Below are 57,671 nucleotides of genomic sequence, written 5' to 3'. Positions count from 1 at the left end.
AAAACACCGGCTTCCGGAAAGTATCCTTATAACCTTTTGGGAAAAAATTCCCCACTCAGAAAAGCTCTTTACTACTTAAACGGTGGATATGGTTATGAAAAGGTAATAAAAGATCAATATTTCCAAGGATGGTCCGATGACAATTCTTATGTCATTGGTCATCTGGTCGTTTCCTATATCCATGCAGGAAATAATGGGGACACCGGTGCTTTTCATGGTGCACCTCAAAATTATATTGACAAAGCATTGGAAGTTGCCAACGCCATTGAAGGGCTTCCTGCCCCACCAGAATCCTTCCGTGCTTTTATCGTTCCTGGCAATGCTTCCCAAACTTTTGCAGGAAGCTGGTATCAGGTTCCAAACGGCTTTATCGAACTGCAGAAATCCTCTGCCAATACCGATATTTCCGATAAAAATGGCAATTACTCTTTAGAAGGAGCCAAATACGGAATCTACAAAGGGGAAGAACTGGTAGAAACTCTTGTTACCGATAAAAAAGGATATGCAAAATCCAAAGAACTGGCAGAAGGAAGTTACACCGTTAAAGAAATCAGTGCCCCAGAAGGATTTGCTATAGATCCTTCCGCCCATAATGTTACGGTAAAAGCAGAAGGAACATCTACCGTAAAAGTAAAGGATATTCCTCAAAATAATCCCGTAAAACTGCTCCTTAAAAAGCTGGATGCTGACACACAGCAAAATTCTGCACAGGGAACCGGCTCTCTCGCCAATGCCGAATTTACAATAAAATTCTATACAGAGCAGTCAGCTACCGATCCCGGAGCAAATGGTAAGAAACCGGTTCGCACCTGGATATTGAAAACAGATGCCTCTGGAGAAATCCATTTTACAAAAGATTATTTGGTATCCGGGGATGAATTTTTCTATGCCAGTGATGGAAAGACCGTCTGCTTCCCACTGGGTACAGTAACCGTACAGGAAACCAAAGCACCTGCCGGCTATCTTCCAAACGAATCTGTTTTCGTGCAGCAAATCACCAGTACCGGTACGGAAGAAACTATCTCTATTTATAACGCTTCTTCTGTCGAAGAACAGGTCTTCCGAGGCGGCGTCAAAATTCAGAAGCGGGATCTGGAAACTCAGGGAACACAAGCACAAGGAACCGCATCGCTTGCAGATGCCGAATTTACCATTACCACTTTGAACAAACAGCCGGTATGGGTAGGTGGAAAGCTCTATGAAAATGGTCAGGCAGTACTTACAATTAAATCGGATGCACATGGTATTGCTGCAAGTGCCGCTGATGCCCTGCCCCTTGGACATTACCGGATTGAAGAAACCAAAGCGCCTTCCGGATACCTAACCGATGGTGCAAAGGCTCTTGAATTTGACATCACCCAAAATGGAGAAATCGTAGATTTAACAACAGAAGAGACTTCTGTTTCTAACCAGATTATCCGTGGCGGTGTCAAAATCCAAAAACGGGATCTGGAAACGGGAGAAGCCAAACCACAGGGAAATGCTTCTTTAAAGGATGCAGAATTTACAATCACCAATCTTGGTCCAAATCCTGTTCTTGTGGATGGAACCCTTTACGAAAAAGATCAAGTAGTTCTCACTTTGAAGACAGATGAAAAAGGGCTTGCTTCCACAAAAAAAGATACTCTCCCTTATGGACATTACCGGGGTGATGAGACAAAAGCACCGGAAGGTTATTTGAACGAGGGAAAACTCTCTCAGGAGTTTCATATCACAGAAAATGGGAAAATTTTGGATTTAACTGCAAAAGAAACAGCGATTTCCAATCAGGTAATCCGTGGCGATTTAGAATTCGTAAAGGTATCTGACGGAGATTTAAACCGGCTGGCAAATGTCCCATTTTCCATTACCTCCAAAACTACAGGAGAAAGTCATACCATTGTAACAGACAAAAATGGCTATGCCAGTACCTCCTCAGAATGGAATAAGCACACTACAAATACCAATCGTGGGGAAACTTCTGAAGACGGAATCTGGTTTGGCTCTTCTAAACCTGATGATACCAAAGGAGCCCTGATTTATGATACCTATATTTTGGAAGAACAACGCTGCGATTCCAATGAAGGTATGAACCTCTTAAAAATTGAGGTCTCTGTATATAAAAATCACGTAGTCGTGGATATGGGAACTTTAACGGATGATCAGATTACCATTGGAACTACTGCCCTTGACAAAGACAGCAACTCCCACTTTGCCAAACCAGAAGAAAAAATCACTCTGGTTGATACCGTAGAATACGAAGGCTTAAAGAAGGGACAGTCTTATAAGCTCATCGGCACACTGATGGATCAGGAATCCGGAAAGCCAATTGAAATAGATGGAAAACCTGTCACAGCAGAAACCACCTTCAAATCAAAAAAATCTTCTGGTTCTGCAAAAGTGACCTTTACGTTCAATGCCTCTTCTCTGAAGGGCAAAACAATCGTAGTATTTGAAGAACTGTACCAGGAGGATTTAAAACTGGCTGTTCATGCGGACATTACAGATCAGGATCAGACTATCTATTTCCCAGAAATCGGGACCACTGCAAAAGATAAGGAAACAGATATGAATCTTTCCCAGGCAGATAAAGAAGTTACCCTTGTAGATACGGTAGCTTACAAAAATCTTCTGCCCGGCGAAGAATATGTTATGACTGGAACCCTTATGGATAAAGAAACCGGAAAACCTGTCGAAATAGATAAGAAAGAGGTTACTGCCGAAACCACATTTACTCCTAAAGAATCCTCTGGAACGGTAGATGTGATTTTTTCTTTTGATGGGACTTCCCTTGCCGGAAAAACCGTAGTTGTTTTTGAATCTGCTACTTATGACGGCAAAGAATTTGCAACACACGCTGATCTTGAAGATAATGGGCAGACCATCTACTTCCCGGAAATTGCTACCACTGCAAAAGACAAAGCAGACGGAGATCATTTTGCCAAAACCGATAAAGAGATTACTATTGTTGATACGGTTAAATATAGTAACCTAATTCCAGGAAAAGAGTATGCACTTACCGGTACCTTGATGGACAAAGAGACAAAAGAACCTCTTCAGGCAGATGGTAAACCGATTACTGCCACTACGACCTTTACTCCTGAAGATGCCTCTGGCAGTATTGAACTTACCTTTACATTTGATGGCAGCATCCTGTCCGGCAAAACAATTGTTGTCTTTGAGTCTTTAACGTATCAGGAAAAAGAGATTGCTGTTCACGCCGATATAGAAGACCATGAACAGTCTATCTACTTCCCAGGAATTGGAACCACTGCGAAGGACAAAGCGGATGGGGATCAGGAAGCCGTTGCTACGAAAGAAGTAACCATCATTGACACCGTATCCTACCAAAATCTGATTCCGGATACTCCATACAAACTGGTCGGCACACTGATGGACAAAACAACCCAAAAGGAAGTTCTGATTGATGGAAAACCTGTCACGTCAGAAACAGAATTTACACCAAAGGATTCCAATGGTTCTGTCGAAGTCATCTTCACTTTTGATGGAAGCACATTGGCTGGTCATGATGTAGTCGTTTTTGAAAAACTTTTTTCCCTTGAAGGAGAAACAGCACTTGAAATTGCTTCCCATGAGGATCTGGACGATAAAGGACAGACGATAAAACTTACGGAAGTTCCAAAAGACACACCGGAACCTTCCAAACCAGTCAAGACTGGAGATGAAACAACCATTCTTCCTTATCTTTTACTGGCAGGTGCCGCACTCCTCTTTGCTGCCGGATTTGGTATTTTATATATCCGTAAGCGAAAAAAAGATAAGTAACTATCAATAAATATGCTCACAGGCAGCTTCTTACGGCTGCCTGCTATAAAGGTGATGAATATGGAACAATCTCGTTGTAATGCCGATGCCAAGCACATCCGGCATTTTTTAGATATTTGTGATGGAAATTGGCATTCCTGTATTTATGTTCGCTGCGTTTCCTGTAAAACCCCAGGTTATTGTAATGGCCCACACTTCTTATATCATCCAGATGAAAACGGCAGTCCTTGTATCCTGCCCATGGCAGATGCCCGTATGCTCTTCTCCCGCATACCGGAACCAACGGAATGCCTGTCCGCCATAACACTGGAACAGTTTCAGTCCTTATATGGACTCTACTTTGCAAAAGAAGCATTGACCGATAAGCCATGTCCTTGTTTTGCTTTACTGCGGCATCAGGAAGCATCCCATTATTACTGGTAAAAGGTTGCACTTTTGGTACTTTCTGCGTACAGGATAAGAAAGGAGGCGATTTTATGTTGAATTTCACTGCTATGATTCAAGGAATCGATACAATATTTACGAACTTAATTTTTATTCCTGCACTTTTAATCCTGTACCTGAAGTTTCGTCCGAGAAAGCCCTGGAGCAGACGCACCAGAAATCTGTATCGGCTATGTATAGCTCTGATTTCTGTTTATGTCATCCGGATTTTCTGTGCAGGGTTCATCTTTACACCAGTAAATTACTCACGTTTTGCAGACAGCGGTTTCTTTCCGCTTATCAAGGCACTGTTCTATTCTTAGATTTTCTGCCATTTTGTGCCATTTAGTCCGAATCTGGGAGTAGTTTCTATGCCCATCCTATGGGAATTCATCACCTGCTTTCTTACAATATACGTATAAAACACGTAAGCGAGGTGAATCTTTATGAAACAGAAACAAATCCGCTGCCCATACTGCGGCAGCATCGCAATTTTAAGGGATGCGTCCTATGTATATGGAAATAAAGCGAAAGATGGAAAACTCTATGTGTGCAGTCACTTCCCACAGTGTAATTCTTATGTAGGAGTTCATTCTGGCACTACCAATGCCAAAGGAAAACTGGCAAACAAAGAGCTTCGGCAAAAAAGGATCCAAGCACACCGGGTGTTTGACCAGATATGGCTAAACCACATCTTTACGAAATCGGAGGCTTACCGCTGGATTGCTGATAAATTCTGTCTGACTGCCAAGGAAGCACACATCGGAGAATTTAGCACTTATATGTGTGATCAACTAATTCTGGAATCCATGAAGATTCTGGAGAATAACCATATCCCTCTCAGGGCCATTGGTTGAAAGGGGGGATATGTATGATCATCCCGATGACAGATGATGAACGCCGATTGACAGAGGAGTACTTATATTTGGTACCTGAAATGGTAAAAAAATTGACTACTCGTTGTGCTTATGTCTCATACGATGAGCAGCAAGACCTTCTGCAAGCCGGAAACTTAGCTTTATGCAAAGCCGCCATGAACTATGACAACACCCGTCCCTTTGCAGTTTACGCCAGAGTTGCCATACGAAATGCCATTTACAGTTATTGGAGAAAACTGCAAAAAGAACGAAAATACACCTGTTCCATGTATGCATCTTCCGAATTTGACATGGAACCCCTGCTTGTAGACCAAAAAACAGAACTGTGGCAGGAACAATGTATGAACCAGGAACCCATTTATAAGCACCTGCAGTCCTTAGAAGCGAGAAGCTGCAATACACTAAGAAAAGGAATACATGCCCTGCTCCTGCAGCAAAAAGGATATACCAACCAAGAAATTTCCAAACATTATGGTGTCCCAATGAATCATGTCCGGGCATGGCAAAGCAAAGCCCGGAAATACTTACAGCAGGATACCAAATTATATACTCTTTTATCTTGAAGGGAGAACGATTATGCTGACACTTTATACTGCAGTCGGAATCCTACGATTCCAGGATTCCATAAAGGAACATAAAACACCGACTGTTATCAATAACCGGCAGGAATACGGACTGACAGAAGAAGAATTCTTTCTGTGGAGCAGCCTCGCATTTCAAATCCGACAGATCCATGAATTGCAGTCTGCTTTTTCCGAACGCTTGAAAAAACATCACCGTTCGGAAAATATCCCCATTGAACCTTACCTGAATCGGCTGCTGCTTCGAGGACTGGTTGTAAAAGGGGATGGTTTAACTGGTGTGGATGCCCTGTACCGCCTCTTAGGAGAACTTTATATCAGCCCATTGCAGGACAGTTTTTCAGTACGGCTTTTTACCTGCATCTATCTCTGCATGAAGAAAAAACTGCACACAAAGGAACTGATCCATTATCTAAAAAAGCCGGCACGGACTGCTATAGAGGACACGGTACTCCAAATAGCAAAAAAAGTACAGATTTCTACGGCAGAGCTTGTAACCTGTGTAGAACAGGGCATCCATCCACAAAATACAGAGCAACTTTTGACGCAGCTCTATGAAACCTCGGATGCAACATTCCGTACCCTGGCACAGGATATCCAATTCACCCATGCCGGTTATCCTGTACTGGAAGCCATCAGTAATTTGTACCTCAATAAACAGATTGCATTTGAAAAATTATAGGAAGGAGCAAATTATGCCAAAACCATTTCTTAATAAGCTGATTGTCCATGGGGCAATCGGCTTTTTCTGTGTCCTATTTGGATGTATTTACGGATTTATAACAGACGACCAGATATTTCTCCTTATGAGTCTTTGCATCGGTGTTGGAACTGCCATACGAATTGTGAGTCTGCTACATACCATCAAGATGCATGACTATACCGAATTAACTGGAACCTGTACAAAACATGAAGTCAGCCCACTTACCAAGAAACAGAAAATTATTTTCCGTTCCACTGACCAGAAAGAATATCACTTTACATTCGATAAAAATATCCGCCTTTTATCTGGACATTATTATCGCCTATATTTCCGGAATGTAGCAAACCTTTCGGGTGAAGAAAAGGTTACTCCGGATTTACTTGCGTATGAGGAATTATCCCTAAATGAAGATGTTTCCCCGAAGAACTCTTAGATTTCTTCTCTAAATACAATAGAAGTGGATATGCCACTTTCACATACCCACTTCTATTATGCTTTATAAGTTTTCCTTCTGCCGTCCCAGTGAAATGACAAAAACCACTCCGAACTACCACGTATTCTGTCTCAAGGATGACAGCATAACAGCAATCGCAGGGAATAATAATCTATTGTATTCCAGAAGACTCTTCAAAAAATGGACAGTGCTTTCACTTTCAGGGTTTCAAAATGCAGTAACAATATCTTTTATTTTTCTACTGTGACCAATTTTTTCATATTAAGGGCAACTTTATACTGACAGTGAAAATTCCCGCTTCATAATTCACTTGAATATCACCACTTATTTGTATTACTAGCTTTCTAGTAGCATACAATCCGATACCACTGCTTTTTATCCTTGCTTCATCTTTTGTGTAAAACAAATCAAATATAGATTTTAATTCTTCATCACTAATATAATCAGAAGGATTGCTTATTTGTATATGACAATACTCGGATTCTCCCCACATGTAAAACATTATATCACCAGTACTATACTTTAAAGCATTATCTATTAAATTACATAAAATTCTAATTAATATTTTCTCTTGAGCAAGTATCCAAATGTTTCCATGTGGCAGTCTAATATCTAATTGTTCTGAGGCACGTTTTGAATTTTGAATATATTCCTTTAACAAAGAAGTGACTACCTCTGTAATATTGACTGATTTCATATCAACTTCGCTCTCTATTGCTTCACTCCAAAACAATAAATATAAATCGTCTACTAATTTTTTTAAATAATCCGCCTTTTTTTCAATATGTTCTATATAGCTATTAACAGGTTCATTCACATTTTTTTCTAATCTAATTAACTGCAAGTAACCAATAATAACAGTTAATGGAGTACGTAAATCGTGTGATAAATTTGCTACCATCTTTTTAAAATTTTTATCCTGTTTTTTTAGCTGATGTTCTTTTCGTTCATCTTCTTTAATTCGCTTGTTGATACTAAGTGCAAGGTTCTCAATATCTTTATCAAATACATTGACCGAGTAGATATGCTCATTATGTTCTATCCATTCTATAATTCTTCTAATTTCCCTCTTCAGATGAAAAATGTATAATATGCCTAATAATATAAACACTCCTGTTATTAAAAAGACAACTAGCAAACTTCATATCTCCTTATAATATTAGAATCTCATCACATGTATTCAAGATTGCATTATCATGTGAAACAATAATAATTATTTTATGATTTTTAATTTGATCGATCAACTGTAAAAATTGTTTTTTTCCACTCTCATCCATAGCTGAGGTAGGCTCATCAAAAATCATTACCTGACCGTCTTGCACTACTTGGCGAATAATTGCAATTTTTTGCTTTTCTCCACCGGAAATATTACTTGACTTTTCATTAATTTGCAAATCCCAATTATCTCTTTTCAAAATACTATCACCAAAGCAATCAACGGCTCTCTGTATACATTTTACATCAAGCTTTCGATATAAAGCAATATTATTATATATTGTATCTACTTGAAACACAAATTAAAGTTCTTGACGTTTCAATGCAAAATGCATTAAAACTATCCCCACCAGGCACGCACCCATACCATACATAATAGTTCCAACAACAATCCCATTTGTCATCCGATATCCACAAATATTATACATATAAGTGGTCGGGTTCATAACACAAAATGCTTTAAGAAGCACTGATTGATTTTGAAAATCCTCATATACCATAGGATAAGTAATCGCACCTGCAAAGAAATATACACATGATAAAGCTGCCACAATTCCTGTATTCTTTACTAAAACCGTAATCAAAACCGCCACAGCTTCCATTCCAATCATAGCTATCATATTTAAGGTAACCATTCCGATAAAAATCAAAAATTCCTCACCTTTATAATGAAAACCATACTTCCATGCTAATCCTAAGCCTAATGCAGTTTCCACAATATAATAGAGAATAAAAAAGTGAACATTTATCACCAGTAATTTACTTAAAAATAATTTGGTTCGATTTATCCCATATACGACAGAAGCTCTTATTGTTCCTTGATGAAATTCTGCAGATACCATTGTCGTAATATAGACAATTAATCCAATCCAAGAAAAAAAATTAATTGATAATGCAAATCTTGCGATTTCTGCAGCTTTTACATTATTCATGTCGTCTATGTAGCAAATCCAACCAATGCTATCTATATTTCTATAATCACCAAAAGTCATAAACAATGTATCATTTCCCACAACGAACGGTATAAAAAAAATAAATGCCATAAATACTAAAACCCACTTCGAGGCTCGCGAATATTTCATTTTATAGTACTCTGCTTTAAGCTGTCTCATTCGATTTCACCTCCGATAATAGATTTGTGTAATACTCTTCTAAGTCTTCTCCTTCATATCCTATTTTTTCTACACCAACTCCTCCATATACTAATTCTTTTGTTATATCAGAAATATTTTTATTATAACCAAATACCTTAATCACATTTCTTAAATAAACTTTTATTTGACTTTCTGGATACCTCTCATCTAAAATACAACTAGCCTTTTCCACATTGTCTACTTCGATATGAACATGACGACGACATTTCTCATCTAATTCTTTATCTGTAATCTGTTGTAACATTTTTCCATGATGTATAAATCCATATACAGTTGCAAGTTGATGTAACTCTGGCAAAATATGACTGGATATAAGTATCGTTGTACCATCTTCTTCATTCATATTCTTTAAGACTTCTCGCACATATTTAATTTTGGTTGGATCTAAGCCATTTATTGGTTCATCTAAAATTAGCAACTGTGGGCGACCAAGCAATGCAATTGCAATTCCTAATCGCTGTTTCATCCCTAAAGAAAAAGCCTTCACTCTTTTATTTCCAGCGTCCTTTAAATCCATTATTTCCAGAACTTCATCAATACTACTTTTTCCTGGAATTCCTCGTTGAGTACGCTGGATTTCCAAATTTTGGCGTGCTGTCATGTCCATATACAAAGCTGGATTTTCAATTAAACATCCTATCTTATTTCTTTCATCTTCAAGATTTTTTTTACCAAATAAACTTATCTCACCTGAAGTCGGCTTTGTTAGTCCTGTAATAACTTTCATCAGGCTACTTTTTCCTGCACCATTTTCTCCAACCAGTCCATATATCTCGCCCGCTTTTATCGTAAGATTTACCTGATTAAGTACCATATTGTTTCCGTATGCTTTACAAATATCTTTTGCTTCCAATATTTTTTCGGGTTCTTTCATTCTAATCACTTCCCTCGTTTCTTAAATCCTATAATGATAATGATAATGTCTAATTCTAACATTTCTCTTAAATCAGTTCTTAAATTTCCATAAAATTATAAATTTATCTTTATATTTTCCCACTCGCCTATGAAACCTTCAAATTATTTAAAACAGTAACTTGTATGAAATTACAAATCATGTTAGTATTTTTACCATACCTATTACCAAAGGAGTTTATTATGATTGATATATTATTAGTAGAAGATGATAAAGAAATTTGCTTTATTCTTACAGAATTATTAAAAAGAAACCATTACAATGTTTCAGCATATCACAATGGGATAGAAGCAATTGAAGCTCTTTCCTCTAAAAAATATGATTTAATGTTATTAGATTTGATGCTTCCCGATTTGCCTGGTGAAAAAATACTATTTCACCTAAAAAAACACAACAATTCTATTCCAGTTATTGTTATATCTGCCAAAAATCAGCCTGAGATTCGTATAAACCTTCTCCGATCCGGTGCAGATGATTATATAACTAAACCTTTTTATCATGAAGAAGTTCTCGCACGAATAGAAAGTGTTTTGCGCCGTTGCAGCGAAAGTCCCCAAACGGAATATTCCTTTAAAGATATTCGCATAAATGTGGATGATCACAAAGTACTTGTAAATAACACAGAGCTTACTCTGACTACTACCGAATATAACCTCTTACAGCTACTAATCAAACATCCAAAACAGACTTTTACAAAGGAATCTTTATATCAACTTATTTGGGGAAAAGATTATATTTCAGATGATAATACTCTCAATGTCCATATAAGCAAACTAAGAAAAAAACTAGAGCATATAGGAAACCAAGCCCCTTATATCGATACTGTATGGGGAATAGGTTATAAATTACACCGTTAGAATAAATTCACGCAAAAAATACCATTACAAAGATTAATCTGTAACGGTATTTTTTACCCTATTCACTTTTTTCATACTTTCAAACAACTAGGTATACCCTCAACAATTTTTTCAGGCACAAACACTTCATTAACTATCACATACGTCCAAGCACCATCTGAGTTATCCGTAGTTTTAGACACTACAATGGCTTAACTTCCACGCAGTATATATTAAATCTACGAATTACAAATGCAAAGACACAACTTCGAACCACTACATATTCCTTTCCAAGGTAACGGTGATTGTGGTCTATGAAAATCATTTGTATTTCAGCTGACCATAAAAAACACCGTTGCAGATTCACTCCCCCACAACGGCATCTTTCATTTTTTTTATTCGATTTTATCTTCTCCTGTTGCCTTTATAAATCTCATAACCTCATCAATGGTTTTCCCAGATGCTACCAAAGCCTTAAACAGCTCATCTTTCTGCTTCTCTTCTATCTCTTTTTGAATCTCTTTTGCTTTATGACGCAGTTCCTTTAAATCGGACTCTTTTGTACGAATCTCCTGTTCCACATACTCCAGTTGCTCTTCCAAAGATGTGTTTTCCAGTTTTTTTCGTCTTGCCATAATGCATCCTCCTAATAATTTTTCCTCATTCTACCACATTTTATCTACTCTGAAAAGGTAGTAGTGTTTTATGAAAATTTTATATCTATTTGGGATTATCCTCATAAAATACTACACTTCCAAGCATTTTGACACAAAAATTATTATTTCGAATCGCAAAATACTATATATGGTATTTTATCATTGACCTTCGCTATATCTTGTGTTACTATGATATTGTATTTAAGTTTTGTGTTATCCCTTTATAGGGTGTCTGGATACTATCTCCAGTACACATGCAGTTTAAGTTGGAAAATCGTGTCATTATAATGCCGTTTTATACGGTGCTATAATGGCACTTTTTTTATTTATCACTATTTTATCGCCCAAAGGGCAGAAAGGAGAATTTTTATGTCATCTATTATCATTGTAACAGGAAGGGTAACTGCCGATCCGGTTATGCAACAAGCAAAGAATTCCGGAACTGAATACATCAGTCTGGGGCTTGCTACCAACCAGAGAGGTCAAAGCGGAAAGGAAGAACCCATCTTCTATCAGTGTTACTGCAACAAGTTTCTTGCAGATCGACTGATAAAAGCCGGTGTCAAAAAATCAACGTGTCTCATGGTCTACGGAGATTTAGAACTCCATCCGTATATTCACCAGAAAGGCAATAATGCAGGTCAAGCAGCTATCACGCCGCAAATTATGGTAAAGGACTGGCAGTTCTTACCTGCGAATCGTAATGATACCAATGCAGCAACACCTGTACCGGGGAATCCAATGGTCGGAAATCCAAATGTTCCACCAGTACCAGCAAACGGTGCTACTTATAATGGAAACCCGGGAATGAATCCTTCCGGTACCGTGCCTACTGGCGCAATGCCAGTCAATAACAATATGATGCCACAGGCCGCCCAACAGATGTCTTATGCTCCTGCAGGGGGATCGGCTTATGCACCACAGGGATTTACGGCTGGCAATGTGTCAGGTGATGGATTTACCAATATTCCGGAAAATACACCACCACAGCAACTTCCATTCCCGTAAATTATCAAAGAACCCTAAAATGAAGGAATTGCGACTTTCCAGTATCTACTGGTCTGCTGCAATTCCTTTTTCTATTGAGACAAACATGGAGGAAATGAAGTGAATACACAAAAGAAATTTCTTAAAGTTCTAAGTATGCTCACAATAATTTTGTTAATTGCAACTATATTCATACCAGGAAATGGAAATCGTAATGCAGTCGCAAGTATCGGAATCCTTGGCATCCTGCTGCTATTTCTTTCCACACTTCTTCCCAAAATCCATAAACTGACTCTAAACCTACTCAAGAACCAGGGCAAAACAAGCCCTTGGTCTTCTTTGAAATCATCTGAGCCAGTTTCCGAAACAGAAGAATTGCTTTGGAGACAAATCAGCTATCAGATTACCGACAAACTACAGGCTGCATTTCCAAATGCAACATGGGAATTCCAGAAGTCGCCATCCATGAAGCAGCTCCTTTGCGGAAATCCCATACGTCTGAGAACCTTTCATACGGAGGACTACAACTTTGCGGAAGCACGTATGAACCAATACGGATATCTGGAACTTCAAATGCTGACCATTGCCAGCCTCAAAAAGACTGTCACAGTTACCGATGAGGACGATGTTCCTTTTGCTGATCCGGAATCCTGGTATTCCTTAATTGGCAAGAAAAAACTGGAGAACCTTATCGGACAGCTCCATGCGAAAGGACACCATAAACTCTATATTAATGAAAACGGGCAAATTTACATCCAAAATGGTGATACAGCGGAAATCAAGGATTGTTTTGATTATTTCCCGCCACGAAACTATTGGGATATTCTCATTTCCATCTTCCAAAAAGATGAATTGACCGCAAAAGAAAAGGACCAGGCACTAGAATTATCCTGGATAAAAGAATAAAGGAGGAAATACTATGCCAAATACAAACTTTGTCCCTAACTGGACTTTTGAAAGAACGCTACCATTTCCATTTGACAGCTATTCCGGGAAAAGTGCAGTGATGAAAGACATCGCTTCCAAATACTGTAATCAGCCTAAAAAACGGGCTACTCTCCATTCTGCTACTTTGCAGGCAGTTTTTTCTTATATGGATTTGGAAAATCCACCTGCTGGAAAAGCAGAGGAAGAACTCGGAGCCATTGGAAGCCAGGCAAACAATTTTACAATCGCAGAATATCCAAGCCGTACTGGGTTGCTGCATGTAGTGGTCTACAACCGTATGACTGGGAAATTTATAGCTGGAAAGTATGAAAAACCTTTGGATCTGGACAGTAAACCAGAGCCATATCAGTTTAAAAAAGATGATGATTCCGGAAGTGCTCTTTATTTTGCTTTAATGCCTACTTTCCTTTCAGATGACGAATTCAATGAAAAATATCAGGAATTAAAGCAACACCGTGATGACGGTTTTCCTGACCTACCCAAAGCTGCAGAAACGGCTGCACTCCTTTGTGATAACGTGTACCGCAGGATCCGTTATGGCGATTCCCTTCCTATCGGGAATATCAAAATTGATACCCCTGCAAATGGCGTGATCCAAAGACTTACACCACTGAACATCCAAAAAGGTGTTTATGCACCAACGGAGATTATCCAGGGTTCCTTTCAGGTATTAAAAGGTGGACATCACTATACTGCTTCCACCGTTTCAATTCCCAAAGAAGATTTTGTCGATAAATACATCCTGTCCAATTCTCGGACATTAACTCCCCAAGAAGAATCAACCGTTCCTATTCTCGAAGATTGGTATGTAATCCCAAAAGAAATCCAAAGAATATGCGAACATGCCAAATTAACAACTGACAGCAAGCAGCCTATGCGGAATTTTATGCTCCGTGGGCCTGCTGGAACGGGAAAGACCGAAGGTGCCAAAGCCATCGCTGCAGGACTTCACCTGCCTTACCGATGCATCACCTGCTCGGCAAATACAGAAATTTTTGACCTTCTTGGACAGATTTTACCTGATGTAGATGAAAAACAGCTTTCTTTGGTAGGGGAACTGCCCTCTTTTCAAGACATTACCCTCGATCCGGCTACTGCCTATGAAAAATTAACGGGTACTTATGATGAAAAAGTATCAGAAAATACAGTTTATGAAGAATTGATCCATCATATATCTGAGGCAATGAAGCAGAAACAAACTGCTACCTCCAGCAGCCAACAGTTCCGCTATGTGGATACACCACTGGTTGAAGCCATCCGAAACGGCTATCTGGTAGAAATACAGGAGCCTACGGTGATTGCCAATCCTGGTGTACTGGTAGGGCTTAATTCCCTGTTGGACCGTTGTAACAGTGTATTTCTGCCAAACGGGGAAGTCATCCATCGGCATCCGGATACTACCATTGTAGTCACAACTAATCATGACTATGCCGGCTGTCGTCCCATGAACCAGTCTGTCATTTCAAGGATGAATATGGTCATAGATATGGATGAACCGGATGAAGAGACCATGGTAGAGCGTGTTCTTGCTATTACCGGATGTTCCGATAAAAAATCAGTACGTACCATGACACAGATTGTACGTTCCATCGCACAGTATTGTCAGGATAACCTGATAACAGATGGCTGCTGTGGAGTCCGGGAATTAATTGCCTGGGTTCAGTCTTTTATGGTATGTGGCGATATACAGGAAGCTGCTCATTATACCATTTTATCTTCCGTCACTGCCGATTCTGAAAGCCGTATCGAAATTGAAGGTTCTTGCTTGGATACAGTTCTTGCATCATAACACACTATTGAAGAACACCTTTTATACCGAAGCCGAACTACGCAAAACTCTGGCAGAAAATCTCGTTTATTTAAGAAAATCCAAGCAGACGAAACTCTCTCAGAAAGCCGTAGCAAGACTTCTGCATCTACCCGAAAAAACAATTATGAACTATGAAAATGGGCATACGCTTCCATCTGCTTACGCCGTCTTTCGGTTAGCCCAGTATTACGGCTGTACAATGGAAGATCTCCTAACCCAAAATATGAAAAAGAAAGAAAGGTGAAGAAATTGAATAACACTCAAAAAGCTTTAAAAAGAATGATCCGGGATACGGAGTCAAAAATCACTGATGAAGAACTCTTTCTTTCATCGGCTTTCCAAAAATACCAAACATCTCTGGCGAAAGCGGCTACTGGCCGTTCTCGCTATGGACTTCAGGTGCTTATGGAATGGGACAGTTCTGAAAATGCAGACATCGCTTATACAGATAATTATAGAATTCATTGTAACGCCGCAAACTCGATAACTCAAAGCTTTCCTTCCCGATTTCTACGGTCACAAAGCCTGACTGGTCTAACTGGACATGAAATCGGACATCTGCGTTACTCTGATTTTGCATCACTACAGCTTTATCTGACCAATATGGAAAATGGTTCCTTCTATCCAGAAGCACCAGACAATCTGCCTTCTGGATACAAGGCAAATCTGCAGGACATCTTAGATGCCATGGAAGAAAAAGATAACGCAACGTGTCTGACGCTATCCCGCTGTGCTGCACAGTTTAATAATATACTGGAGGACATCTACATTGAAGCCCGGATGTGTGAGGAATATCCCGGAACTTTTAAGCAGGGAATACAGATTAATAATCTGCGGATGTCTGAATTGATTCCTTCTATACAGGAACAAATTGACTGTGGCTATCAGCCGTTTTCCATTATGAGCAATTTAATTTTGTCTTATTGTAGGACTGGTAATATAAATAACCGCACGAATTATTCTGGAGAATACACAGACACCCTTTCAGACTGCATGGATTATATTGACGATGCCTTAATTGCCACACAGGGGAAAGAACGCTTCCGTGCTTCCAACTATCTTTTAGTACTTTGCTGGAACTATATTCAGCCTATAGTAGAGCAAACCAGAGAGTCTTTAAAAAAGCAGGATAGTACCCAAGTTGGCGATGCTCTGGAGGATCTGCTGCGGAAAGAATCAGGTAGCGGATCTCCTCTTCCAACTGGTAAAAACGGAGGAATCCCCAAAAACATTCCAGGTCCTACAGAAAAATCGAAAACTCCTATAACCTGTGACTTATCTGGCCTTGATCCAAATTACAGGCAAGATGCGATTAACCAGGCAGAAAAAGTACTGCAGGAAGAAGGGGGCAGAATTGAGCTTGCTAAAACTACAGCAATATTAGATGGAAATAATCCAGGAATCACATACGCATCACAGTATGCCGGTTCCGGTTATGAAAATGCAGCGAATGATCTTGCACGCATCCTAAATGATGTTGCTACGGAAAAAGCCCAAAATGATTATGAACAGGAATTAACAGAAGACTTGCAAAAATCGGCGGATGAAATACATTACGGAAATGCCCATGCAGGCATCCATGTAACAATCCACCGCATCAATCCCGTTTCCGACTTTTTTATCAAATCTTATCAAACAGTTGCTCCCCCTCTTTTGCGGACCTCCAAAAGGCTGCAAAGTTCCATTCTTCCTTTATTAAAAGAAGAGGCAGAAGGCGGGAAACAAAAAAACCTGTTATTTGGTAAAAGGCTGGATATGCGGGCTTTACACCGAAAGGACGGCGGTATCTTTACCAGAACCAGGCTACCGGATGAAGAACAAAAACTTTCCGTGGGACTTTTGGTTGATGAAAGTGGTTCTATGGGCTGGGGAGATCGTATTACCCATGCCCGGAAAACTGCAATCGTGCTGTATGATTTCTGTACGAGCCTGGGAATTCCTATTACCATTTATGGGCATTCTACAGATTCCAAGGGTGTTGCTTTGTATTCCTATGCTGAATTTGATTCTCTGGATGCCTCTGACCGTTACCGGCTGATGGATATGTCTGCCCGTAATGGCAACCGGGATGGAGCTGCACTTCGTTATGTTGCGGAACACCTGGCAAAGCGTCCGGAATCACAAAAACTCCTCATCATAATCTCTGACGGACAGCCCGCAGATTGTGGGTACAGTGGTACGGAAGCAGAAGCAGATCTTCGTGGTATCAAGAATGAATATCGTAAACGTGGCATTGTGATCTTTGCTGCAGCAATTGGTGATGACAAAGAAAACATCCGCAGGATCTATCAGGATGGTTTTTTAGATATTACCAAATTAGAAGATTTACCCAAAAATATGACACAGCTTGTAAAACAATATTTGAAATAGAAAGAAGGAAAACATACATGAGTGAAAATTATCAAAACTCAATTACAGATCAGATATGCAAAGTACAGACCAGTAAAAAATTAATTGCACTGTATGACCGCCTCCGCTACACAAGTTATAACAGCTATGCACAGCTTCATGCAAAAGGAGAATTTGAAGAAAATGGTCATAAAGTTCACTCCCTTATTGGAATCTCCATTCAGGATTACTCTAGTGGTACCGGTGATAAAAATATTATCACCCGTTTTCATCTGGCACCCGAACAAATTCAATTTCTGCTGTCCAGAGTTACCGCTGGCTTTCCTGAATTTGAATGGTCACAAAGTAAAATATTTGGTGTGCCGGATGGCAATGGCTATTCTACTGCACAACAGTTTTTTATTTCCCGTCACGTATATAACAACCAGCAGGAAATACTGACCAGCCCATGGAGAATTCAAATTAATAACGGAAAAGGTATCAAGAAAAAGAATCATAACGGCGGCACTTATATGCAGGCTCAAAGTTTTATCTCTGAAAAAAGTGCTTTTATCCAATTGACAGATATGGATTTTTATATGCTGTTAAAACGTGCTGATTCCTATATCGTAAATTGGGAAGCCTATGTTGCATCCTTCCTGATTCAAAACGGCAAACAACAGCTTAAAAAGCAACAGGAAGCAAGAATGGCACAAAATATACAGCCACAGCCAGATGAAATGACTTCCTATATGCAGGGACAGCCACAAGAGCAATATCTGAATGGTATGTATGTCGCTTAAAGAATTTCAACAAAGAAGCAGCCGAAAAGACTGCTTCTTTTTATAAAGGAAAGGAGATCTCTATGGATTATGCTACAACACTAAATATTGACCAACAAGGGCGGATCATTATTCCTGCCAAAGTAAGAAAAGCCCTACAGCTTCATACAGGCGATGTATTGATGCTGGAAGCTGACACACGCAACATCTGTCTTCGTAAATGCGACTCCCATATCCCTATGGATATCCGGTTAGACAGTTTCCTGGATATTTTACATAGTAATGTCCCTTGCCGGATCCTGTTATGTAATCATTCCAAAATCATTGCTTCCAAGAATTATCATACAGCACTTAATATGCCTGTAACAGAAAGTATTCAAAGGCTTCTGCAACAGGGAAAGATGAAATTATTCTCTGAAAAGGAACGCATATACCCTACTATGACAGGAAAATATCCCATATCAGCCTTTTTCCCTATTTCTAAAAAAGACGAATTGGGGGAAGCCCTGGGACTTTTACTATGTGCAAAAAATCAACAGCCTTTCAGCGAAATGGATTTAGGCTGTGCCAAAATGACTGCAGCGGCGATTTCCCGCTACATCCAACAAAATTATGAAAGGAAGGTGACATAAAATGAATGACTTACTGCTGCATCGGGCAGCACAATTATTAGAAGCTGAATTTGGTCCCCAATGGCGTACTGTCGCTGACATGCTTGGAACGGAAGGATTGCGAAAACGTGTGGGAAAGGAACTGACTTCTTTCATGGCATACCCAGAACGGGGCGAAGGCGGTAACAGCCAGTGGCGTGGTAACTGCTCTCCCGAAGTGATTGCAGCACTTCTACGCTATTGCCTAGACGATAAGCGATATTACGGAAAAGATACCAGCACCTTTACCCTCTTAGATCCTATGAGTGGCTCTGGGACTTCAAAGGCGGCGGCTGACCGTTATCAGGTACGTTCCCTGCTCTATGATCTAAATCCGGCACCTGCTTATGGAAAAGGTAACTGGAATGCCCTAAAAGATGAAGTGGAGGATTCCGCTGATCTCATCTTTTTCCATCCACCTTACCATAATATGATCCAGTATTCCGGAAATATCTGGGGAAACCCTCACCCGGACGACCTATCCCGCTGTGAAAACTATTCGGATTTTTTAGAAAAACTAAATCACTGTATCCGGAAATTTTTCCTGGCACTTCGGAAAGGTGGCAGGCTTGCCATACTGGTAGGCGATATGCGGCTCCATGGTAAGTTCTATAGTATGCAGCATGATTTAATGCGGATGGGTGATTTTGAATCCTTTCTGGTAAAGGGCCAGTTTAATTGTGTTTCTGACAATCGGACGTACAAAAAGCCTTTCATTCCCATTGTGACAGAATATGCTCTGTTACTGAAAAAAACGGATTCTTTCATTATCCCCTTCAGCATCCGGCAAGAAGGTGTGTTTTCTGTACAAAATACAGATATTCTTGCACTGACTTGGCATCATCTAATCCGGATGACAATGGAGAGTATTGGAGGAAGAGTGGCTTTAAAAGACCTGTACGCTTTATTAAAGGAACACCCAAAAGCGAAAAAGAATCCGCATTATCAGGAACGTATCCGTGCCACCTTATATGAACACCCAGATGAATATATCCCTGTATCGAAAGGATATTTTCGTTTGAGTTACCCTGTTACATAAAAACGAGCCATGAAAAACAGATTTTCTATGGCTATACAAAAGGAGTGTGAACACTATGACAAATCGAAAGCACCATGTGAAAGATAAACAAATAACAACACTCTCTGGATGGTTTCATTCTCCGCTACGTGTTGGGGAACGTGCTATTATTTCTGGGGTCAATGGTTTCTCTATTCTGACATCTCCTATCCTAACGATTTTGGAAGTATCAAATGACAGTATCGTTTTCGAAACAGAAAATACCATTTACCATTTGGTTCATACACCAGAGACCGTATCGGAAGTGATGTGTGCTTGAATAACATATATGAATTGGGAAGCAAGCTTTGTGAATTGCTTTCAACTTTAAAGAAAAACCGGGAATACGTTCCACTTGAAATTTTACAGACACAGTATCGGGTTCCTTATGAAACCCTAAAAAAGCAAATTGGTGATACAGCGACAGCTTTTGTAAAAGAAATTACATTATCAAAGCTTATGATAAATCCAAATGTGTCTCTGGAAGAGCAGATTTCTGTTATCCAACAAACCATTACAACATCCGGGATACTCAAAGAAATGGGCTATACCTTATCAAAACTGTATGATGTGGAACTACTGCACAGGCAGGCATTAAAATTAAGGACATATATTGAGGATGCTCTATATCCATATATTGCCCTTCAGGATTGCCTTGTAGTTGATATGGAACGTATAGAGGATACGCCAATTATCTACAATACAATTACCCAAAAGGTTTATGAGAATGGGCAATGGAGTAAACAGGATTTGGATCTGCATGGGAAACTATTAATCTATGTAAAATCTAGTCCTCCTATGCCTGCAGCAACAGAACAAATAAACAATGGATTCTAAATTCAAAAATTTTTATGTCAAGAAGGGAAACTTTTATGGGTTTCCCTTCTTATGAAAATAATTTCAGTTGTTCATATTCTGCTGTCCGATTCAACAGTATGGGCTTCTTAGCAAGAATAAATTCTACCGCTGCATCCTCCATAATCCAATCTTCCAGTTCTTGTCGTTCCAAAAGCAATGGCATCCGTTCATGCACTGGTGCTACGGAAGCATTTGCCTGCGTAGTCAGAATTACAAAACGATTTTGACCATTATAGATTTGATAACACCCTGCCATAAATAATGTGGCATCCTGCTTTGGACTTTGAAAAGTATATTTTTCTTTGTTTTTACACCATTCGTAAAAGTGATGGGCAGGAATCACACATCTTCGATGCAGCACACTGTCCCGAAAGGTCTTCTTGTCCAGTATAGCCTCTACCCTTGCATTGATAAGCAATCCCTTTCCCTGGAACCTCGGAAATCCCCACTGCATCTGCCTTGCAGCCACTTCCCTACACTCCTTTGTAAGTACAATTGCAGATTCAGACGGATGGATGTCCTGCCCATGCTCTATGATGCAGCCGATATACCGCTTCCCAGGACAAGAAGGCAGAATTTACATCTATATGAAAAATCACTTTTTCCAAACTCACGTTCCCCTCCTTTATATCCCATTATATAGAACATACGTTCTGAAATCAAGAGATAATATTTTCCATATCCATGCTTTCTCTATATATAGTAATTTTCTTCTCAGATTAAACAATATATAGTGCTTTTATATTGACACATACTATATATAGTGTTACACTTACTATGTAATTATTATTTGTGTCATCCGGAAAGGATATACGCACGCAGTTTAGGTTTGTAAAAGTGTCAGAAGTATACCACGCTACCAGCAGGGACTTCTGGCTTTTTTTATTTTGCAGGAAACTGCACGCATTAAAGAATGAACATCCATGTCATTCTCTTTTTTTATGCCTGAACGCAAAGAAAGGAGGAATGAAAGCCGGAACAAATAAGAATTACAACTATACCATAGAAAAGGAGACAAGAATAAAATGAACCACTCTAATGAATTATCAAACGTGGAAAAAATCAAACAACTGGTGGACTATCTGAATTTACAGCGTAACGCTTATTATAATGAGAACAGTCCGAATATCAGTGATGCGGAATATGACCGAATCTTCGATGAATTAGTGGAATTAGAAAAGCAGACAGGCTTTGTCTTATCCAATTCACCGACACAAACCGTAGGCTATACTCCCATCAGTGAACTTCCCAAAGTAAAGCATCCGGTCCCTTTGCTCTCTTTAGATAAGACAAAGCAGGTACAGGACTTGATAAGTTTTGCCGGTAAGCAGCCAGTTCTGTTTATGCTGAAGTTGGACGGATTAACGACTAAATTGGTCTACGAAAATGGAACACTTGTAGAGGCTTCCACGCGTGGCGACGGAGAAATTGGGGAACTTATCACCCATAACATCCCTGCATACGTTGATGTCCCTCTCTCAATTCCATATAAAGGCCGGCTGGTGATTGTTGGAGAATCCTTCATCCCAACCAATGACTTTGAGCGTTTAAAAGAAACCCTCCGAGATGGAAAAGGAGAACCTTACAAAAATGGGCGAAATCTGGCTTCTGGCTCTGTGCGAAGTCTTGATCCGGCAAATTGTGCAGGGCGCTGTCTGCACTTTATGCCTTTTAATGTTCTGGAAGGTCTGGACTCTCCATTTCTCTTTCCAGACAGCAGAGCTATGAAAATTTCCAGCCTGCTTGACTATGGTTTTCAGCCTTGTCCTTATATTGCTGCAAACCAGCCTTTAACCTCGGAACTTGTAAACCAGTATATTGAAAAACTGACTGATCTGGCAGGCAAAAAGCATCTGCCTATTGACGGAATCGTAATGATTTTCGACAGTCTGGACTATTCCCAAAAATGCGGGCGTACCGGACATCATTATAAAGATGGACTGGCTTTTAAGTTTGAAGATGAAACTTACGAAACCACTCTTCGCAATATAGAATGGACACCCACCCGTTTCGGAGAAATTGCACCAGTGGGAATTTTTGACCCTGTGGAAATTGACGGATGCTTTGTTTCCAGAGCAACCCTGCACAATCTGACCTTTATCAAAGAATTAGAATTGGTGCCAGGTTGTAGAATTTCTGTATCGAAACGTAATATGATCATTCCTCATATTGAAGAAAATCTGGAACGTGGTCATTACGTAGATGCAGTTCCCCCAGTATGTCCATGCTGTGGTTCTCAGACTCGTATCTATCAAAGAAAAGGAAATGATGGGCGTCTCATTGAAACAGTGCATTGTGACAATCCCAACTGTGATAGCCAGATCCGAAAACGCTTTACACATTTCGTTGGAAAAAAAGCAATGAACATCGAGGGACTCTCCGAAACTACCTTGGAAAAATTCCTGACTTTGGGTTATCTCCAGACATTTCCGGATATTTACCATCTAAATGAACATCAGGAAGAAATCTTACAGTTGGAAGGTTTCGGTAAAAAATCCTTTGAAAGATTATGGAATTCCATTACTTCCAGCCGGAATACTACCTTTGTCCGATTCCTGGTTTCCATGGATATTCCTATGGTCGGACGAACCAAAAGTAGGATTTTGGATACAGTATTCCACGGCAGTCTGCAGGAATTTTTTGACGCTGCCTCTGGTGACTATGATTTCACCCAGTTAGATGACTTTGGTGATACTCTGAATCAGAATATCCATGACTGGTTCTCTGATGAAAACAATCTAATTCTCTGGCACGAACTCCAAAAAGAACTTATATTTGAAGAAAGAAAGGAAATGAACACTATGATGAAAGAAAATGTATTTACAGGATGTACTATCGTTGCAACAGGAAAACTTGCTCATTTTACAAGGGATGAAATCAACTCCAAGATCATTGAGCTTGGAGCAAAAGCCGGCAGTTCTGTCACAAAAAAGACAGATTATCTGATTTGTGGGGAAAAAGCCGGAAGTAAATTAACAAAAGCTCAGGCTCTCGGTATTAAAATATTGTCTGAAGATGAGTTTCTTGAGATGATTGCGTAAGGAGAAATCTATGAGTATCATTACATCCGTTTTTCATATCTATGGATTTCTTATTACAGAAGAGGCTGCTAATCTTATCCTTCGATATACAGAGGAAGTTTTTCCTGATTTATACAAAGAGTTCTCTGATCCAGAATCACTCTTAGCCTTTCAGGAATATCTTTGTGAGAAACTTGATGGCTGTCGTTATGGCACTGCCGAGTCTATGACGGTATGGAGGATCAAAGATCAGGAAGAACTGGACTTAAATCCAGGAGAAGAATTTTATATCATTGAACTTAAAAATTCTTCCCACTTATTTTCACAGGCGTATTCTTCTTATACGGAAGTTATCCAAGAAATTCAAGAAACGTTTGGTGAATTACTTCCTCCCGATTTTCCATTAGATGATTTTCTTGTGGAAATCATGGGCGAAGTCTGGGGATAGTGAAATGGGGTGACGCCCCATTTCAAACATCTTTTGCAACTTTACATTTATAATTATTTTACCGTTGGAAAGCACCTTCTTTTTTGATATAATGAAAGCAAATGGAGGGATAACGTATATGAGTATTCAATCAGATATAGAGATGCTATCAATTGAAGCACTGGAACATCTGGTATTTGAATCTCGAAAGGATATGTAAAACATGGAAGGTAAATATTTTTTTAACGGGAAAGATATTTCAATGAATCTGTATATTCAGATCCGGGATGTTGTCGATATTATTATGGAAAAGAGCCATCTTTCCTTTCCGGATGCCATGGGCAAATTTTATCACTCAAAAACTTACAAGGCCCTGCAAAATACAGAAAATACTCTTTGGGCGGAATCTGCTGGCTATATTGCAGACCGCTATTACGAAGAACAAGAAGAAGCACAAATAAGCAAATAACAAACGAAAAATATGTTTAAGAAGGAACTGCTTGCCATAAGCGGTTCCTTTTTTGTATAAGAAAGAAGGGATTACATGTTTATTAATACCTATTCGAATCATTACCAGCAAACAATTGACCACTTTCATGGAGCATACGCTTTTCTTAGTAACTTCTATCCTTCCCGGATATATTACCGGGGCTACTGGTATGCAAATAATGAGGCTGCTTTCCAGGCACAAAAGACACTTTCCCCTAAAGAACAGCTTCAATTTACCAAATTAAGGAATCCAAAAGATGCAAAAAAACTGGGAAGAGAAGTGCAGCTCCGTTCAGACTGGGAAAGAGTAAAGCTTATGTACATGTATGAAATTTGTATGTGCAAATTCATGCAGAATCCTACCCTATGTAAAGCATTACTTGCTACTGGGAATTGTCACCTTGTTGAAGGAAACAACTGGGGAGATTACTTTTGGGGTTCTGTAAATGGTCATGGCGAAAATCATCTGGGCAAAATTCTTATGGATATACGTGCAAAGCTTCAATTTGAATGTTAAAACATAATTTATCCAATTTTGCACTGTATGAACTGCAAATATTTTGCTATAATGAAAGATAGATTTTAAAGAAAGGATTTGTGCTTATGTATCTGAAGCGTTTTGTCTATGACCGTCTTCTGGATTGGAAAAATGAAGGAGGTCATAGTACCCTGGAAGTCGGTGGAGCTCGTCAGGTTGGAAAAACCTACCTGATACAGAAATTCGCTGACGAAAACTACAAACACAAAATTTATATTAACCTGTTTGAATTAAGCGGCAAACAGTTTATGGAATGTTATAAACAGGCAACCGACTGGACACCTGGAACAAAACGGCGGGAGCATCCTCTCCACGATGCCTTCCAGTTATATGAGCCGGACTTTATTGATTCCGATGATACCGTCATCATTATTGATGAAATTCAGGAATCATCGGAAATTTATAACCGCATCCGGGAGTTCACCCGACAGTTTAAAGCCCATTTTATCGTTACAGGTAGTTATCTTGGAAGAATTTATGATCCGGAGTTTCGCTATTCCAGCGGTGATGTCACCAAACTCACCATCTATACGCTTTCTTTTGAAGAGTTTTTGATGGCCTATGATCAGAATCTGTATGACGATTACAAAAAAATATCTCTTGTTTCCTCTGAAGCAGAAGTCTATAATCGCTTAAAGGAAACCTATGATCTGTACTGTCAAATTGGTGGCTATCCCAAAGTGGTAGAAAACTATCTGGAGAACCGGAATATCGTAAAGGCACAGGGCGAACTCGTAAAAATCATTGATACCTTTACCAATGAGTCCATTCGCTATTTTACAGATATTTTGGATACCAAAGTGTTTACTCATATTTTCTTTTCCATCTGCCGTATTTTAAACCGTGAAAAGAAAGGATTTTCAGAAGACAGTATCAGCGAAGAATTGCAAAAGCTGGTAACCAAAGACTACTCCAGTAATATTTCAAAGGCTACCTGCAACCGTGCCATTAGCTGGTTATACTTTTCTGGAATCATTGGATTCTGTGCAAAAATAACAGAAATGGACATTCTGGATTTTAAGTCTGCAAGCCGCTGCTACTTCATGGATATGGGGCTGGCAAATTATTATCTGACACGTACCGGTACCGATTCCCGTGTACTTGCAGGCACATTAAATGAAAATTATGTCTATATCAACCTGAAGAAACGCCAGGATTTTCCACCGGAAATTTCCTTTGAAACCCCAGCTTTTGCTACTTACCGAGGCGGAGAAATTGATTTTGTGGCACAAAGCCTATCTTCTTCCACCCGATATTTAATAGAAGTAAAAGCCGGAAAAGGGACTGCTTCCACTGCCCAGAAAGCTCTGGCTCAGGGAAAAGCAGATAAGCTTCTTTATTTAAAAGGGGCAACCAAAGGAGGGATAGACGGAAAAACAGAAACACTGCCTATTTATTTATTGGAACAATACAAGTTTAATTAAATTTATGTTTACGAAGAGACTACTTGCGAGTGGTCTCTTTTTATTTAGAAGGATCACGAAAAACACAGCACTGAATTAGTGAAAATTTATGAATTTATGAGAATTGGCATAGATGTGATGTTACGGACAAGGGGTATGGATTTATTCTATTCCCTCTTTTGTCAATGCCAATTCCCATCAAGAAAGGAAGAATTACATGAACAATACAACAACTGAATTACAATGGGGAGATGTCATCTTCAAACCCGGACAACGTGTGCGGACAACCGATGCCAGCGATTATGCAAGATTGGAAGGTGTTATTTTGGAAATTCATACCGGCGAAGATAAAGAAACCGACAATCTGACTCCTGATATTCACTGTTGCTTTGATTTTCCTGAGTCTGAAGCAGACATTCGGAAACTAGAGGAACGCTTTTCTTCTCTTTACAATATGCCAAAAAAACTGGATGAGCTTGCTTTGGATGAAGTGATTATGTCCCCGGATGAACTGATTTCTATTCCAGAAGAACCCTCTCGTCTTCTTCATTATATTGGTACAGACGAATGGGCTCGCCCGGTATACCAGGATCAATATGGGAAGTTGTGGAAAGATGTAGAACTTGGTGACTTTGAAATTCCTCATCTGCACTCTGCAGTCGGAAATGAATTTGATGGAGAACCGGATATGCCTATCCGGAAACCATTTAGAATTTTAACAGATAAACCGAAAAATCCTTATGAATTTCAGTACATGATGCTTAGTCGTTTACAAAGCGACTGTGAGTATTACTTGAATTACGGAAACCGTTGTACTGGACATCTGTACTATCACAATGAAAGCAAACAAATTGCCGCCATGAAAAAACTCTGGAATGAATTTCCGGATGATGGGAAACCAGAATGGTTGACATGGAAACAAATCCTAGAATACGAAAAAGCAATGTGTTCAGACACAAAATAATAGAACCGCCATAAAAATATTTTTTTTAAGGAGAATGATTATGAATTTAATAAAAGAACTAAAAGAACAATTAGGATATGAAGAAATCGGTCTCGATGATACATTTACATTTCACTGTACCCAATGCGGAAAGTGCTGCATCCACCGGGAGGATATTCTCTTATCCCCGAAAGATCTGTTTAACATAGCAAAAAAATTTCAAATTACACCAGCGGAAGCCTTGGAACAATATTGTGAAACTTATATTGGATGTAACTCCCGTTTCCCGATAGTCCGCCTGAGACCACAAGGAAGTGTCAAACGCTGCCCTTTATTAAAGGATCAGAAATGTTTGGTTCATGATGTAAAACCGACTGTCTGTGCCATGTTTCCGATTGGTCGGTATCTTACCCTTTCTGCGGATGATAGTTTTCCGAAAAATCCAGAAGAACTGTCTGTTGGATATATCTTTAATAATCCTGAGTGCGGAGACGGAATCGAAACACATACCGTCCGAGAATGGTTTCGTAGTTTTAACATTCCACTAAAAGATGACTATTTCTTTACATGGACAAGAACACAGGCAACACTCTGCAAACATCTACAATTTCTGGAAGAACACATATCAGAAAAGACCATGATTTCAATATGGAATGCTACTTTGATAACTCTGTATCTGAACTATGATATTACAGAAGATTTTCAAACGCAATTTCAGCAAAATTCAGATGCAATCCTATCCTTAATTGAAACACTAGGAACTGTTGACATTCCTAAGAAATCATAAACAACTATAAATACTTTGAGCCGACCAGTTTTGGACGGCTCTTTTTCATATCGCTTTACATTCTGGCAGCTCTTTTGTTTCCTGTTCTTATCACACGCAATCCATTCATCCAAAGTAAGCGGCTGATAATTTGAATACATACAAAAACAGTTAATCATATTACATGGAATATGCTGTGTTTCCCCCTGTGTATTCAGAAATGTTGTTTCAGATGTGATTCCTTGAAATCTTTCCAGCAATCTCTGATCCTGCGTATCGTGTACATGTCCATACAACATATAGGTTTTTGGGTTTCCTTCTGCATTCAATTTATACTGTCCGTTATAACACATAATAGGATAATGACAAAGTATCACTTTTCTCTTATTATCGCTAAGTTCCTCATACATTTTAATCCACTCAAAGCGTGAACTGTCGAAGTTTGGATCCTTGACATAGTGGTCATGGTTTCCCTGTATCAGATATAGACGTCCGTTCAATTTCTGAAGCAACTGGTTTGTTTCTTCAGATTTCCCCCATGATAAATCCCCTAAGATAACAACTTCATCCCTATTACGCACTTTACTATTCCACTGTTTCAGCATATAATCATTCATTGCATTTACATTTGCAAATCCACGTTTATCCATTTTTGTATTCAAATTTTCATGAAAGAAATGTAAATCTGCAATATAATATCTCATTTTATATCATTCCCTCAATCTTGTTTAAATTATCAATATTTACAATTGCCCAGAACACTCTTTTTAAATCTTTCCCTTTCAAAGTTGATGCCGGGATTACCGAATCTTTACCAAATTCCTGAATAAACTGATTTCTGAGTTCACGAATTTTTTGTCCTTTTTCTGGTCCCGATAAATGCTCCATACCTAATTTTTTTTCAATCTCTAATGCCTGTTTTACTTTATCCCAACCCATGCCTGAAATCATCAGTTCATACATCAAGCGAACCAGTGATGCTCCGCAGGCAACCGTTTTGGGATCATACTGCACTTTCCTGTTTAAATATAACGAATGAAAATCATTAATAAACTTTTTCAATTCTGCATCTTCACCGCTATCGGCTTGTTGATAACGCAAAAGCTGTTTCTCAACATCTTCTACGATATATTTAGGTTCATAATCTCTTCTCTCCAGCGTGCTCCCCAGTGTAATCTTCCTTGTATTCCATTCTTGTTCTGCCCGTTTTAAATACTTTTCTTTCACAACAGAGCATTGCATCTCGGATATACAGTTTCTGGACAACATCATAATATCATAGAACTGCTTCACCTGTTCATCCAGCCTTTCATTTTGTACGCCAATCGTATTACAACCTAATGTGGTGAGCTTATCCGCAAATAAATAATTCAATGGAAGGATCTGATAGTTCCATGAACTGTTTACTGCAAATATGTTTTCTCCCGTTCTTCTTTCATATTCCCATTTTTCTGGCTGGAGAATAAATTCTATTTTTAATTCCTGATAGGGAATACTCTCTCTATCCATATTACGTTCTGCATTGGATAGTACAGAAGGAACTTTCATGTAATATGTATGTAATGGAAGATTTGTTTTCGGATTCTTAGGGCTATGTTTATGAAAGTAAAACAATTCGTCTTCTGTCCCCAAATATTCTTCGATTTTCCTCAATGTTTCCTTTATTTCCTCTTCTGTTCCAAAAAATAACATATCAATGTCTACACTTGTTCTTTGAGCATCCCTTGGCAGATAAAACTGCGTGGCTGCACCACCTTTCAATATTATTTTATCTCCTAGTATTTTCTGAATATGCAAGAATAATTCAAGATCCCATAAAAACAGTTCCATTCTCGCCATATTTTTAAACCCAAATTCTTCCATTCTCTTCTGAAAGGTTTCTCTCTGAAATGCTTCCTCTTTATGAAATAACTTTTTGTAATCCAAATTTTATTCTTCCCTTCTAAGTATTTTTCCAAACTCTATTGCCGAATCTGTAATAAACCGATTTTCAACGATAAAGCGAATATCATATTGTATATTCCTTCTTGATGCTACTGTTATCAGCTTCTTTTTATCTATATTTCCCAATCTGCTGAGATTCTGATAAATTCTTACCAATTCTTGCAATGATAGTGGATATCCATTTCTCGTTATTGCAAAATAAAGATCTACAAAAGCCTTCTCTATACTTGCCAGACCTTCACTACTGTACTGAAAATCCTCCGTTGTGTATAAAATCACCTGCATATTATGGCTACCTGAAAGCATAGCATCTTCATACATTTTTTTCGTGTATTGTGGTTCTATCACCTCAAATCCTTCTGCTAATAAATTGTTATATATTTCCTCTTTTGCTGCTTTTTCAATAAATGCAATGACAGGATATTGTTCTGGTATGTGTAACATATATTTTGCCAAAATATCCAAACCGGATATATAATAATAAAATCCCAGCTCATCCATGTAATTTTTCAATTTTTGGGCTGTTTCACATAAAATAATTCCCTGTCTGCCTTTCAAATCATTGAAGGAAAATACACCGTTTCGCACTCTCTTAATGTAACCCGCCTCTACTAATTTAGAAAGATTCCAATATAAAGTAGACTTTTTTAACTCCGGGAAAAGGGGAATTACTTCATCTGTATAAAAGGTAGTTTGATTCCCAAGATTTTGTTTGATTATCTCGTATTTTTTTTCTAATGCTGTTTTGCTATTCATACTACACCTACTTTCTTTTCGTAGTATATCACATAGCACCTATAAATTCAATAAAACAAACGCAAAGTTTATATTTGCGTTTGTTTTATTGTTTTTATTCATAATTCAATCTATTTGCAAATATATTTGTAATTTCAATAAAAAATACGCAAATACTATATTTGCGTATTTTTATTGAAACTCACTAGAACTGCAACAGCAGCTCATATAGCATCCTATAACGTTTTCCAATCTATCCTATTCTTTATAATGGAATGATCCTTGGAACTTGTACACCTACTGTAATTCCCATTTCTATCTTTCTCCTATAATCCTGAAAACTATGGATACGAAACCCAGGCATTCCCCAAGCACAAGAAATTTTGCGAACATAGTACTCGTTTGATTTTGTAAATATTTTCCCTTGCTTCCTGTGCAATAACTTTATAATCCGTAACGACTGAGTTGAAATCTTAGGAAACGTTCCATTAACTCTTTTATACAAATCTCCGCCTTTACTTTCTTCTAAATAAATAGCCTTTCCATATATGCAGGACCATTCTATATACGGAATGTCTATACTTCTTATCCCTGTTTCCATTGCAATTCGCAAAAATAAGGCAGTTTCAAAATCCTTTTTATATAGAAATTCGTCTGCTATCATTTTATAATGATCAACAAAATAAATTGCTCCTATCTTTCTTTCCAGTTCCAACAGCGAAACATCATCCAACCATTCCAATTTTTCTCTGTATTTTTCAATAAATATCATTCCATGTTCAGTTTCTAAAGATTGCCTCAAATCACGGATAGCCTCTGTCCAATATTTTCTTTGTTCAGGTAACAAGAAGCATACCATTTTCTGTAAAAACTTTCCTTCGCTATCTGGATGCCACTGTATTAAACGCTTTAGTTCTTCATAGGCTTGATTTACTTTATATTCCATTGTACTATTTCTCATCTTCAGATTCTCCTTCGTATTGCTCTAAAATCTTTGAAGCCCTCTCCACAAACATCCTGTCTGCCCCTGAAATCTCATATTCTTTCCAAAGTGTCTTATGTATCTGTTCCTCTGTTAAATCCCTACACTTTTCCTGCAGCATACGGACAAATGGATATATCATAGTCGCATGAATATTTTTCCCGGACCGTACCATATCTCCTTCCATTTGATATGCTTCCTGTAAGCATTCCAGTATAATGCGAACATCCGTAACACTTTCTCTCATTGTGCTTCCCCTCATCAGGCTTATCCTCCTATTTACATACGTACTCTCAGTCCATCTAATCTCGACACGTTCAGTCCAACCAGATACCAGTCATCTCCCATTTCAATTCGGACCGGAATCCAAATATCTTTCACCTTTACATCGAAACATTCCCCGCAATGTAGTCCTCCATAAAAAGATTCCAAATCAAAACGTATATCATACCTCCCTGTTTCAGTATCATAAAACAATGTTCCTTCTCTGTGTTCACTCATAACATCTGCCTCCTTAAATTTTTCTTTTACTTAGTAATTACCTCATCCCTATACAGATTGAAGAAATTCCGGAAAAATTTCATAAAAGTTTTTCCGATACCGATAATAGGTAGAAGAAGTTAACCCCAACTCCCGCTGCAGTTGTGTCGGTGTTACCTTCTTTTGTACCACCCTCATAAATTCCTGGTTAAACTTTTCCTGTTCTATAGCCCGTGGTCTTCCTACTTCATCCCATTCACCCCGAAGCCTTTTTGCCTCCATACCTTCCTTTTGTCGCTTCTCCTTTTTCTCCATCTCTGCCTGTGCCATGGATGCATAGAGTTCAATCATCATATTATTGATTGTTTCTATCATCATCTTTGCCAGATTATTTTCCATCTGAGACAGGTCAAACAACGTGGTAGGAAGTTCCAATACCATTACCCGAACCCCTTTTTCTTCTAAAAAACGTAGCTGCTTTAAAATCTCCTGCTTGTTCCTGCCAAGTCTGTCCAGCTCTGTAATAATCAGGGTATCCCCTACCCGTAAAACATCTTCCACAAGAACGGTATAACGTGGTCTGTCAAAATTTTTACCGGTTATCTTATCTGTAAAAATACTTTCCAGTTTAATTTTCTGATTTTCACAGAACCTCTTTATTTCTATAATACCTCGGTCCAAGTGTTGTTCCTTAGTACTGATTCTGTGATACCCATAATATGCCATACGTATCCCCCTTTATACATTCCCAAAAAGTCTTAAAATATTTTGGCATATCTCAAAACCTTCTTATATACTTTTTGGAAATAAAAAAATAGCCTATTACATCTCCCATCAAAAAGCATACTTTTTGGGAGGTGACTTTCACTACTTCTGTACGCAAGATGGCATAAAAAAGCAACAAAAAAAGACAGAGGTTTTAAAAAATTTCCTCTGTCTTCAGATCAACTATTCTGGAAAGATGTCCATCTTTTTTCCTTCAAACTTATATCCTACACCTCTCACTGTTTTAATATAGCGGCACTGCTTTAGCTCCGGTTCAATTTTCTTTCTCATACTGGATACCAGACAGTACACAATATTATCAATGCTTTCCGGCAATTCCTCGTTATAAAGAATCTCAAAAATTTTTTCTTTAGTAAATATCACACCTGGTCTCCCTGACAAAAGCATAAACAATTCATACTCTGCTTTCGTTAAGACGATCTCCGTCTGTCCTCTATAAATCTTATGATAATCCGGATAAATCCTAAAATCGGAATTTTCTTCATCCTCTCCCAGAATGCTTTTTATATTTTCCGCCACATATTCTTTGTATCCCAATACAGTTGAAATAGTTACTTTCCCCAAGCTACACTTCCCTTCTGTTTTTTCTTATTTGGAAATCTCATCACACAAATTCCTTTTAAAAATGATTCTCCATTCTCCATTCATTAATAAGCTGCACAACCTGGGTCAAATTGGTATACCAGATATAATGTCCTCCATTTACAATATATAACTGGTGATTACCAGATTCTAAATCCAATTGATTTCTATGAGCAGTCTCCCATGCCGGAACATTTTGTACATTCTCTGAAGAAATCATAGTTAATACAGGAAGTGCCGATGGGAATTTTTTATTTTTTATAGAGAGTAATGACTGATCCATCCCGTTCACTTCATTTCTAATCGTATCGTTGCTGCTTAAAGAATATGCCTGAATGTATTCCTCCCCATCACTCTCCGTATAAGTGTACCCGGAAACCTGTGGTAATGCTGCCCCATATTTATCTGGATCTGTTTTCAGTGCCGTCTGGAATTCTTCCAAAGAAGAAAAGGAATTCTTGATTTTCTGAAATTCATCAATTCCCTGCAGCATATATTTCTTTTCCATTTCCATAGCCTCTGCCAGTTCTTCATCATATACCGTATTATCAACAGCAATGAAACCTTTTACTTTTTCCGGATAATTCTGTACAAAGTTGAGTCCATATACTCCAGAAATCGAATGTACCAGCAATACACACTGCTTAATTCCCATAGTGTCCAGTGCAGCATTCAATTCACTATTGATATTATCTACAGTTCGGTTAGTCGATGCACCATCACTAAGTCCATATCCAAACGGCTCTACAATCACTATATTAAAACTCTCATCTAAAGATTGTGCCAGAGGTTTGAAGTAGATATGCGGTGATGGAACTCCCAGTGCCGGCATCATCACCAATGTGGTTTTTCCTTCATCTGCAAATGTTTCTCCACTTGCATCCAATTTTCCATACAAAGCAAGATGCATATTATTCCCTTTCACTGTGATATATTTACTCGCATATCCAACTTGTGTTGCTCCCATAGCATATACCATATTAGAATTTCCTACCAGAAATGCAAACAGCATCGCAATCGTCGCAATTCTTGAGATTCGCTTTTTGTATCTTCCCATACATTTCCTCCTAATAAATTATTTCAAATATTTTTTCAGTTCTTCTACCTTATCTAATCTTTCCCATGGAAGGTTGAGATCGTTTCTTCCAAAATGTCCATAGGCTGCCGTCTGTTTATAGATCGGACGGCGGAGATCCAACATCTGAATGATTCCTGCTGGTCGCAGATCGAATTCTCTTCTTATCATCTCTACCAGACTCTCATCTGAAATTTTCCCAGTTCCAAAGGTGTCTACCATAATAGAGGTCGGATGAGCCACCCCAATTGCGTAAGACAACTGAATTTCACATTTTTTTGCCAGACCTGCAGCCACAATATTCTTCGCAACATAACGAGCAGCATAAGATGCAGAACGATCTACTTTCGTGCAGTCTTTTCCAGAAAAAGCTCCGCCGCCATGCCGTGCCATACCACCATAGGTATCTACAATAATCTTGCGTCCTGTTACACCACTATCGCCGTGAGGACCGCCTATGACAAAACGCCCTGTTGGATTGATGAAAAATTTTGTGTTCTCATCTACCAGTTCTGTTGGAATAATCGGTTCCAATACATATTTTTTTATATCTTCGTGGATCTGCTCCTGTGTCACATCTGGATCATGCTGTGTTGACAGAACCACTGCATCCAGCCGGTGCGGAATACCTGCTTCATCATATTCTACGGTAACCTGACTCTTACCGTCCGGTCTTAAATAATTCAACAAACCATCTTTACGGACCTGAGTAAGCTGACGAGTCAATTTGTGTGCCAGGGAAATTGGATATGGCATAAATTCATTCGTTTCGTCACATGCATAACCAAACATCATACCCTGATCCCCAGCACCAATTGCATCAAGCTCTTCTTCCGACATTTTGTGTTCTTTTGCTTCCAATGCCTTATTCACGCCCAAAGCAATATCTGCTGACTGCTCATCAATTGCCGTTAAGACGGCACAGGTATGTGCATCAAATCCATAGTCACCATTATTATAACCAATTTCTTTGATCGTTTCTCTGACCACCTGCTGCATATCTATATACGCATTGGTCGTGATTTCTCCCATCACTAATACCATACCCGTTGTAATTGCAGTCTCACAGGCCACTCTGCTCATCGGATCCTTCTCCATAAGAGCATCCAATATGGCGTCTGATATGGCATCACAAATTTTGTCCGGATGCCCTTCTGTTACTGATTCTGAGGTAAATAATCTTTTCTCCATAGTAAATTCTCCTAGTATCAATATTTCATATTTGTCAATAACATAAAATATCTTTACTATGATTACTATATTTTTTGTCTACATTGTACTTTTTTCTGTCCGGTTGGTTTTATCTTTAAACCAAATAACTTTTCTATTCTTCTACGAAATAACATATCCGTCTGATTAATTCTGGAATATTAACAGGACTGGTTATATAATCGCTTACACCTTCATGGCGATATTGATATTCTAAAGATAAATCTTTATTATCAGTGAATATAAAAAACGGCAACTCTCTGAATCTTGGATTCTTCATGTCCTTAAAAATCCCTGCTACTTTTCGCATAGAATGAAGAAAATCCATAGCAATTCCATCCTCCATAAACAAATCACACAGAATCAATTCAATATCCCGATGTTCTAATAATTTATTTTTTGCCTCTCCTATGCTTTCCGCTGTAATAGTATATACACCTTTTTTTAGTAGCTCTGTCTGCATCACGCTAGATGTTTCTGAATTTTTCTTTACAAGAAGTATTTTATGAAAGGCTGCACCTTCCCCACATGATTCCTTATATGCATACTCTAAAAGAGTTTCCTTAACTAACTCTGAGCTAAGCTTATTCATGCACAAATTTGCACCTTTCTCTAATGCCCTTGTTTCATATTCTTCCTTTTCATGACATGACAAAAAAAGAAATGGTACTTGAATTTTTTTTAAACGCATTATCTCCAATAATTTAAAACCATCCCCATCCGGCAAATCTAAGTCAGAGGTTATATATAATAGTTCCTTTTCTTCTATAATATGTGAGGCATCTTCTACAGAACACGCTGTTATTACTTCATAGCCTTTTCGCTGCAAAAAATTTTTTAATAACCATATATAGTTACTATCATCATCAACTAATAATATTTTTTTCATATTGAATCTCCTGCTTCATTTTTATTATTCCAAAATATCCCAATATTTGCGTTTCATTATTATAGCTCTCTGTATTTATATTTTCTCATGCAATTATTGCTAAAATATAACCAATAAAGCAAAAAAGAAGCATAACACAATGCTTCTTTTTCTACATCTATTAACTCTTTTCTATAATTTCCGTGTAATCCTGTATTTGTCCGCCCAAAAGCCTCTTACCTAGAATCACCCAGGTCTCCCTATTATACCGATCCAAGCTTCTATAAAGCCTCATAATCTCAGATTTTACATCTTCTTCCTTTTCATTTAATTCATTTCTTAAAATATACTCAATAGATACTTTAAACACCCTAGACATTTTTGCCAATATATCGGCAGGTACATTCAAATCCGATTTTTCATATTTACTAATTGTTTGTTGACTTACTCCAAGTATCTCACCAAGCGCACTTTGGCTAAGTCCTATCTTTTTTCTGAGTTCCGCAATTCGATTCACCTGTCTCACCTCCAATACATCAATATTACACTCTTTCACGCCTTGTATTCACTTTTATTAGTGGTATATTTACTACTATTCGTTGTATTTTAGTTGTAACCACTAACTCCCATTTAAGCAAGATTTATGGCGTTCTAAGCAAAAAATCTATATTTTCTAGTATATTTACTTAAAATAAAGGTAACGTCAAGTAAGCAATCAAAACCGAGTCAAAAGAAAATTTCAATCGAACCTTAAAAATTGCAGTTATGGATAAACCAATACCGGAGACGCCGCCCAAACCTATCCCCGCCAAAAGGCAAAAATGCCATCACCATTTCTGCTAGAAATAGCATTTGACACTACAAAATAAATTAGGGAGGTATTCACATGAAACATATTTTAATTGTAGAAGATGATACTATACTGAACGAAACACTGTCCTTCAATCTACAACAAAAAGGATATATTACTCAATCTGCCCAAAACCAAAAAGAAGCTTTAATAAAATTAAAAAGTGTACTCTTTGACGCGGTTCTTCTTGATGTTTCTTTGCCGGATGGTAATGGTTTCTCTATATGCCGTAACATACGTCAAACTATCAATTTAAACACAGCGATTATCTTTTTAACTGCAGATGATATCGAACAAGATATCCTTAAAGGATACAATTTAGGTGCTGATGACTATATAACAAAACCCTTTTCTATTCTTATATTAGAAAAAAAATTGAACGCTATCCTTAATCGAATTGAGTTACATGAACCTTCCAAAACATATTCAGACCATCGGCTCCAGTTAAATTTCTCTTCATATACTGCATACGTTGAGAATAAACTTGTCGAATTCACACCGCTTGAATTTCAACTTTTGGAACTATTGATTCAAAACAAAGGTCACATTGTTACCCGCCAACGTATTCTGGATGTTATTTGGGATAAGAGAGGAAATTATGTAGATGAATCATCACTAAATAGCATGATCTGTAGAATTAGAAATCGAATTGATACTAAAGAATTTCATTATATAAAAACCATTTACGGAACTGGATATATGTGGATGAATCAATGATAGGGAGGAAATTTCGAGAGACTATGAATAAATTAAACATCTTGTTACCTTTAGTACTTTGCTTAATCAATTTTATATGTATTTGTTTCACATATAGGATTTCACCAATATGTACATTAATGTTACTACTTTGCCAAATAAGTTTTTTTTTCAGCGGAACTTTATACTACTTTACACACAAAAAAGCCATGCAAAAAATATTCAAAGATCTTCTTATATACATGGATCAGATGATAGATGGTTATACTATTGATGAGCAGGAAACCTTGGAAGATACTTTCATCTCCCAGGTGTACCACAAACTATACAAACTGTATAACATATTGCAGTCAAAACAACAGAGGATAGAAGATGAAAGAGATAAACTACAATCCTTTATATCTGATATCTCTCACCAAATTAAAACTCCTTTAACTAATCTAAATCTGATACAAGAAACCCTTATGCAAGATGTACTGTCTCCTAATAAGAGAATTGAATATTTAAACCTCCAATTAAGTCAAATTGAAAAATTAAATTTTTTAATCCAAGCTCTATTAAAATCGTCAAAATTAGAAAATGGTATCATAAATTTGAGTCCAAAATACCAATCAATTAATGACACTATTTTCTCTTCTATAGAAGCAATCATCGGAGCTGCAGAATCCAAAAATATTTCTATAGTCTATAATACAACAAATGATTATATAGTAGCACATGACAAAAAATGGCTCGGAGAAGCTTTAATAAACCTCTTAGACAATGCCATCAAGTATACTCTACCAAATGGTAAAGTATCTATTCTTGTAACCACAACAAAAGATTATATAATCCTATCAATACAAGATACCGGAATCGGCATAACTGAGGAAGAACTTCCATATATATTTAAAAGATTTTGGAGAGGATCTGAAACTAAAACAGATGGCAATGGCATAGGACTATACCTCTGTCAAAAAATTGTGGCATTACATAATGGATTTATTTTGGTAGACTCTGCTATTTATAAAGGTTCTTGCTTTTCTATATACTTACCCAAATATCGTACTCATGAAAATAGGATTGTGTAATAAATCTACATTTATTGCACAATCCCATTTTTCTTAGTTTTTGCTACGTACCTATTCTGCTGTTGTAAGCCACGCACTTCCATCAAGACAATCTACAAAGCAATCGAAACGAGGCTCTCCACATCCAGAATAAACATTAACTTCTTCTTTCTGTAATTCGTACTGATCCATCTTTGCTTACCTCCTTATCTATTTATAATTTAATTATATCTCATTACACCTATTATCACATATTTTTGGTATAAAACGTCATTTTTCCTTTCTATTCAGATATAATTAATTATTTTGATTGTTTTCTATCACCAGACCTTTATTAAAAAATCAGCGAATAATATGCTATGAGGAATCAAGTTATCTCAAACCAAATTCCGATAATCGGATTTACTCTGTTTTAAAACAGAAGATTTTCATTAATCGTTTTTTTAATTTGCTACAATAGACTGTCGGTTGCAATAAAAAGTCGCTACATAGGAATATATTATTAATATAAAAAACAAAGCAATACAAAAAATACTTGTTTCTAAAAATGGATAGTGATAACTTGATTTACCAAATATTCCGATTTGATCAAAAATCAAACAAATTGCATAACCACTTAATGATCCTATGGTCAAAGTAATTACTATCGTTCCCATAACATAATAGAAACATTCTATCCATAGTGTCCTAAACAATTGTTCCTTCGCTAAACCTACAGATCGCAAAATAACAAGTTCTCGTCGTCTCGAAACTAAATTTGTCATAAGGGTATTAACTAAGTTTATAATCGCAAAAATACCTACAAATAAAACTAATATATATATAGGACCTTTATATCTGTCAATATTTAATTGCATATACTCTACACTGGTTGAAAAACTTTCAATAACCAAATTATTTAACGATGAGCATTCTTCCTTAATATATTTTTCTGCTGATTTTACATCCTCACTATCAATCAATAATCTGGAATTAAAATTACTTACATTAGTTTTTAACTCCTTTAAATAATCCTGTGGAATGACAAAATAAAATCCAGAATAATCGCTATTCTTCCAATCAACAATTCCCATAACCGTAAAGGTAAGCATTTGTCCAGTGTTTGTTTCCAGCTGTATTTTATCATTTAGTTTAACATCATAATTGCAAAATTGTTTTAATATACCTGCACTATCATCAACAAGTATACCGTGATTATTAAGAAGTTGTTCGTAATCTATGGTTCCTTCTTCTAAATATTCATGATATTTACTAATATCTTCTTCCTTTATTCCACCAATATGAGACTGAGGCATACGTTCCACATTTAAATTATTTGGCAAATAAAAAAAGGATTGACAACTTTCAACTGATGTTATACCAGTGATTGCTGGATTCTCGGACAACTTATTTACAAGATCCTCATTTAAAGGATTACTTTCTTGCAAATCAGTATACTTTTCAACATACTGTTTTTCGTCGTCCGTTGCTCCATCATACTCAAGAGAGATTTTTATTTCTCTATCTCCAAAAGTCTGACGTGCCATATTCTCAGCATCTAAAGAATTCAAATATGTTGCTGCTGTTATCAAAAACACTCCTGTGAATCCTAAAGAAAACATAGTTAGTATAATCTTTTTTCTGTTTTGTGTGAAATTTTTCTTTGCTAAAATTTTAGGTGTTATAAAGGTGCATTTCTTTCTCGCTTTAACAGCAATAGTCCTATTGTTTGTCGTAACTATACGGACAGCTTCAATTGGAGAAATAGACGATGCTATTTTTATAGGTTTTCTTATAGAGAGCAGTATTGTAAATAGGGTTAAAACTGTCACTACAAAAATACACTTTATTACATTAGACCAATTCCACCCATTTGGAATAAGTATATAAACTAATACACAACTAACTAATATTCCTATTGGAATAGAACGTAGTGCTAAATAGATACCTTCATTTTTTACCATTTTCTTTATTTGCTTTGATGTCATGCCAATCAGCCTTAGTCTCCCATATTCTTGTACCTTCCCAATTACAGAAATATAAAATATACTATATATTACTAATGAACACGAAAAGGCAATTAATAAACATAAAACAATGACTGATATTGTATCCCGAGTAGAATTATCGACGCTGTTAAAATACGAAGAACTAAATGCAATGTCCTGTTCACTTATGCCATATTTCGATAAACATGATATTATTGCCGCTTTCAATTCTTCTGCTTTCAAATCACTACTATCCCTTAGTCTAATAAGACCGTTGTACACGAATTCTTTGGTATAATTCTTATATAAATACTCAGATGAAATTAGCAATTGATAATTTTGATTAATTTCATCATCTTCTATTATTCCACTTATTTTATACTCATCTTCCACAGAATTTGGTAATGATAGTTTTATTAAATCATTTAAACCCTTTTGAATATTAATCTTTTTTAATAATGATTCAGAAATAACTATTTCATTATATTTCTTTGGGAGAGAACCTGATATTTTAGTTGAGGTTAATTCAATATTCTTTTGATCACGATAATAAATACTAGTATCAAAATTCTTTACTCGTATTTTTCCAATAAACATTTCCTTGCCAATTGCTTCAATGTCTTCATCTTTTGAAATATTTTTTACTTTATCGTCATCAATACTAATTATTGCTGCCTGATACCTCCCTCTCAAAAAGTTATTAAGCTCATATGATTTTGCAAAAACATATAATGCTAACGAAGACATAAGGCATACTGCAAAAAAAATTGTACTTACCAGAAAAAGATTCCTAATTCTATCAGATTTCAGATTTTTTTTTGCTAGATTCTTGATAAATTTGCCATTTACATTTTGTAACATTGTCTCACCTCCCTTTTAGTCAGTTATTTTCCCATCCTCAATGCGTATTATCCTATCGGCTAATTGAGCAATTTTATTATTATGTGTAATCATTACCATTGTCTGATTATATGCTCGACTTGTTTGCTGTAATAATCCCAAAACATCAGAACTAGTTTTACTATCAAGATTCCCTGTTGGTTCATCCGCTAGAACTATAGCTGGTTTCGTGACTAATGCTCTTGCAATAGCTACTCTTTGTTGTTGACCTCCTGACAAATTACTAGGCATAGATAATAACTTATCTCTTAAACCAAGCATTGAAACAATGCCTTGCATGAAATTTTCATCTACTGTATTACCATCTAAATTCACCGGCAATACAATATTTTCATACACATTAAGTGTTGGAATAAGATTATAATTTTGAAAAATAAAACCTATATTTCTTCTTCTAAAAATTGTCAGTTCATTATCATTCAATTCAGAAAGATTTCTATTCCTTACAAATACTGTTCCTGAAGTTGGTATATCTAATCCACCAACCATATGCAACAGTGTGGACTTTCCTGAACCTGATGTGCCAACTACAGCGACAAACTCTCCTTCCTCAACGCTAAAATTAATGCCATCAATTGCACGTACTATATTTGGCTCTGTTCCATAATACTTTTTTAAATCCTGGGTTTTTAAAATTTCCATCCTTTTTACTCCTTTTTCTTTTATAATATCAGTATAATATTGCAGAAAAATAAATAACCTACTTAAAGTAATTATTCTTATCTTTTAATATTTTTACTTATTCTATTAAACTCTAGAACCATAGGTTCAGATTTTATCAACTAATATTTCAAAATGAAACAAGCAGTCAAAAACATACTTTTTGACATGACATAATACTAATGGGAATGATACTTAAAAAGGCATCTACACCTCAATCTTGTTTCCCTGGTTATGGTAAGGACATCTCAGCTCAATCAAATTTCTTTTCTAGTGTAAATTCTTCCCCACATATTTTCATATTTATTACTCTATTTTTCCTAAAAACAGTATATGTCTATAATCTTGAACTCAGGATTTGATTCAAATTTTAAGAAAATCTTGAATAATTATAAAACCTCCAAGTTGTCAATATGCAAGACAACTTGAAGGTTTTATATTTTCAATTCTAGTTATTACAGGTTATAAAACAGTCATTCCAGAAGAAGCAATCATATAAACAATGAATTTTGGGATCTCCACAACTACCATAGACATTAACTTCTTCGATTGACAAATTCTGCAACTCGTCCTTTTCCTTCTGCTGTGTATTCATAACAATTCCTCCTAATTTGTTGCTGTAAGCCACGGTGACATATCTAAACAATCTACTAGACATCCATATCTAGGATCACCACATTCACCATATGTATTTACTTCCTGTTCCTCTAATTCAATATTATTTTTTTCAGACATCATACAGTAACCTCCTCAACATTACGGATATTAATTTTCTACACTAACTATCTACAAAATAGCTTGTTTTTAATTTTATGTGCTCATCTTAATCACCTCCTGCTTTTTTTGTTGTTGTTACTATTTTAAACCTATAATATTAAAAAATAATAGTTATTGTCTAAAATGACCTTTTTATTTTCTATTAGTATATTCTAAAAGACACTGATTCATATAAGTAATATACTCTTCTAAAACTTTCTTTGGCGTTCCCATTTTTTTATAAAAAAGCTGATAATCTATCATTTTTTTTACAAAGTAACATGTATAATCATCCTTATCTACCGATGTCGGACACTTTCCAGTACAAAAATATCTATATTCACATTTATTGCATATATCTTTATCGTCTACACAAAAGGTCTTCTGAATTACTCTCTCTCCCATTTTATCGCACAGATTATTTTCTATAGTTTCTACCTCATCATATAAAACATTACCTAATCTATACGTATCATCTTCTAGGCACTGGCACATATATATATTACCCTCCGGAAAAATTGCTAACACTTTTCCATACCCTCCGCAAGCATTTCGAACTTGCAAGTGTGAATCAATAACACCACATAGTGCCTTTTCTTCATAACCATGGTCATAAATATATTTTGCAATATCTAAATTCATTTGAATCTTATCTAAATCTGTCAAAAACTCTACTTTCTCCCTGGCTCTCCCTACTGGTGCCACAATATTAACTAACAACCCCGTATTATATTTTGCTGCGATATCTATTACTTCATATAATTCCTTTTTATTGCTCTTTTCATAGATAAAACTTAAAACAACATCAATTCCAGATTGTTGACATATTTCAATATTGCTAATTAACTCATCTGCCTTTCCCATTTCTCCAAACATATGTTTTGTACTGAAATCAATTTCTTTTACCTTGCCTTTTAATTTCTCTATTACACTTGTATTAACCGCAATTCCATTACTTTGTACTATAATAGGAATAGATGTTCCTTTATGTATTTCTTCTATAATTTGTAATATGTTATCTTTAACAAACGGTTCTCCCCCTGTCATTATAAATTTATGAGGACTACATTCGTTTAAAAACGGAATTATTTTTTTCTTAATATCATCTATATTTATTTCTGCATCTAAGTTCATTCCATGATTAGCATTAATTGCACAAAAATCACAATTCATATTACACTTACGGGTTATCATCAAATATACCGTATTAAATTTTTCATGTCGCTGAATAATTTTCTGTTGAATAGAAGCTTGCTTTTTCCATATAGGATAAAGAAATTCTTTAACTTCTTGTTTATCAAGGTTGTTTGCAATTTTATTACTTACACCCAAATAAACTTTAGATACAGGATCAACTAATACAACTTTTTCATTCCGTATTATCTTTTCAAATTCGGGTATATTATTTTTTTCCATAATCTCTTCTCCTTTTTAAAATATCTCTCATCGCTTCTTTTTGCTGTTCTGTAAAATTTTCGTTGAATAAATCAAACATTGTTTTATTCACATGACAACTCACCTCAACTGGATGGTAAATATCTCTATGTATTTCATAATTAGATGCTTGACATCCTCGTGTCTTGCAATGCTTAATATATTTACAATTCTTACATGTTTCATATTTAACATCTTCTCTATATGCAATTTTTCTAATCTGCATAACATCTAATCCTTCATTTACATTCCCTATCTTAAATTCTGGTAACTCTATACATGTGTAGATATTACCATCCGTTGCTACATAAACATTATTTAAACCAGCTTTACAGGCATAAAAGTCACAAGGCACTAAAAATGCTTGTAGGTGTTGCTCAAATAAATTCCAATAGAAGCTTTTTCCCCTCTTTTTAACTTCTTCCTTAAACAAATTGAAAGTGCGTCTTATTTGTTCCTTCAATTCTAATATTTCTGATGGCTCCCACTGACAATAATGATCTATACCTGATTCAATCTTATCAGCCTTCAAATCTAGTAAAAACCGAAAACTCTGTTCAAAAAACTGATAATTATTCTTTGTTACTACATGGGCATACGCAACTGTCTTTCCTGTTTTTTCCTCATACTCTCTTAAATAAGGTAGTCTTTCCATAATTCTGTTATAACTTCCATTCCCTACGTAATCATGCCTATTTAAGTCGTGTACAAATTGGGGACCATCTATACTTACCTTTATTTCAAAATCATTTTTAATAAAAAATTCTACATTTTCTCTTGTTATCAACGTTCCATTTATCGTTGTACTAAATTTTACTTTTAGACCATTCTTTTCACCAATTCCATTTGCATAATCAACTATACTTTTCATTGTTTCAAAAGCCATCAAAGGCTCTCCCCCAATAAAATAAACTATCAGCGTTTTATCATATTGCTTTTGTGCCTCATGAACTGCTATATCAACTGCCTTCTTAGCACTTTCTACACTCATATAGGTATTTTTCTTTTCGCCAAGATAGCAATATGTGCAATTCAAATTACATTTATTTATTATCTCCAATGATAGTGTGTACATTTTATTCCTCCTCATATAAAAAATTGATGAATCAAAACTCTGTATTGTAAATCTAAATTCATACGTTCTTCCAAACTAAATAATGGATACCGTAAAACAATTTCTTTTTCTTGGTGCAAAATTTTAAAATCTCGTATTTTATCTTTATATGGTAAAACAGCCTGATAACTATCGCAATCTATAAAAAGTATTTCCCAGTCGTGCAATTGTCTAACCATTTCTGAATCCATATCCTCAATTGTAAAATTTGCAATCGTATTTGTTACTTCATTTATAAATCTCTGCTCCATCTGATCATTCGGGCGATTGGTACAAAATAAGCATTGTTTTTGTTTTAAAGTTTCACATGGATAATAATGATTCAAAAAACTATGTTCTAAATTCTTTAACGCTTCTCTAAAACTATCCTTATGCCAACTCAATAATCCTGAAATTTTGGCACATGCAAAACTATTTCCCTGTATCAATCTGGGAATTTCCAAATGATACAAAGAAAAATAGCTTGAAGAGAAGATAACTTCATTGCGACTTTCATCGAACAACATAATTTTTTCAGGTGAGTTTTTGTCAGTGCATTTTACACCTACTACAAATGATAAATCAGCCGGATATGTTGCATATACGTTCCTGTTTGAATGTGCTGCTACTATTAGTATCCCTTGTCTTTGAGCGTCTTTGCAGATACTTTCTAGTTCTGGGTGGTAATTATATTCATCTCCTACACTTAAATTAATGATATCAACACCGGATTCAATTAGTGATTCGATTCCCCTAATCAATTCCAAGACAGAACATTTCATATTCTCCGAAATAATAGGATATAATATAATTTCCGCTTGTGGATTTTCTTTTAAAATCATTGAACAAACAATTTCTCCATGAGTAAATCCAATACCATATTTTCTATATTCTCCATTGGTACTTTTTCTTCTTATATCTAGTTTCTTATCTCTAAAAAATCTATGTTTAAAATCCCCATCTGTATCTAAGACACCAATTTTCATTAGCTTCCCTCCCTTCTACTTATGAAAACTTATTTAAATCAATTATCACATCTGCTTCTTCTAGCTCCTCTAAATTGTGAGTTGCAAAAATAACTATTTTATCTACAGATAATTCATGTAACAACTGATAAAAACTTTTCCTACGTTTTCCGTCAATGTTAGCTGTTGCTTCATCAAAGACTAAAATTTGTGAATTTTTCAAAATATTTCTCATAATATCCAAACGCCGCATCTGTCCTTCAGAAAAATTACATGGGTTTACTTGTATTTCTGTATCCCATCCAGCTTTTAATGAATGTATTTCATCCTGCAAATCCAAGCACTTCGCCACCGTATCCATTTCTTCCTCTGAAGCAATATGTAGTAATTCCATGTTCCGTCTTACTGTATCATTGAAGAACTGTGTACGCTGCATAACATATCCTGTATTTTTCCAATAACTGTTAATATCTAATTCCTGCAAATCAGTGTCGTTCACAACCACTTTTCCTTCTGTCGGTTGATACACACCTGTTATAATTTTGAACAGAGTGCTTTTACCTTGTCCACTTTTTCCATGAACTCCGTAAAGAGTGCCTTTTTCGAACTTCAAATTGAGCCGGTCAAATACCTTCTTATTTGACTCTGGATAAGAAAAGCTCATCTCTTCTAAGGAAATGTTATTAACTGTTGTTACTTTCTTTCCGTCTCCTTGTTTCTGATCCGGATACTGAAGCAGACCATTAATATCCTTTAAGGAAACTACAGCTGTATGATACTCGTTAGCAAACTGTGCAATTCCAATAATAGGATTCATAATAATTGTCTGGTAATTCATCAAGGCCATAATGGTACCTATGGTCATATTCCCTTTAAATACTTCTTGTGCACCGACTACCCAAATTATGACTGTTCCTATAAACTGGATCACGAGTATCGTAGATGTATTCAATATGTACAACAAATTCTGGCGATTCGTCTCTTTTTTGTATTTCTGATTTTTCTCAAAGTACATATCATGCACATATTGCCCACATTGAAAGAGTCTTGTAATAAACCAATTATCATAAGTGTTTGTCAGAACATTGGTGATACTGTTATATCCTTCCAGAACTTGACCACTGGTTTCTTGTATCAATTCCCCTAGAATTCTACTAATAAAAGGGACGCTAACAAGTAAAATAATATTGGATGCGGCAATTCCCTTATGGATAGAAAACATATATGGAGGCACAACCACCAGAATAACAATATTGGAAACCAATGTGATAATACTTGTGATTCCACATTGTTTCACTGCTGATACATCTTTATCTACTTTCAGCAAAATGTCACTTAGCTTTACTTTCTCAAAAAAATTCACACTAACCGTTGACAATTTATCTTCTATCTTTTGTCGCATATCTGCTGCTATTTCTTCCGATATAACAGCCACAATATAACGCTGTATATAATTCATAAGATAATTCAGCAACAATATTCCTAGGAACACTGCCAAAAGGATCATAAATGCAGATAAACTGGTACTATGCGGATTTCCCAGATCATCTATCACTTTTCCCTGCAGTTCTGGACGTACCAACGAAACCCCAGCCGTTAACACAATCATTGTTATTGTTAACATGTAGGAAGGAAGTAACTTTTTCTTAAAAGCATACTCTTGTAAAAATCCAAGATACGGACGACTTTCTTTACATTTCATCTCTTAACCTCTTGGCAATCTTCTCTCCGAACTCACTTAATTTTAAATATTTCTCCTGGATATAGCCCACATACATTCCTAATTTATCTCTAACTATTTCAATCGGCTGCTGCAAATAATATTCAAGGATCTGCACCATTGCCTTATAAAAGATGTGTTCAAAAATACACTCTGCATCCGATGGTACATTAATTTTCCCTGTATTGATAAAATTCATATATCCGCATTTCATACCATGACAAAAATCTCGAATTGTGCATCCCTTACACTTCGGATCGGTTTTATCAAAGTTAGACATTGCTATTGATTTTGACTTTCTTATATCAACGCCTTCCTTAATATTTCCTATACAATATTTTTCATTACTTGTAAGAAAACCGCATGGGTATATCTGACCATTCGGAAATATCTTGAAATTTCCAATTCCGGCATCGCACATGCTAAAACAATTTCCAAAATCACACAGCATATTAAACATTTTTCCATCAAATTGATCTATGGTAAAAGCTCTGCCTGCTGCTGCCTCATCCAAATAGTACTGTAAAATTTGTTCTACCTGGTTTTCAAAGTCTACCTTCAGTTCATCAGATATTTTTAAATATACATCCATAATCATACAGATGTTATCCAGACCATGCTCATGCAGGTAACAGATGTTTTCGAACATATGCGGAATGGTATTTTCTGTGACCGTCATTCTTACAGAAAAATTCAATCCACTATCCTTTACCTTCATGATATTCTCAAAAATTTTGTCATAGCAAGAAACTCCATCTTTCGCGACTCTATTCAAATCATGGGTTTCCTTATTCCCATCAAAACTAAGACGTACTGTAAAATGATTTTCTTTCATAAATGCAATGAACCGATCATCCATCAGTGAACAATTGGTAGTAATATAATACTTTACTTCCCTTTCCGGATAATTATCTTTGATATAGGCTACTGCCTGGTAAATTAAATCTTTCTTCAGCAAAGGCTCACCGCCCAAAAAATCAAGCAAGATTTTCCCTCTATCCCCATAATTCATCATAAACTCCAACGAGTCCACAAGTGTTTTTTCATTCAACTGATAATGGTTATGGTAGTCTTCATAACAATACTGGCATTTAAAATTGCAATCTGTTGTCATATATAATGTAAAATTGTACATATATCCTCCTATTCCTAAATGTAATAATATAATTCAGTGTACTCTTTATCCTATTTTTTTCTATAATTTTTGCTTAATTTGACTTTTTAGTTGATTGATTGTCCTCTTTAAAACAACAACCAACCGCAATTATGTAATAAATACATAATTGCAGTTGGTTCATAAACAAAGAATCAAACGTATACTACTATTCATACCGTAATATAACTTTAGTAAATTCCCACTTCTTTTCCAAATTTATAGATATATTGTGTGACTGTTCTAATTGCATACTGTACTGATTGATTTCCTGCATTTGAATATGTACTTTCATTTTGTGCCATATCAACCAGTCCTTTTGCATGCTTCGCAGCTGAATACATCAAATCTCCTACTGATAGAGAAACTGCATCATTATAGATTTGAGAAGAAAACGAATTACCTGAAATCGTGTAAGATGTTCTATTTTTGTCTACATACTTTTCAAACGCTGAATGATTACTATTTACCGCCGTTAAATTTGAAGCATGGTGCGGTTCATTCAAATCAGATACATAGTGCGTTCCTTTTCCAAGATAATCCATTGCCCTATTTATATCTCCAGCCTGATACATGATAACTGCATTCTCATAATATGTCTCTGCTCTTGTCCGGGCAGTTGGTGATGTCTGTCCCATCCAGTTTTTTCCGGTATCTGGATCATAAAAGTGCCCTGCGAATGTACCAAAGTCCGTCTCATTTCCAACCTTATCAGGCCAATCTGTCGCCTCCATTAATATTCTTGCATTTAATTCATCATTAAATAAGCTTCCCCCTTTATCATTATTCAAAATGGTAAGTGCATTTGCTACTATGTACTGATGAGTATGATCAATACCGCCCGATTGAAAACGTTCATCCCCATTTTCAACATGCTCCAGAGGTGCACCATCACCATAGATATCGTCGGAACCATTTGCTATTTCTTGAATCTTCTGGGGAACTTTCTGTGATTCTGCTGCAAATACCACATTAGCTGAAATCATCGCTAAAACTCCTATTAGCGATACCATGATTTTTAGTTTTTTCTTCATACCTATTACCTCCTATACTTTTTTCTTCAGTATAAAAAATTTGTTACATATTTCAATAATTATTGCTTATTTTGACTCTTTTATTTTCTAAACAAAAAAGAGAGCATGCGCTCTCTTTTTTTTAGTCACAAAGGTACAATAATTGAAAAACAAAACATACCATCTCTCACTTGTATAGAATATTCTCCACCATATTTTCGTACTATATTTTTTACATTTTTAATACCATATCCATGATGGCTCTTATCTGGCTTTGTTGTTTGGATTTCCCTACTTGATACAACATATTTTGCCTGATTTTTTCTTATACTATTTTCACATACAATTGATAAAAAACCTCTAAATTTACCAGCTCGTAATTGAATTAAATTTTCTTTTCCTGGCTCCTCTTTTTTCCTCAATTCACATTCTCTTAAAGCATTATCCAAAATATTTGAGATAACAACACATAAATCCTCATTTTTCATATTAGCAAACGGACGTAAATCCGCAAGAATTTTTAGTTCAATCCCTTGCTCTATTGCATCTATTTTCTTCCTATGCAATATACTGTCAATAAAAGCATTTCCTGTGTTATAATAACTCTCATATCGCTCCAATTTATTCTCTATACTGCCAATATATTCTTCTTTCTCCTTCTCATCCTTGCTTCCTCGTAAAGCTTCCAAATGATTTCGTATATCATGTGCAATACGCCTTACACCATCCATATCTCTCTCCAACCTTACATAATAATCATATTGAAGACTCATTTCCTTTAGCTGCAATTTCTTCTCACTTTCAATCTGTTTTGCATTTAGATAATATTCTAATAACACAACATTGCACATGCTTCCTATAATCAAAACAAAACCCGCTAGCATAATCGTTATCACAGACTCTATATTAGTAAACATATACGTACTATAATATAACTTATCCCCTAATAGTAACATTACAATTATACTTATCAGATTTGGAATTACAATAGTGATAAAATTTAGGGTGTTAATTTGCGTAGGTATTTTCCGGATTAATTTAACACTAATCAATACACCTATCGTAATAATAATCTCAGACATTATTAACATTTGTATTTGGTAATTGTCTGGAAGTTCCAATAAAAATTTTTCTGTTTGTATATATTCAATCGTACACGCAAGCACCTGTGCCAATGATATAAAGGAAAGAAAAATACAATTTATAATAAAACAGTATTTCAAACTATATTTCCATATAATTCTTCCTGCACTCAAAGAAATTATGGTTATTAAAATAAAACTATATATAATATGTGTATGTAAACTGTTTTCTATAATTGAAAGCATTATTGCAATAACAAGACCCAAAACAAGTCTCAATTTCTTGGTTACTCTTTTTTCCATTCTCTCGCCTAATATATAAAAAAGTAATATAATATTAAAGGCAGAAAATAAATCTTTCAATATCTCTATATTCATTTTATGCACTTCCAGTCCGTTCCGCTAATTTTTTAATCAGTTCTTTTTTCCTAGATTTTGTCGTATAAATTTTTTCTCCACTTACCAACACAATCATAAATTCTTGGACATAATCAACATAATCCAAATTAACAATCACACCGTTATGACATCTATAAAACGCATATTTTTCTAAACGGACTTCCAAATCCTGCATCTTAAATCGTCCTATTACATCTCCTTTACTAACCGTATGGAATACTACATTCCTATCTACCGTCTCAATGTACTGGATATCTGAAAGAAACAATTTCATGAAACCTGCGTTACTTTTCACTCCAATATATTCTCGTTCTCCTGAATTAATTTTTCGTATAACACGATTCAATTCACAATCAACTTGAATTTGGGTAATAGGTTTTATTATATAATTCGCTGGCTCAAATTCGAAACACCCTAACCCATACTCTCTATGGGATGTCACAAAAATAATTGTTGATTTTTCATCATATTTTCTTATTACCCTAGCCAATTCAAATCCATCCATATTAGGCATCTGCATATCCAAGAAAAATACTTGAAAATCTTCTGCCAGTGAATCCATTAAATATAATGGCTTGGTATATCTTTTTATTAATAATTTTTCCTTTATAGTCTTCTCATAATTCCTAATCATTCTTTCAAGAGTATTCAAGAATACTTCTTCATCATCACATATTGCAATTTTTATCACGTATGCTCACCTACCACTTATCTTTGTATCGGATTCCTGCGTATCAAATAACCTTCTTCCCATAACTAATAAAGTTTCCCTATTGACAGAATCCAATTGTCTGTATATCTGCCACATCTCGTCTTCTTGTTCTTCAGACAAATCCAGCTCGTCTTTCCCAATCAATTTATCAATTGTAACATTAAAAAAATCTGCAAACCGTAATAATAGATATCCAGGAACAGTATCCAAACTATCCATGTTTTCTATTCTACTAATTGATTGTTGACTAAGTTTCAGCTGGATGCTTAATTCTTTTTGTGAAATGCCGACCTTTTTTCTTAATTGACGTATAACATTCATCTCTATACCTCCGATACTATTATAACATACTTCCGAAGGCATTTTACATAGATAAGTGGTATTATTTATAAATTTAACTCACTATACAAGTATTCTTATATATTCTTTATATTTATTCCACAATGTCTGTTTTTTTTCCTCTAAATAACACATCACCCAATTGGGTATTTCGTTTCCATTTTCCTGCCTAGTTCTATTCATCAAACAAATTTTTGCTAAACACTTTCTCTTGAAAATACAATGATTGCATTTCAAACATTCTTGCTCATTACCCAAATAATGCTTTACCTTCTGAATAATCAATCCGCCCTTTACATCTCCAAGATAACCCGTCTCTGTTAAATTAGATGCACACCCATAGATACTTCCATCAGTCCTCACATAAATTCGTATGGCTCCGACACCGCAACCTTTACATACAGACGGTGCAAAATATTGTTGCATATCTATTATGAGTCCCCACATAAAAGGCTTTCCCTTATGAATTCTCATCAAATTGTATTCTATAACCTTTTCCCATTCTTTAGCTATAAAGTCCAACTGTTCATAATTCCATTCTACAGACAAATCTAGTGCAGAATCTATCACTTGCATTTCTAGATCCTCTACCAAATATTTGACGCTATTATATAAATCTTCATAATTGTTTCTCGTTACAACGTGTGTTGCTTGCATACGCATCTTAGTTCTATTCTCGTACTCATGAAATTGAGCAATATTATCAATTATTTTGTCATGTGTTCCACTTCCATCGCAATATTTACGATTTTTATCTTGTACTTCTTTTCCTCCATCAATGCTAATTTTCACCTGCACCTTCTTGCGAATAAGCCACTCTAAAATATCTTGATTTATAATACTTCCATTTGTTGTAATAGAATATTTAACTGCCAAATTTCTTTTTTGTGCTTCTAAATCAATCCAATCAGATACTTTTCGTATGAATTCATAGCTTAGCAAAGTCTCTCCTCCTACAAAGTCAATCCAAACCATACGATCTGCATGTCTCTGTGCATTTAAAAATGCTATTTCCATTGCCTGATAAGCCGTCACAAAATCCATTCTCTTACTAGATAATTTCCCCAGATAGCAGTAATCACAACTAAAATTACATATTTGATTTACTTCTAATGTTATCGAATACATTTTTATATCACTCTTCTATCATATATTTTACACAATCATTAGGTTCCAGTTGATATTGCTTCGCAATTTCTACATACTCTAAAAGTCTTGGACACTTGTTCTGGTATAATGCATTAAAAACTTTCAAATTATGCCAATATAATACCTGCTCTAATTTACATATAGCTACATCAGGCTTATTTAACCATCCACTTGCCTTATAATTAAGGAAACCGCATCGTGTAGACATACAAGTAAATGCTTTCTCACATTTTTGGCATTCATGTATTTTTTTTACAGATTTCTCTACCTTGAACATGAACTTTTCTTTTTCTATGCCTGTCCATACAGTTCCTATTTTCCAATCTTCGTCATTAGCTACATAGCCACAGGGATAAATATCTCCCTCTGTATTTACTACAAAATGCCCTGTTGTACCAGCTGAACAAAATACAATGGGTCTTTTCGCTAAAAATGTAGTGTACTTAAAATCATAAAGGTTTATAACTTTACAACCCGTTAATGCAATATTGTGAATATATAACGAATCCAATAACTCCATCTGTTCATGAAGAATCTTTAATTTAATCTCATCCCAATTGTCAAAATAATTATACGCTATATAAATCCTGTTTACGCCTCTCTCTAAGAAGTAACAAACATTATTGTACATATCTTCCACATTATTACATGTTACTGTCATGCGTACATTAAACATAACCTGCTGCTCAATTAGCTTCTGAAGGTTCTTGCTGATTGTACTAAAAGTATCATCTCCATATACTGAACGTCGATTCCTTTTTTGTGTATGTTCTTCTCCATCGATACTTAATGATAAATTAATATTTTCTTCCTTTACAACCTTTATTACATTATCATCTAAAAATACTCCATTCGTTGTCATTTCTAATTTGAATTGATCTCTAATTTCTTTGTAATCTGAATTAATCTTATTAATCGCATAAAAAAACAGGGGTTTATTTAGCAATGGCTCTCCCCCCAAAAATACAATATGTATTTTATCGTTTTCCACTCTGTTCTTCATAATAAATGCTAAAGTTTGATCAAATGTCCTTATATCCATTTTCCCTGTCTTCTTATCTATTCCTTCATAACAATATGTACATTTCAAATTACATCCTTCTGCTAAATATATTGTACATTCCATAAAAATCCTCCTGCTAAAAAAGCCACACAGATTTTTTAATCCATGTAGCTCTTTCAAATTAATCAATTCCTGATAAATATGCCCCATCAAAAGGCCAAGGACAATCTGTCAAGCAATATTGCGTTCTATTTGAGCATGCAATATATCCTTGAATTTCTTCAGCAGATAAATCTAACTCTTTTGTTGTTTGCTCCATTTCATTTATTGTTTCATTGTCCATTAGGCGTTCCTCCTTTCGTTTTTTATAATATAGGATAAATTTTTTTGTTCTTGCTCTCAATAAACATTGTATAAAACGTCTTTTTTTATGCTTAGAATGCTTATAACTGATACGCCACATATTTTGCCATTTTTTTTAGCAGTTCTTCCTTTTTGGATTTACTCACTGGAATAGTGACTTTTTCCTTCAATATCAATGAATCCTCCTGTACTCGTTCTACATAATCTAAATTAACTAAATACCCCTGATGGCAACGATAAAATAGCCTATCTCCCAATCTTTTCTCAAATTCATATAATTTTTTATATGTAACAATATTTCTATTTGCTGTATGTATTACAACTGCCTTATTTTCAGTTTCCATATAAATAATGTCGGAAATTTGTAATGCAATAATTCCTTCTTGGGTTTTCAGCATAAGTTTTTCCTCAGCATTTATAATTTTTTTATTGTAGACCTTATTCAAAATCAGTTCAATTTTTCTATATAGCACAGGTTTTCCCAAAAAATCTTTTGCTTCAACTTGTACACATTTCTGTAAATTTGGAAGATTATAAAATGAACTACAAAATATAATAACAACATTTGAATCTATCTTGCGTATTCTTTCTGCAGTCTCAAAACCATCCATTTCCGGCATTGTAATATCCAAAAATATTATATCATATTTTTTATAAAAATATGATAACATCAATTGAGGACCACTTATAAAACGACTAACTTTTACATCTATATTATTTTCATGCGAAAAATGCTCTGTATGCTCCTCAATCCTCTTAGTAAAGTCTTCGTTATCATCACATATTGCCACTTTCAGCATCAGTCATCACCCCCTGTTCATGCTTTCTAAGTCTCATAATCAAAATATCTATTGTCAATTTATTATCTTCCGACAACTGTCTATATACTTTTATTACTTCCCTTTCATGTTCTGAAAGAACTTCACCAATACTTTTTTCTTTTCTCTTATCCATTTTATTTTCTCCCATACACATATTTTTAATAATTATACTAATAGCATATTTTTTTTCTATATTTTTTGTCTCCTTTGCACTTTTTCTTGTATATAGGCGTTTGCGAAACGCCAAAAGCCGCATAAATACGGCATTTTTTTGTTGTTAAAATAAAATATCTCCTCAAGGT

The 57,671-nt window shown here is 36.0% G+C and carries 60 protein-coding genes (1 of these 60 running past the window's edge); 25 read left to right on the top strand and 35 right to left on the bottom strand.

Going from position 1 to position 57,671, the window contains the following annotated elements; genetic code table 11:
- The 5 genes from AB5170_RS10505 to AB5170_RS10485 form a co-directional block, all read left to right on the top strand.
- Nucleotides 1-3,765 carry the 3' portion of a VaFE repeat-containing surface-anchored protein gene (locus tag AB5170_RS10505; RefSeq protein WP_368361710.1) on the top strand. It extends 219 nt beyond the left edge of the window, so 3,765 of the gene's 3,984 nt are visible here — the last part of the coding sequence; its start codon lies beyond the left edge, outside the window; it ends in the stop codon at nt 3,763-3,765.
- An 869-nt stretch (nt 3,766-4,634) separates the two neighbouring features.
- Entirely contained in the window at nt 4,635-5,045 is a 411-nt protein-coding gene (locus tag AB5170_RS10500; protein ID WP_368361709.1) for a zinc-finger-containing protein, read from the top strand.
- Nucleotides 5,046-5,059: 14 nt separating this feature from the next.
- On the top strand, nt 5,060-5,629 hold the full coding sequence (locus AB5170_RS10495) for a sigma-70 family RNA polymerase sigma factor (RefSeq protein ID WP_054337558.1): 570 nt from the start codon (nt 5,060-5,062) through the stop codon (nt 5,627-5,629).
- Nucleotides 5,630-5,642: 13 nt separating this feature from the next.
- Entirely contained in the window at nt 5,643-6,329 is a 687-nt protein-coding gene (locus AB5170_RS10490; RefSeq protein ID WP_004223695.1) for a hypothetical protein, read from the top strand.
- Nucleotides 6,330-6,342: 13 nt separating this feature from the next.
- Nucleotides 6,343-6,783, top strand: a complete 441-nt coding sequence (locus tag AB5170_RS10485) for a hypothetical protein (protein WP_368361708.1) — start codon at nt 6,343-6,345, stop codon at nt 6,781-6,783.
- A gap of 277 nt (nt 6,784-7,060) precedes the next feature.
- Here AB5170_RS10485 and AB5170_RS10480 read toward each other — a convergent pair whose 3' ends face one another.
- From AB5170_RS10480 to AB5170_RS10465, 4 genes are read right to left on the bottom strand one after another with little or no spacing between them, the layout of a single operon-like run.
- Nucleotides 7,061-7,942, bottom strand: coding sequence for a sensor histidine kinase KdpD (locus AB5170_RS10480; protein ID WP_227190351.1), 882 nt, complete (start codon nt 7,940-7,942; stop codon nt 7,061-7,063).
- A 13-nt stretch (nt 7,943-7,955) separates the two neighbouring features.
- Complete coding sequence (locus tag AB5170_RS10475) at nt 7,956-8,318, bottom strand: ATP-binding cassette domain-containing protein (protein WP_368361707.1); 363 nt, start codon at nt 8,316-8,318, stop codon at nt 7,956-7,958.
- Between the two features lie 3 nt (nt 8,319-8,321).
- Entirely contained in the window at nt 8,322-9,131 is an 810-nt protein-coding gene (locus AB5170_RS10470) for an ABC transporter permease subunit (protein ID WP_059085285.1), read from the bottom strand.
- The gene (locus AB5170_RS10465; protein WP_227295515.1) at nt 9,118-10,047 is read right to left on the bottom strand and encodes an ABC transporter ATP-binding protein; all 930 of its coding nucleotides are present in this window, start codon (nt 10,045-10,047) and stop codon (nt 9,118-9,120) included. Before AB5170_RS10465 ends, AB5170_RS10470 begins: the two co-directional genes overlap by 14 nt.
- A 221-nt stretch (nt 10,048-10,268) precedes the next feature.
- On the opposite strand from AB5170_RS10465, the gene AB5170_RS10460 reads away from it, so the two are divergent.
- Complete coding sequence (locus tag AB5170_RS10460; protein WP_025580528.1) at nt 10,269-10,943, top strand: response regulator transcription factor; 675 nt, start codon at nt 10,269-10,271, stop codon at nt 10,941-10,943.
- Nucleotides 10,944-11,317: 374 nt separating this feature from the next.
- Here AB5170_RS10460 and AB5170_RS10455 read toward each other — a convergent pair whose 3' ends face one another.
- On the bottom strand, nt 11,318-11,557 hold the full coding sequence (locus AB5170_RS10455; RefSeq protein WP_025580526.1) for a hypothetical protein: 240 nt from the start codon (nt 11,555-11,557) through the stop codon (nt 11,318-11,320).
- Nucleotides 11,558-11,947: 390 nt separating this feature from the next.
- Here AB5170_RS10455 and AB5170_RS10450 point away from each other — a divergent pair, with 390 nt between their 5' ends.
- The 10 genes from AB5170_RS10450 (at nt 11,948) to AB5170_RS10405 (ending at nt 20,977) form a co-directional block, all read left to right on the top strand.
- Entirely contained in the window at nt 11,948-12,586 is a 639-nt protein-coding gene (locus AB5170_RS10450) for a single-stranded DNA-binding protein (RefSeq protein WP_015526835.1), read from the top strand.
- Nucleotides 12,587-12,685: 99 nt separating this feature from the next.
- Nucleotides 12,686-13,471: a hypothetical protein gene (locus AB5170_RS10445; protein WP_025580525.1), complete on the top strand. Its 786-nt coding sequence runs from the start codon at nt 12,686-12,688 to the stop codon at nt 13,469-13,471.
- Between the two features lie 13 nt (nt 13,472-13,484).
- On the top strand, nt 13,485-15,302 hold the full coding sequence (locus AB5170_RS10440; RefSeq protein ID WP_368361706.1) for an ATPase: 1,818 nt from the start codon (nt 13,485-13,487) through the stop codon (nt 15,300-15,302).
- Nucleotides 15,190-15,567 carry a helix-turn-helix domain-containing protein gene (locus tag AB5170_RS10435; RefSeq protein ID WP_227209930.1) on the top strand — a complete coding sequence of 126 codons (378 nt, stop codon included), beginning with the start codon at nt 15,190-15,192 and terminating at the stop codon, nt 15,565-15,567. The genes AB5170_RS10440 and AB5170_RS10435 overlap by 113 nt, the downstream gene beginning before the upstream one ends.
- A 5-nt stretch (nt 15,568-15,572) precedes the next feature.
- Nucleotides 15,573-17,693: a nitric oxide reductase activation protein NorD gene (locus AB5170_RS10430; protein ID WP_368361705.1), complete on the top strand. Its 2,121-nt coding sequence runs from the start codon at nt 15,573-15,575 to the stop codon at nt 17,691-17,693.
- Between the two features lie 17 nt (nt 17,694-17,710).
- Nucleotides 17,711-18,454 carry a hypothetical protein gene (locus tag AB5170_RS10425; protein ID WP_004223740.1) on the top strand — a complete coding sequence of 248 codons (744 nt, stop codon included), beginning with the start codon at nt 17,711-17,713 and terminating at the stop codon, nt 18,452-18,454.
- Between the two features lie 62 nt (nt 18,455-18,516).
- Entirely contained in the window at nt 18,517-19,065 is a 549-nt protein-coding gene (locus AB5170_RS10420) for an AbrB/MazE/SpoVT family DNA-binding domain-containing protein (protein WP_004223741.1), read from the top strand.
- Nucleotide 19,066: 1 nt separating this feature from the next.
- Nucleotides 19,067-20,122: an SAM-dependent methyltransferase gene (locus tag AB5170_RS10415; protein WP_139009985.1), complete on the top strand. Its 1,056-nt coding sequence runs from the start codon at nt 19,067-19,069 to the stop codon at nt 20,120-20,122.
- Nucleotides 20,123-20,177: 55 nt separating this feature from the next.
- On the top strand, nt 20,178-20,420 hold the full coding sequence (locus AB5170_RS10410; protein ID WP_015526832.1) for a hypothetical protein: 243 nt from the start codon (nt 20,178-20,180) through the stop codon (nt 20,418-20,420).
- The gene (locus AB5170_RS10405) at nt 20,417-20,977 is read left to right on the top strand and encodes a hypothetical protein (protein WP_055151560.1); all 561 of its coding nucleotides are present in this window, start codon (nt 20,417-20,419) and stop codon (nt 20,975-20,977) included. The genes AB5170_RS10410 and AB5170_RS10405 overlap by 4 nt, the downstream gene beginning before the upstream one ends.
- 49 nt (nt 20,978-21,026) lie before the next feature.
- On the opposite strand, the gene AB5170_RS10400 is transcribed toward AB5170_RS10405, so the two are convergent.
- Nucleotides 21,027-21,515, bottom strand: a complete 489-nt coding sequence (locus tag AB5170_RS10400; RefSeq protein WP_226840011.1) for an SOS response-associated peptidase — start codon at nt 21,513-21,515, stop codon at nt 21,027-21,029.
- A gap of 508 nt (nt 21,516-22,023) precedes the next feature.
- Between AB5170_RS10400 and ligA the strand changes: the two genes are divergently transcribed.
- The 7 genes from ligA to AB5170_RS10365 all read left to right on the top strand — a co-directional run bounded on the left by ligA (nt 22,024) and on the right by AB5170_RS10365 (nt 28,605).
- On the top strand, nt 22,024-24,039 hold the full coding sequence (gene ligA / locus AB5170_RS10395; protein WP_368361703.1) for an NAD-dependent DNA ligase LigA: 2,016 nt from the start codon (nt 22,024-22,026) through the stop codon (nt 24,037-24,039).
- Between the two features lie 10 nt (nt 24,040-24,049).
- Nucleotides 24,050-24,466: a hypothetical protein gene (locus AB5170_RS10390; RefSeq protein ID WP_004223763.1), complete on the top strand. Its 417-nt coding sequence runs from the start codon at nt 24,050-24,052 to the stop codon at nt 24,464-24,466.
- Between the two features lie 202 nt (nt 24,467-24,668).
- Nucleotides 24,669-24,914, top strand: coding sequence for a hypothetical protein (locus tag AB5170_RS10385; RefSeq protein WP_054350800.1), 246 nt, complete (start codon nt 24,669-24,671; stop codon nt 24,912-24,914).
- A gap of 75 nt (nt 24,915-24,989) precedes the next feature.
- Entirely contained in the window at nt 24,990-25,451 is a 462-nt protein-coding gene (locus AB5170_RS10380) for an NADAR family protein (RefSeq protein ID WP_055151575.1), read from the top strand.
- Between the two features lie 86 nt (nt 25,452-25,537).
- The gene (locus AB5170_RS10375; protein WP_368361702.1) at nt 25,538-26,896 is read left to right on the top strand and encodes an ATP-binding protein; all 1,359 of its coding nucleotides are present in this window, start codon (nt 25,538-25,540) and stop codon (nt 26,894-26,896) included.
- Nucleotides 26,897-27,092: 196 nt separating this feature from the next.
- Complete coding sequence (locus AB5170_RS10370) at nt 27,093-27,839, top strand: LPD11 domain-containing protein (RefSeq protein WP_278632576.1); 747 nt, start codon at nt 27,093-27,095, stop codon at nt 27,837-27,839.
- Between the two features lie 40 nt (nt 27,840-27,879).
- A complete protein-coding gene (locus AB5170_RS10365) occupies nt 27,880-28,605 on the top strand; it encodes a YkgJ family cysteine cluster protein (protein WP_117942298.1) in 726 nt (241 codons plus the stop codon).
- Here AB5170_RS10365 and AB5170_RS10360 read toward each other — a convergent pair.
- The 12 genes from AB5170_RS10360 to AB5170_RS10305 form a co-directional block, all read right to left on the bottom strand.
- Nucleotides 28,533-29,288, bottom strand: coding sequence for a metallophosphoesterase (locus AB5170_RS10360; protein WP_117942297.1), 756 nt, complete (start codon nt 29,286-29,288; stop codon nt 28,533-28,535). The two genes, AB5170_RS10365 and AB5170_RS10360, sit on opposite strands and share 73 nt — an antisense overlap.
- 1 nt (nt 29,289) lies before the next feature.
- The gene (locus AB5170_RS10355; RefSeq protein WP_025579064.1) at nt 29,290-30,510 is read right to left on the bottom strand and encodes a nucleotidyl transferase AbiEii/AbiGii toxin family protein; all 1,221 of its coding nucleotides are present in this window, start codon (nt 30,508-30,510) and stop codon (nt 29,290-29,292) included.
- A 3-nt stretch (nt 30,511-30,513) separates the two neighbouring features.
- On the bottom strand, nt 30,514-31,284 hold the full coding sequence (locus AB5170_RS10350) for a DUF6577 family protein (protein WP_025579065.1): 771 nt from the start codon (nt 31,282-31,284) through the stop codon (nt 30,514-30,516).
- Nucleotides 31,285-31,528: 244 nt separating this feature from the next.
- Nucleotides 31,529-32,224, bottom strand: coding sequence for a hypothetical protein (locus tag AB5170_RS10345; RefSeq protein ID WP_025579067.1), 696 nt, complete (start codon nt 32,222-32,224; stop codon nt 31,529-31,531).
- Nucleotides 32,214-32,507: a hypothetical protein gene (locus AB5170_RS10340; RefSeq protein ID WP_117942296.1), complete on the bottom strand. Its 294-nt coding sequence runs from the start codon at nt 32,505-32,507 to the stop codon at nt 32,214-32,216. Before AB5170_RS10340 ends, AB5170_RS10345 begins: the two co-directional genes overlap by 11 nt.
- Nucleotides 32,508-32,524: 17 nt before the next feature.
- Nucleotides 32,525-32,746 (bottom strand): DUF5348 domain-containing protein, encoded by a 222-nt coding sequence (locus AB5170_RS10335; protein WP_025579070.1) that lies wholly within the window; start codon nt 32,744-32,746, stop codon nt 32,525-32,527.
- Between the two features lie 48 nt (nt 32,747-32,794).
- Complete coding sequence (locus AB5170_RS10330) at nt 32,795-33,451, bottom strand: recombinase family protein (RefSeq protein ID WP_005340281.1); 657 nt, start codon at nt 33,449-33,451, stop codon at nt 32,795-32,797.
- A 222-nt stretch (nt 33,452-33,673) separates the two neighbouring features.
- Nucleotides 33,674-34,075: a winged helix-turn-helix domain-containing protein gene (locus AB5170_RS10325; RefSeq protein WP_055152580.1), complete on the bottom strand. Its 402-nt coding sequence runs from the start codon at nt 34,073-34,075 to the stop codon at nt 33,674-33,676.
- Nucleotides 34,076-34,130: 55 nt separating this feature from the next.
- Nucleotides 34,131-35,150, bottom strand: coding sequence for an alpha/beta fold hydrolase (locus AB5170_RS10320; RefSeq protein ID WP_368361701.1), 1,020 nt, complete (start codon nt 35,148-35,150; stop codon nt 34,131-34,133).
- Nucleotides 35,151-35,168: 18 nt separating this feature from the next.
- The gene (gene metK, locus AB5170_RS10315; RefSeq protein WP_368286789.1) at nt 35,169-36,359 is read right to left on the bottom strand and encodes a methionine adenosyltransferase; all 1,191 of its coding nucleotides are present in this window, start codon (nt 36,357-36,359) and stop codon (nt 35,169-35,171) included.
- Between the two features lie 133 nt (nt 36,360-36,492).
- Nucleotides 36,493-37,266: a response regulator gene (locus tag AB5170_RS10310; protein WP_368286788.1), complete on the bottom strand. Its 774-nt coding sequence runs from the start codon at nt 37,264-37,266 to the stop codon at nt 36,493-36,495.
- Between the two features lie 160 nt (nt 37,267-37,426).
- Nucleotides 37,427-37,762, bottom strand: coding sequence for a helix-turn-helix domain-containing protein (locus tag AB5170_RS10305; protein ID WP_025579080.1), 336 nt, complete (start codon nt 37,760-37,762; stop codon nt 37,427-37,429).
- Nucleotides 37,763-38,131: 369 nt separating this feature from the next.
- Here AB5170_RS10305 and AB5170_RS10300 point away from each other — a divergent pair, with 369 nt between their 5' ends.
- On the top strand, nt 38,132-38,812 hold the full coding sequence (locus AB5170_RS10300; RefSeq protein ID WP_025579082.1) for a response regulator transcription factor: 681 nt from the start codon (nt 38,132-38,134) through the stop codon (nt 38,810-38,812).
- A gap of 23 nt (nt 38,813-38,835) precedes the next feature.
- Nucleotides 38,836-39,861 carry a HAMP domain-containing sensor histidine kinase gene (locus AB5170_RS10295; protein WP_316381657.1) on the top strand — a complete coding sequence of 342 codons (1,026 nt, stop codon included), beginning with the start codon at nt 38,836-38,838 and terminating at the stop codon, nt 39,859-39,861.
- A 422-nt stretch (nt 39,862-40,283) separates the two neighbouring features.
- On the opposite strand, the gene AB5170_RS10290 is transcribed toward AB5170_RS10295, so the two are convergent.
- The 17 genes from AB5170_RS10290 to AB5170_RS10210 all read right to left on the bottom strand — a co-directional run bounded on the left by AB5170_RS10290 (nt 40,284) and on the right by AB5170_RS10210 (nt 57,502).
- Entirely contained in the window at nt 40,284-42,668 is a 2,385-nt protein-coding gene (locus AB5170_RS10290) for an ABC transporter permease (protein WP_368365063.1), read from the bottom strand.
- Between the two features lie 15 nt (nt 42,669-42,683).
- Nucleotides 42,684-43,349, bottom strand: coding sequence for an ABC transporter ATP-binding protein (locus tag AB5170_RS10285; protein ID WP_016289225.1), 666 nt, complete (start codon nt 43,347-43,349; stop codon nt 42,684-42,686).
- Nucleotides 43,350-43,973: 624 nt separating this feature from the next.
- A complete protein-coding gene (locus AB5170_RS10280; protein WP_016289222.1) occupies nt 43,974-44,105 on the bottom strand; it encodes a hypothetical protein in 132 nt (43 codons plus the stop codon).
- A gap of 171 nt (nt 44,106-44,276) precedes the next feature.
- Nucleotides 44,277-45,539 carry a radical SAM protein gene (locus AB5170_RS10275; protein ID WP_316381637.1) on the bottom strand — a complete coding sequence of 421 codons (1,263 nt, stop codon included), beginning with the start codon at nt 45,537-45,539 and terminating at the stop codon, nt 44,277-44,279.
- The gene (locus AB5170_RS10270; protein ID WP_368286786.1) at nt 45,526-46,632 is read right to left on the bottom strand and encodes a radical SAM protein; all 1,107 of its coding nucleotides are present in this window, start codon (nt 46,630-46,632) and stop codon (nt 45,526-45,528) included. Before AB5170_RS10270 ends, AB5170_RS10275 begins: the two co-directional genes overlap by 14 nt.
- Before the next feature lie 11 nt (nt 46,633-46,643).
- Nucleotides 46,644-47,636, bottom strand: coding sequence for a S8 family serine peptidase (locus AB5170_RS10265; RefSeq protein WP_016289219.1), 993 nt, complete (start codon nt 47,634-47,636; stop codon nt 46,644-46,646).
- A gap of 19 nt (nt 47,637-47,655) precedes the next feature.
- Complete coding sequence (locus tag AB5170_RS10260) at nt 47,656-49,317, bottom strand: ABC transporter ATP-binding protein (RefSeq protein ID WP_173685601.1); 1,662 nt, start codon at nt 49,315-49,317, stop codon at nt 47,656-47,658.
- Complete coding sequence (locus AB5170_RS10255; RefSeq protein ID WP_016289217.1) at nt 49,307-50,470, bottom strand: radical SAM/SPASM domain-containing protein; 1,164 nt, start codon at nt 50,468-50,470, stop codon at nt 49,307-49,309. The genes AB5170_RS10260 and AB5170_RS10255 overlap by 11 nt, the downstream gene beginning before the upstream one ends.
- A gap of 209 nt (nt 50,471-50,679) precedes the next feature.
- A complete protein-coding gene (locus AB5170_RS10250; protein WP_016289216.1) occupies nt 50,680-51,522 on the bottom strand; it encodes a zinc dependent phospholipase C family protein in 843 nt (280 codons plus the stop codon).
- Nucleotides 51,523-51,647: 125 nt separating this feature from the next.
- Nucleotides 51,648-52,961 carry a sensor histidine kinase gene (locus AB5170_RS10245; RefSeq protein WP_173685600.1) on the bottom strand — a complete coding sequence of 438 codons (1,314 nt, stop codon included), beginning with the start codon at nt 52,959-52,961 and terminating at the stop codon, nt 51,648-51,650.
- Nucleotide 52,962: 1 nt separating this feature from the next.
- Complete coding sequence (locus tag AB5170_RS10240; RefSeq protein WP_016289214.1) at nt 52,963-53,673, bottom strand: LytTR family DNA-binding domain-containing protein; 711 nt, start codon at nt 53,671-53,673, stop codon at nt 52,963-52,965.
- Nucleotides 53,674-53,679: 6 nt separating this feature from the next.
- Nucleotides 53,680-54,015, bottom strand: coding sequence for a helix-turn-helix domain-containing protein (locus tag AB5170_RS10235; protein ID WP_025579103.1), 336 nt, complete (start codon nt 54,013-54,015; stop codon nt 53,680-53,682).
- Between the two features lie 81 nt (nt 54,016-54,096).
- The gene (locus tag AB5170_RS10230) at nt 54,097-55,161 is read right to left on the bottom strand and encodes a radical SAM protein (RefSeq protein WP_173685598.1); all 1,065 of its coding nucleotides are present in this window, start codon (nt 55,159-55,161) and stop codon (nt 54,097-54,099) included.
- A gap of 7 nt (nt 55,162-55,168) precedes the next feature.
- Nucleotides 55,169-56,308 (bottom strand): radical SAM protein, encoded by a 1,140-nt coding sequence (locus AB5170_RS10225; protein WP_016289211.1) that lies wholly within the window; start codon nt 56,306-56,308, stop codon nt 55,169-55,171.
- A 58-nt stretch (nt 56,309-56,366) separates the two neighbouring features.
- Nucleotides 56,367-56,528 carry a hypothetical protein gene (locus tag AB5170_RS10220; protein WP_016289210.1) on the bottom strand — a complete coding sequence of 54 codons (162 nt, stop codon included), beginning with the start codon at nt 56,526-56,528 and terminating at the stop codon, nt 56,367-56,369.
- Between the two features lie 100 nt (nt 56,529-56,628).
- On the bottom strand, nt 56,629-57,348 hold the full coding sequence (locus tag AB5170_RS10215; protein ID WP_316381627.1) for a LytTR family DNA-binding domain-containing protein: 720 nt from the start codon (nt 57,346-57,348) through the stop codon (nt 56,629-56,631).
- Complete coding sequence (locus AB5170_RS10210) at nt 57,326-57,502, bottom strand: hypothetical protein (protein ID WP_173685596.1); 177 nt, start codon at nt 57,500-57,502, stop codon at nt 57,326-57,328. Before AB5170_RS10210 ends, AB5170_RS10215 begins: the two co-directional genes overlap by 23 nt.
- Between the last annotated feature and the right edge of the window lie 169 nt (nt 57,503-57,671).

It is taken from the genome of Ruminococcus sp. RTP21484sp1_RTP21281st1_A8_RTP21281_210402, from assembly GCF_040914025.1.
GTDB classification, from domain to species: Bacteria; Bacillota; Clostridia; order Lachnospirales; family Lachnospiraceae; genus Blautia_A; species Blautia_A faecis.
Note: the sequence above shows the minus strand (reverse complement) of the source record. Positions and strands in the feature narration are given on the sequence as shown.

Excerpts from the sequence above, each read along its gene's own strand:
- AB5170_RS10450 (WP_015526835.1), top strand. The coding sequence starts at position 11,948 with ATGTCATCTATTATCATTGTAACAGGAAGGGTAACTGCCGATCCGGTT.
- AB5170_RS10215 (WP_316381627.1), bottom strand. The coding sequence starts at position 57,348 with ATGCTGAAAGTGGCAATATGTGATGATAACGAAGACTTTACTAAGAGG.
- AB5170_RS10235 (WP_025579103.1), bottom strand. The coding sequence starts at position 54,015 with ATGAATGTTATACGTCAATTAAGAAAAAAGGTCGGCATTTCACAAAAA.
- AB5170_RS10280 (WP_016289222.1), bottom strand. The coding sequence starts at position 44,105 with ATGATGTCTGAAAAAAATAATATTGAATTAGAGGAACAGGAAGTAAAT.
- AB5170_RS10350 (WP_025579065.1), bottom strand. The coding sequence starts at position 31,284 with ATGAATAGCAAAACAGCATTAGAAAAAAAATACGAGATAATCAAACAA.
- AB5170_RS10440 (WP_368361706.1), top strand. The coding sequence starts at position 13,485 with ATGCCAAATACAAACTTTGTCCCTAACTGGACTTTTGAAAGAACGCTA.
- AB5170_RS10455 (WP_025580526.1), bottom strand. The coding sequence starts at position 11,557 with ATGGCAAGACGAAAAAAACTGGAAAACACATCTTTGGAAGAGCAACTG.
- AB5170_RS10370 (WP_278632576.1), top strand. The coding sequence starts at position 27,093 with ATGAACAATACAACAACTGAATTACAATGGGGAGATGTCATCTTCAAA.
- AB5170_RS10425 (WP_004223740.1), top strand. The coding sequence starts at position 17,711 with ATGAGTGAAAATTATCAAAACTCAATTACAGATCAGATATGCAAAGTA.
- AB5170_RS10495 (WP_054337558.1), top strand. The coding sequence starts at position 5,060 with ATGATCATCCCGATGACAGATGATGAACGCCGATTGACAGAGGAGTAC.
- AB5170_RS10275 (WP_316381637.1), bottom strand. The coding sequence starts at position 45,539 with ATGGAAAAAAATAATATACCCGAATTTGAAAAGATAATACGGAATGAA.
- AB5170_RS10220 (WP_016289210.1), bottom strand. The coding sequence starts at position 56,528 with ATGGACAATGAAACAATAAATGAAATGGAGCAAACAACAAAAGAGTTA.
- AB5170_RS10410 (WP_015526832.1), top strand. The coding sequence starts at position 20,178 with ATGACAAATCGAAAGCACCATGTGAAAGATAAACAAATAACAACACTC.
- AB5170_RS10460 (WP_025580528.1), top strand. The coding sequence starts at position 10,269 with ATGATTGATATATTATTAGTAGAAGATGATAAAGAAATTTGCTTTATT.
- AB5170_RS10285 (WP_016289225.1), bottom strand. The coding sequence starts at position 43,349 with ATGGAAATTTTAAAAACCCAGGATTTAAAAAAGTATTATGGAACAGAG.
- AB5170_RS10420 (WP_004223741.1), top strand. The coding sequence starts at position 18,517 with ATGGATTATGCTACAACACTAAATATTGACCAACAAGGGCGGATCATT.
- AB5170_RS10265 (WP_016289219.1), bottom strand. The coding sequence starts at position 47,636 with ATGAAAATTGGTGTCTTAGATACAGATGGGGATTTTAAACATAGATTT.
- AB5170_RS10345 (WP_025579067.1), bottom strand. The coding sequence starts at position 32,224 with ATGAGAAATAGTACAATGGAATATAAAGTAAATCAAGCCTATGAAGAA.
- AB5170_RS10490 (WP_004223695.1), top strand. The coding sequence starts at position 5,643 with ATGCTGACACTTTATACTGCAGTCGGAATCCTACGATTCCAGGATTCC.
- AB5170_RS10340 (WP_117942296.1), bottom strand. The coding sequence starts at position 32,507 with ATGAGGGGAAGCACAATGAGAGAAAGTGTTACGGATGTTCGCATTATA.
- AB5170_RS10245 (WP_173685600.1), bottom strand. The coding sequence starts at position 52,961 with ATGAATATAGAGATATTGAAAGATTTATTTTCTGCCTTTAATATTATA.
- AB5170_RS10415 (WP_139009985.1), top strand. The coding sequence starts at position 19,067 with ATGAATGACTTACTGCTGCATCGGGCAGCACAATTATTAGAAGCTGAA.
- AB5170_RS10470 (WP_059085285.1), bottom strand. The coding sequence starts at position 9,131 with ATGAGACAGCTTAAAGCAGAGTACTATAAAATGAAATATTCGCGAGCC.
- AB5170_RS10385 (WP_054350800.1), top strand. The coding sequence starts at position 24,669 with ATGGAAGGTAAATATTTTTTTAACGGGAAAGATATTTCAATGAATCTG.
- AB5170_RS10255 (WP_016289217.1), bottom strand. The coding sequence starts at position 50,470 with ATGTACAATTTTACATTATATATGACAACAGATTGCAATTTTAAATGC.
- ligA (WP_368361703.1), top strand. The coding sequence starts at position 22,024 with ATGAACCACTCTAATGAATTATCAAACGTGGAAAAAATCAAACAACTG.
- AB5170_RS10360 (WP_117942297.1), bottom strand. The coding sequence starts at position 29,288 with ATGAGATATTATATTGCAGATTTACATTTCTTTCATGAAAATTTGAAT.
- AB5170_RS10310 (WP_368286788.1), bottom strand. The coding sequence starts at position 37,266 with ATGAAAAAAATATTATTAGTTGATGATGATAGTAACTATATATGGTTA.
- AB5170_RS10485 (WP_368361708.1), top strand. The coding sequence starts at position 6,343 with ATGCCAAAACCATTTCTTAATAAGCTGATTGTCCATGGGGCAATCGGC.
- AB5170_RS10500 (WP_368361709.1), top strand. The coding sequence starts at position 4,635 with ATGAAACAGAAACAAATCCGCTGCCCATACTGCGGCAGCATCGCAATT.
- AB5170_RS10300 (WP_025579082.1), top strand. The coding sequence starts at position 38,132 with ATGAAACATATTTTAATTGTAGAAGATGATACTATACTGAACGAAACA.
- AB5170_RS10260 (WP_173685601.1), bottom strand. The coding sequence starts at position 49,317 with ATGAAATGTAAAGAAAGTCGTCCGTATCTTGGATTTTTACAAGAGTAT.
- AB5170_RS10330 (WP_005340281.1), bottom strand. The coding sequence starts at position 33,451 with ATGGCATATTATGGGTATCACAGAATCAGTACTAAGGAACAACACTTG.
- AB5170_RS10390 (WP_004223763.1), top strand. The coding sequence starts at position 24,050 with ATGAGTATCATTACATCCGTTTTTCATATCTATGGATTTCTTATTACA.
- AB5170_RS10210 (WP_173685596.1), bottom strand. The coding sequence starts at position 57,502 with ATGGATAAGAGAAAAGAAAAAAGTATTGGTGAAGTTCTTTCAGAACAT.
- AB5170_RS10465 (WP_227295515.1), bottom strand. The coding sequence starts at position 10,047 with ATGAAAGAACCCGAAAAAATATTGGAAGCAAAAGATATTTGTAAAGCA.
- AB5170_RS10290 (WP_368365063.1), bottom strand. The coding sequence starts at position 42,668 with ATGTTACAAAATGTAAATGGCAAATTTATCAAGAATCTAGCAAAAAAA.
- AB5170_RS10225 (WP_016289211.1), bottom strand. The coding sequence starts at position 56,308 with ATGGAATGTACAATATATTTAGCAGAAGGATGTAATTTGAAATGTACA.
- AB5170_RS10365 (WP_117942298.1), top strand. The coding sequence starts at position 27,880 with ATGAATTTAATAAAAGAACTAAAAGAACAATTAGGATATGAAGAAATC.
- AB5170_RS10335 (WP_025579070.1), bottom strand. The coding sequence starts at position 32,746 with ATGAGTGAACACAGAGAAGGAACATTGTTTTATGATACTGAAACAGGG.
- AB5170_RS10230 (WP_173685598.1), bottom strand. The coding sequence starts at position 55,161 with ATGTATTCGATAACATTAGAAGTAAATCAAATATGTAATTTTAGTTGT.
- AB5170_RS10250 (WP_016289216.1), bottom strand. The coding sequence starts at position 51,522 with ATGAAGAAAAAACTAAAAATCATGGTATCGCTAATAGGAGTTTTAGCG.
- AB5170_RS10380 (WP_055151575.1), top strand. The coding sequence starts at position 24,990 with ATGTTTATTAATACCTATTCGAATCATTACCAGCAAACAATTGACCAC.
- metK (WP_368286789.1), bottom strand. The coding sequence starts at position 36,359 with ATGGAGAAAAGATTATTTACCTCAGAATCAGTAACAGAAGGGCATCCG.
- AB5170_RS10375 (WP_368361702.1), top strand. The coding sequence starts at position 25,538 with ATGTATCTGAAGCGTTTTGTCTATGACCGTCTTCTGGATTGGAAAAAT.
- AB5170_RS10270 (WP_368286786.1), bottom strand. The coding sequence starts at position 46,632 with ATGTACACACTATCATTGGAGATAATAAATAAATGTAATTTGAATTGC.
- AB5170_RS10320 (WP_368361701.1), bottom strand. The coding sequence starts at position 35,150 with ATGGGAAGATACAAAAAGCGAATCTCAAGAATTGCGACGATTGCGATG.
- AB5170_RS10295 (WP_316381657.1), top strand. The coding sequence starts at position 38,836 with ATGAATAAATTAAACATCTTGTTACCTTTAGTACTTTGCTTAATCAAT.